Raw genomic sequence first — 55,074 nt, 5'->3', positions numbered from 1 at the left:
GCGGGGGGGGGGGGCCGGCCCCCCCAAACCCCACCCCCCCCCGGGGGCGGGCCCCGGGGTCCCCACCCGCGGGCGGGGGGCGGCCCCGGGGTTTCCCCCCGCCACCCCCCCCCCGACTGTTTTCCAGGCGTCGCGAACCGTTGACGCTGGGTTTGGGCTGCCGTAACAATGAGGCAGCCTCGCGCAAGAAATTGGCAACTCATCGCAAGTTTTGAACGTGCGCGTCGGCCACTCTCACCCGCCCACCCAGGAGAGGCCATGAGGCTTCCGCAGTCCCGACATTCAGCGGGGCGGGTACTCGCCGCTCTGCTGGCCGCCAGCCTCGCGCTGTCGGCCGGCCCGCTCGTCCGCGCGACACCGGCGGACTCCGCGACGGCCGCCGTACAGGCCGGACCCAACCTCGCCGCCGGCAAGAGCGCCTCGGCCAGCAGCGTCACCCAGACCTACGTCGCGTCGAACGTGTCCGACGGCAACCAGAGCACCTACTGGGAGAGCGCCAACAACGCCTTCCCACAGTGGGTGCAGGTGGACCTCGGCTCGACAGTCGCCACCAACCAGGTCGTGCTCAAGCTGCCGACCGCGAACTGGGACGCGCGAACCCAGACCCTCGCCGTCCAGGGCAGCACCGACGGGCAGAACTTCACCGACCTCTCCGCCTCCGCGCCCCGCGCGTTCAACCCGCCGGGCAACACCGTGACGATCGACTACGGCACCGCGACCACGCGGTACGTGCGGATCCGGATCACCGCGAACACCGGCTGGCCGGCCGGGCAGCTGTCCGAGCTCGAGGTCTACGGACCCGCGACCGGCGACACCCAGGCTCCCACCGCCCCGGGCAGCCTGGCCTTCACCGAGCCCGCCGCCGGCCAGATCCGGCTGACCTGGGCCGCGTCGAGCGACAACGTCGGCGTCACCGGGTACGACGTCTACGCCAACGGCGAGCTGCGGACCAGCCTGGCCGGTAACGTCCTCACCTACACCGACAACCAGCCGGCCAGCGTGTCGGTCTCGTACTTCGTCCGCGCGAAAGATGCCGCTGGCAACCAGTCGGCGAACAGCAACACGGTTACCCGTGGCGGCAGCTCTGGTCCGGGCAGCAACCTCGCCCTCGGCAAACCGATCACCGCGTCCGGGGCCGTGCACACCTTCGTCGCGACCAACGCCAATGACGACGACGTGACGACGTACTGGGAGGGCAACGCCAACCCGGCGACACTCACGACCGCGCTCGGCGCGAACGCGGATCTCAACTCGGTCGTCATCCGGCTGAACCCGGATCCGGTCTGGGGCGCACGGACGCAGACGTTGTCCATTCTCGGCCGGGAGCAGGGGGCGTCGACCTTCACGACGATCGTGCCGAGTGCGTCGTACGACTTCGCTCCGGGTAGCGGGAACAGCGTGACGATCCCGGTCAGCGCGCGGGTGGCCGACGTACGGCTGAACTTCACCGCCAACACCGGCGCACCGGCCGGGCAGGTCGCCGAGTTCCAGGTGATGGGCGTGCCGGCGCCGAACCCGGACCTCACGGTGTCCGGCGTCTCCTGGACGCCCACCTCGCCCGTGGAGACGGATGCGATCACCGTGCGGGCGACGGTTGGCAACTCCGGTACGGCGGGATCCGCGGCGACCGAGGTGAACTTCTACCTCGGCCAGACCAAGGTCGGTACGGCGGCCGTCGGAGCACTCGCGGCCGGAGCGTCGGCCACGGTCAGCGCCTCGCTCGGCACGCGAGACGCCGGAAGCTACGCGTTGAGCGCGAAGGTCGACGAGTCGAACACGATCATCGAGCAGAACGACGCGAACAACACCGCGAACGCGGCCGGTCCGCTGGTGGTCACCCCGGTCGCGAGCTCCGACCTGGTGGCGGCAGCGGTCAACTGGACGCCGAACAACCCGTCGGCGGGGAACAGCGTCGCCTTCTCTGTCGCTCTGAAGAACCAGGGCAGTGTGGCGTCGGCGTCCGCTGCGCACGGCATCACGCTGACGATCCTGAACGGCAGCACGGTCGTGGCGACGCTGACCGGGTCGCACAACGGCGCAATCGCGGCCGGTGCGACGACGTCGGCGGTTGCGTTGGGCAACTGGACGGCGGCCAATGGTCGCTACTCGGTGCGCGTCGTACTGGCGGACGACGCCAACGAGTTGCCGGTGAAGCGGGCGAACAACACCAGCGAGCGGCCGTTCTTCGTGGGCCGTGGAGCGAACATGCCGTACGACCATCTGGAGGCTGAGGACGCCTCCGTCGGTGGCGGTGCGGTCGTGGTCGGGCCGAACCGGACGATCGGCGACCTGGCCGGCGAGGCGTCCGGCCGGCGGGCGGTCACGTTGAACTCGAACGGCTCGTACGTCGAGTTCACCACCCGGGCACGGACCAACACGCTCGTCACCCGGTTCTCCATCCCGGACGCGGCCGGTGGCGGCGGGATCAACTCGACCGTGAACGTGTACGTGAACGGCACCTTCCACAAGGCGTTGCCGCTGACCTCGCGGTACGCCTGGCTGTACGGCGCGGAGGCGAGCCCGAACAACTCGCCCGGCTCCGGACCGGCCCGGCACATCTACGACGAAGCTCAGTTGATGCTCGACGCCAGCTACCCGGCGGGTACGACTATCAAGCTGCAGAAGGATCCGGCGAACAGTACGACGTACACGTTCGACTTCATCGACACCGAGGAGGTCGCGCCGGTCGCCAACCCGGGCACGGGATACGTGACGCCGGCCGGGTTCACGCACCAGGACGTGCAGAACGCGCTCGACCAGGTGCGGCAGAACAGCGCGCTGCAGGGTGTGTACCTGCCGCCGGGTGACTACCAGACGTCGTCGAAGTTCCAGGTGTACGGCAAGGCGGTCCGGGTGGTCGGAGCCGGGCCTTGGTACACGCGGTTCCATGCTCCGGCCGGACAGGACAACACCGATGTCGGGTTCCGGAGCGAGGCGTCGGCGAACGGGTCGACGTTCACGGGGTTCGCGTACTTCGGCAACTACACGTCCCGGATCGACGGGCCGGGGAAGGTGTTCGACTTCGCCAACACCGCGAACATGACGATCGACAACATCTGGGTCGAGCACATGGTCTGCCTGTACTGGGGCGCGAACACCGACTCGTCGACGATCCGGAACTCGCGGATCCGGAACATGTTTGCCGACGGCATCAACATGACGAACGGGTCGGGCGGCAACCTGGTCAGCAACAACGACGCCCGGGCCACCGGTGACGACAGTTTCGCGCTCTTCAACGCCACCGACTCCGGCGGCGGCGAGGTCCGCGACAACGTGTTCGAGAACCTGACCGCGACGCTGACGTGGCGGGCGGCCGGGTTCGCGGTGTACGGCGGGACGAACAACGTGTTCCGGAACCTGTACGCCGCGGACATGCTCACCTATCCGGGGGTGACGATCTCGTCGCTGGACTTCGGAATCCCGATGAACGGTTTCGGCGCGACGCCGCCGACCCGGTTCGAGAATGTCAGCCTGGTGCGCGCGGGCGGGCATTTCTGGGGTAATCAGACATTCCCCGCGTTGTGGATCTACTCGGCCACGAAGATCTTCCAGGGAATTCGGGTGAATGATCTGGACATCGTCGATCCGACGTACTCCGGAATCATGTTCCAAACCGACTATGTGGGCGGGCAGCCGCTGTTCCCGGTGGCGGACACGGTCTTCACCAACACGACCATCTCAGGAGCCCAGAAGTCCGGCGACGCCTTCGACGCCAAGTCCGGCTACGGCATCTGGGCCAACGAACTCCCCGAACCAGGCGAAGGCCCCGCCCGAGGCACCGCCACCTTCACCAACCTGACCCTCACCAACAACCACACCAACATCCACAACCCCACCACAACCTTCACCCTCACCCAGAACTGACCTCACTCAGGGGCCGCCAGAGCATCCTCACGGCGGCCCCTGACCGAGGACGCCAACCCAGCTCGTCCACCGTCCGGTGAGCTGCCGGGCCAACTTCCAAGGGATTCTTATCCCGAGGCCTCACAAACGTAGCGGGTTTCCAGAGGCATTGTCTGCCGCTTTCGCGATCTGCCCCGAGCTGCCCCACGATGCCCCGGTGTTACAGCGGTTTCCCCGCCTGCCCACGTGCCAAGGTCGAACCTTGCCACTCAACAGGGCGGGGAAATGCCGATCCACGTGTTCGTCGACGAAACCAAGTCCCGAGGATTCCTGATGGCCGCCGCACGGTGCCCGTCAGACGATGTCGCCGTGAACCGCAAGGCACTACGCGCGCTTCTGCTGCCTGGGCAGGAGCGACTGCATTTCCGGCACGAGAGCGATCGGCGCCGGAAGAAGATCCTCAGCGCAATCACCGACTTCCACCTGCTGGTGGACATCTACCGAGCCGAGCGGAACGACCACGGTGCTCGCCGTGCGTGCCTCGAAGCCATCGTTCGGGACAGCGCAGCGTCCGCCGAGCGCCTTGTGTTCGAGCGTGAGGAGTCGACGTTCGACCACGACTGGCGGTGCCTACGAGAGGCTGCGCACCGCTTCGGCTGCCACGAGACTCTCCGCTAGGACGTGCTGGTCGCCAAGGCGGATCCGTTGCTGTGGGTGCCGGATGCGGTGGCGTGGAGTTGGATGCGAGGTGGCGCGTGGCGGCGCGCGGTTGCGCCGTTCTGCCAGATGCAAGAGCTCTGAACAGCGCGAGACCCGGCTCGTCCACCGTCCGGAGGGCTGCCGGGTCCACTTCCGAGGGACTCTTGTCCCCCGGCAAGACCAACGTTACCGGTTGTCGGCAGTGATTGCTGGCGTTTTGGGGATCTGCCCCGTGATGCCCCGGGTTGCCCCGGTTAGCAGGTGGTGGGCGGTGGGGGTTTGGGAGTGGAGGGCGGTGCCGTTGGTTCGGTGGGTGGTGATCAGGCCGGCGTTGCGGAGAATTCGGGTGTGGTCTGAGGTGCTGGGCAGGGAGATGCCGGTGCGGCGGGAGAGTTGGGTGGTGGTGGCTGAATGCGTCAGGGCTCGGAGGACGGTGGCTCGGGTTCGGCCCAGGAGGTCGGCGAGGGCGTCGGTGTCGGGGAGGTCGTCCGTCGCGTGGTCGGCGCAGGGGTAGACGAGGACCGGGCGGCGATCAGGTGCGTCTAGGGCCAGGCACTCGGCGGTCAGGGGTGACGGGTAGAGCTGCAGGCCGCGGCCGTTCAGGTGGATGTCGAGCACTGGACCGGCGGTGAGGCCGTAGGTGGTCAGGATCGGAGTGGACCACTCGACGTCGGGGTGGAGTGACTCGAGCAGAGCGTCGACCCCGCCGTGCAGCAGCGTGCGCGATCTGAGGGCGAGGTCCGCGGCGTACCGGAATTCGAGTTCGCTCGACGACGGCGCGAGTACTTCGGTGTGAAAGTCGCGTACGGCGTTGCCGAGCGCCCGCCGTGATCCGGCCCGGCCCGCGAGCAGGCCTGCCATGAACTCGTCGACCTCCGGCGGAAGCCACGGCGCCAGCTCGTCGTGAACGACGGAAGCCGGCGTGTTCATCAGCGTCTCGACGGCCGGCTCGAGACCCGGCGCCGGCACCTCAGGCGTGAGGAAGTCGGGGAACTGCCCAGCCGGAGCGATCAGCTTGAAGAGCGGCCGCATCGACGGCCGGAGCCGCCGGCCCGCCTCGCGCCGCCAGCGCCGAGCGACCGGCGGCACCGCCAGGTCTCCGACGACCCGATCGCCGAGCGCGCGACCGCCCGACCCCAACGCCCGCGCGCGCAGCGCCCGAGCCGCGAGCGCTGCTTCCCACAGCGGCTCCGGGTCGGCCGGAAACGTCACCCGGCCGAGGTCCGCCGCGGTGAAGTGGATCCGGATCATCCACCGATTGTGCCCAGCCGGGGGCCACCACGCCGACCTCTTCGGTTCTGACCGAATCCGGTCGCCGCTCCCACGCCGCAAACCGCAGTCTGACCCGATGAAGCTCCTGGCAGCCCTCACGGTCCTCGCCCTCGCCGCGTCCACCCAGCCCGCCGCCGCCCACGCCGTACCTCAACGCCCGACCGAGTACGTCGTCTCCACCACGCCCGGTGAGACGCTCGAAGGCATCGAGGTCACCCGCGACGGCATGATCTACGTGACCAGCGTCGGCACCGGCGCCGTGTACCGCGGCAGCACCCGCAACCCCCGCCTCAAGCCCTTCCTCCCCGCAGGCAAGGACGGCCGGACCTCCGCCACCGGCGTCCACGTCGACCGCTGGGGTCGCGTCCTCGTCGCCGGTGCGAGCACCTCCAAGCTCTTCCTGTACGACGCGACCGGCAAACTCCTCGCCGTACGCAAGGCCGCAGACGGCTCGTTCCTCAACGACTTCACGTTCGCCGGCGACGCGGTCTACGTCACCGACTCGGCCCACAACCAGATCTGGCGCGCCCCGCTCACCCGCCACGGCTTGGGCGAGCTCGAGCCCTGGCTCACCCGCGACAAGATCCAGCCCACGCCGTACTTCCTCAACGGCATCGTCACCGACGGAAAGACCCTCCTGGTCGGCGAGCAGGGCCAGGACGTCACCTACCGCATCGACCTCCACACGAAGCAGGTCAGCACGCTGGAAGTCAGCAACGGCATCCTGTCCGGCGACGGCTACCTGCTCGAGGGGCACCGCCTGTACGCCGTCTACAACGCCGGCGGAGGCAAGTACGTCGCGAGGCTCGCCGTACTCGACCGAGACCTGACCAAGGCCACCATCGTCGCCGACTCGGAGCCCGGAGCACCTGGCGCGACCCCGACCACCATTGCCCGCGACCGCGGTCGGTTGCTCTGGGTCAACAGCCAACTGGATGTCGCTCCGGGCATTCCGCCGTACACGGTGTCCGTCGTACCAGGACTGCGGTAGATGGACGCTGAGGAACGGAACCGCTGAGTCAGAGGTCGTCGGCGATGCGGGCGAGGACGACGCCGGCGCGGAGCACCAGGTCGCGGTCGGCGTCGTCGAGGCGGCGGAGCAGCTTGCCGAGCTCGTCGGCGGCCTGCCGTCCGGAGGCCTCGACCATCTCCGCGCCGGCCTTCGTGAGCACGACCGCGGTCGCGCGGCCGTCGACCGGGTCCTGCTCACGGCGGACCAGGCCCGCGTCCTCCAGAGCGGCGACCGTGGTGGTCGCGGTCGGCTGTGAGCACGGAACGCGGGTCGCGATCTCGCCGATCCGGATCGGTTGCTCGTCGGCGATCAGCATCAGCGCGAGGAACTGGGTCGGGTGCAGGACCGTGGTGGTACGACTCCGGCGCAGGTGCCGGACGATCCGGTGCATGCTGACCAGGAGTTGCAGAGTCTCATGTGCCATCGCGATCACCTCCTCCGAAGGAAGCGCCATCCTGGCACACGTCCGACCGATCTCCTAGGTCCGGCCTGCCAATCCGGCGCCGTAGCGAGCAGACGTGACGACGACGGATGTGTCCGTGACGAAGGTCAGGTGTGTACGGCGAGGACTCCGAGGGCGAACGCGGTCCCGGTGAGGACGAGCATGGTGCCGGCCAGTTGCACGAGGCGGCGCTGGAGGGTGGGCAGTTCGGCGGCGGTGGCGAAGACCCGACGCGGCCAGTGGCGCCAGGAGACGTACCAGAAGATCACGCTCGCGACGAGCAGCAGAACGCCTTTCAGCGCGTGGATCCACCACTGTTCCTGCTCGAGCGCGAGAAGCAGACCGCCGGTGGCTGCGATCGCCGCGATCAGCCCGACCACCTTCCACCGGTTGCCTGAGGCAATCACCGTGGTCAGCGCCTCGCGGGCATCCGCGTCCGGCCCGAAGTACTTCGCCAGCTTCGGCCGCACCACGAACAGCGAGTAGGCCATCCCACCCACCCAAGCCGCCGCCAGCCCCGCATGCACGATCGCGACGACAGAAGTCATGCCCGGCAGCCTAGATCACCGCCACTGCGCGACGAGACCGTCCATCATGTCCTTGATGTGCTGCGGTGCCTTGGAAGGCGAGCCGGTGTCGTACGGCGGCTGCGGGTCGTACTCGAGCCGGAGCTGGGCAGCCTGCGCGTCTTCTGGCCGGGTCAGCTTCGCGACGACCTCGAGTGCCAGGTCGATTCCGGCCGAGACCCCGGCGCCGGTGACGATCTTGTCCTGGAACACCACGCGTTGCTCTGTGGGCTCCGCGCCGTACTTGCGGAGTTCGTCGTACGCGACCCAGTGGGTGGTTGCTCGCAGCCCGCGTAGCAGGCCTGCCGCCCCGAGCAACAGGGCGCCTGTGCAGACAGAGGTCGTGTAGGTGGTGTGCTCGTGGGCCGAGCGGATCCAGTCGACGATCGGATCGCCTTCGCGTGCCATCTGGCGGGTGATGTTGCCGCCCGGGACCAGGAGTACGTCGGGAGTCGGCACGTCGTCGAAGGTGTGCTCGATGTCGAAGTGCAACCGGCCACCGGCGTCGCTGAGCCGGCCGCGTTGCGCCGCGCACACGACAACGTCGGCGCCGGGCATCGCGCCGAAGACCTGGTACGGGCCGATGGCGTCCAGGATGGTGACCTTGGGGAAGAGGGCGATGGCTATCTGCATGACTGACTCCTCGGTCAGTGGGGGCGGTTGTCGTAGGCGGTGCGGAAGCGGTCGCGGTAGTCGGACGGGGCGATGCCGACGATCCGGTGGAACGAGCGGCGGAGGGTCTCGGCGGTGCCGAACCCGTACCGGCGGGCGATGCTCTCGACCGAGTCGTCGAGCTCCGCGAGGGCACGTTGCGCAGCCTCGATCCGGGCGCGCTCGACGTACAGGGCCGGAGGTACGCCGATCTCCTGGGTGAACCGTCGTTGCAGGTGACGCGGGCTCAACCCCGCCACGTCCGCGAGGTCGGCGATGCTGTGGCGACCGCCGGGGTCGGTGTGGATGGCGTCGACGACCTTGCGCAGTACGTCGCTCGACGGCTGGGTGGACCAGAGCGGCAGGCTGAACTGCGACTGGCTTCCGGGGCGGCGCAGGTACAGAACGAGATCGCGCGCGACCTCGAGCGCCGCGTCCCGCCCGAGATCGGCCTCGACGAGCGCGAGCGCCAGATCCATCCCGGCGGTCACGCCGGCGGAGGTCCACAGCTCGCCGTCCCGGATGAAGATCGGGTCGGGGTCCACGTCGACCGCCGGATACTCACGGGCCAGCTTCGCCGCCTCACTCCAGTGCGTGGTGACGCGGCGGCCGTTCAGCGACCCCGCTTCGGCGAGCAGGAACGCGCCGCTACAGACCGACGTCACCCGCGTCGCGTCGGCGGTCGCGGCCGCGATCCATTCGACGAGACGCTGGTCCTGGCAGGCATCGTGCACACCGCTTCCCCCGACGACGACCAGCGTGCCGACGGTTTGCGGGTCGACGTCCGCGATCCCGAGGTCGGCGAGCACCGGCAGCCCCATGTTCGACCGCACAGGACCGGGCTCCGACGCCACGATCACACACTCGTACCCGGCCTCGGCGAACACGTCATACGGCCCCACCAGGTCGAGCGTCTGATACCCGTCGAAGATGACGAACGTCACCACTCCAGGTCCCATACCTCCACCTTGCGCCCGCTTGGCGATGACGTCCACGCCACACACCCCACAAATCACGCCATGGTTGCCACAGGCAAAAGCACATGCGGTACGACGGTGCGCCCACGCGGTCGGACCAATCCAGAAATGTGAGCAGGTACGACGCGAGCACTCACACAAACCGCATCCCCGCATGTCCCGGCCGACAACCCGCCGGACGCCGCCGGCAGCCACGTGACTGGTTGAGGCGAGCCCCCAGACGACCGCACCACCGCAGTTCCCGGGCGGAGCCCGGAGATCGTAGGTGACAGCACGCAGGACCTAGGCGAAAGCCCAGCCACTCCCGCGCGACAGCGCGGAGGTTTGCGGGCGGCAGCCCGCCGAAGGCCAGCGGCAGCTACGTGAGTTGCTGAGGCGAGCATCTCGACGGCTGCACCGCCGCAGTTCCCGGGCGGCAGCCCGGAAGTTGCGGGCGGCAGCACGCAAGACCTGGGCGAAAGCCCAGCAGTTCCCGGGCGACAGCCCGGAGATCCCGGGCGATAGCCCGGAGGTTGCGGGCGGCAGCCCGCTGGGACGGTGGTAGCCGGCAGAGCCAAGGGTGGGTAGGAGCGGGCGTAGCGGGGGCGACGAAGGAGCTCCTGCGTAGCACGCGTGGGATATACACGCGTAGTAGATGCGTGAGCCCCCGGGAGACAGTTCCCGGGGGCTCACGTGCTGGAGAGATCAGTCCTCGTCGGCCTTGCCGGATTCCAGGTTGGACTTGATCAGGTCCATGACGGTGGAGTCGGCGAGGGTGGTGACGTCGCCTACCTCGCGGTTTTCGGCGACGTCGCGGAGGAGCCGGCGCATGATCTTGCCGGAGCGGGTCTTCGGGAGCTCGGCGACGACCATGATCTGGCGCGGCTTGGCGATCGGGCCGATTTCCTTGGCGACGTGGTTGCGGAGCTCCTGGACGACATCCGGTCCGCCGTCGCCGGCCTCGGAGCGCAGGATCACGAAGGCGGCGATCGCCTGGCCCGTGGTCGGGTCCGAGGCGCCGACGACCGCGGCTTCGGCGACCTTCGGGTGCGAGACGAGCGCGGACTCGATCTCGGTGGTGGACAGCCGGTGGCCGGACACGTTCATCACGTCGTCGACCCGGCCGAGCAGCCACAGGTCGCCGTCCTCGTCCTTCTTGGCGCCGTCGCCGGCGAAGTACACGCCCGGCCAGCGGGACCAGTAGGTGTCGACGAACCGCTGGTCGTCGCCCCACAGCGTGCGCAGCATCGCCGGCCACGGCTTCGTGATCACGAGGTAACCACCCGAGCCGTCCGGCACCGAGTTGCCCGCGTCGTCGACGACGTCGACGCTGACTCCCGGGATCGCCTTCATCGCGGCGCCGGGCTTGCCCGCGGTCACGCCGGGCAGTGGCGAGATCATGTGCATGCCGGTCTCGGTCTGCCACCAGGTGTCGACGACCGGCGCGTTGTTGCCGCCGATGTTCTCCCGGTACCAGACGTACGCCTCCGGGTTGATCGGCTCGCCGACCGACCCGATGACGCGCAGCGAGGACAGGTCGAACTTGGCCGGGATGTCCGCGCCCCACTTCATGAAGGTCCGGATCGCGGTCGGCGCGCAGTACAGGATCGACACCTTGTACTTCTGCACGATCTCCCACCAGCGGCCCTGGTGCGGCGTGTCCGGGGTGCCTTCGTACAGGACGGAGGTGGTCGCGTTCGCGAGGGCGCCGTACACGATGTAGCTGTGGCCGGTGACCCAGCCGATGTCGGCGGCGGTCCAGTAGACGTCCGTGTCGGCCTTGAGGTCGAACACCCCCCACTGGGAGTACGCCGTCCCGACGAGGTAGCCGCCGGTGGTGTGCAGGATGCCCTTCGGCTTGCCCGTCGTACCGGAGGTGTACATCACGTACAGCGGGTGCTCGGCATCGAACGCCTCCGGAGTGTGCTCGGCCGACTGCTTGCCGACGAAGTCGTCCCACCACAGGTCGCGGCCCTCGACGATGGTGGTGTCCTGCCCGGTACGGCGGACCACCAGGACGTTCCGTACGTCGGGGCACTCCTCGAGCGCAGCGTCGACGGCCGGCTTCAGCGCGGCCGGGGCGCCACGGCGGTAGCCGCCGTCGGAGGTGATCACGACGCGCGCGTCGCAGTCCTGGATCCGGCCCTTGAGCGCGTCCGCGGAGAAGCCGCCGAACACGACCGTGTGCGGGGCGCCGACCCGGGCGCAGGCGAGCATCGCGACCACGGTCTCGGGGATCATCGGCATGTAGATCGCGACCCGGTCGCCGGCCTGGACGCCGAGCTCGAGCAGCGCGTTGGCCGCCTTGCTCACCTCGTCCTTGAGCTGGGCGTAGGTGATCTCGCGGGTGTCCCCCGGCTCACCTTCGAAGTAGTAGGCGATCTTGTCGCCGAGGCCGTTCTCGACGTGCCGGTCGACGCAGTTGTAGGCCGCGTTCAGCTTGCCGTCGGCGTACCACTTCGCGAACGGCGGGTTGCTCCAGTCCAGCGTCTGGGTCGGCTCGACCGCCCAGGTCAGCCGCTTGGCCTGCTCGGCCCAGAACCCCTCGAAGTCGGCCGCGGCCTGCTCGTAGGCGTCGGCCTTGAGGTTGGCGTTCGCGGCCAGGTCGGCGGGCGGCTCGAACCTGCGCTCCTCGTGCATCAGGTTCGACAGGGCCTCGGATTGGGGTGACTCTGCATTCGTCACGTCGCGGACTCCTCCTCGCTAGCTTCGGCGCGCTGGAGCGCCCGGTCCCCTTTCTACCAATGCGGCCCGCGGCGCGGAACCGCCGTATCGCCCAGCAGCACCCGATCTGCGCTCAACAGAGCGGATTTTCGGCCGAACGGCACATTTCCACCGTACGACGGAACCGATCGGCCCGGCCGTGCATCGGTAGAGATGTGAACGCGATGCAGACGGGTCAGCAGCCGGCCGAGACGGCGGACCACTCCCGGCGGAAGATCTCCCGGGCGGCGAAGCGGCGCGTCCATGCCCGCGAGTACCGCGTCCGCCGTACCCAGAAGGCTGTGCGGGCTCAGCTGCCGGTCTGGTGACCTCAGTCGCCGGCCTGGTGGTGGGCCAGGAGGCGGGTGAGGAGGGTGGTCAGGCGGGCCCGGTCGGTGGGGGTGAGCGGGGCGAAGATCTCGTCCTGGGCCTGGGCGACCAGGGTCGTGAGGCGCTTGTGCTGGCGGCGGCCCGCGGCCGTCAGGGTGATCACGTTGCGGCGGGCGTCCGCCGGGTCCGGTGTGCGGTCGACGTACCCACCGGCGGTCAGCTCGTTGAGAGCGGCAACCACGTCGCTGCGGTCGATGCCGGTGTGCCGGCTGAGCGTGGCCTGACTGGCCGGGCCGAACTCGACCAGGGTCGCCAGCAGGCGGAAGTGGTATCCCCGCGCGCCGGCCTTGGCGAAGGCCTCGCTCACGATCCGGCCCGCGTGCGCCGCGCTCTGGGTCAGCAGCCAGCTGGGGGTCTGCATCAGTACGGTCGGCGTCTGCTTGTCCACGATCGGCAGTCTACCGTTGGCCGAACCTACGATTCCGGCCGGTACTACGCGTCGCGGGCGTCCAGGAGCTCGTCCCAGTGGTCGGTCGCCCAGTCGCACATCAGCCGCATCGGCTCGAGCAGGCTGCGGCCGAGGTCGGTGAGCTCGTACGTGACTCGTCGTACCGGTTCGTCGTACTGCGTCCGTCGTACGAAGCCGTCGCGTTCCAGGTTGCGGAGGGTCTGGGTCAGCACCTTGGGCGTCACCCGCGCCAACGGGACGCGCAGCTCGGAGAACCGGCGCGGGCCGTCCTCCAGGCAGGCGATCACCAGGGCAGCCCACTTGTCCCCACCGATCCGGAACGGCAGCAACGACGACGGGCAGATCTCCTCGAACATGTCCGCCCGCAGCGCCTCCATGCCCTGGAGCGTAGTACCCAACTGGTAACCAGGCCTCCTCCTACGGTCGCTCCGTCAGCGAAACCGAGGAGGTTGCAATGGGCAAGATTCTGGTCATCGGCGCTCGCGGGCGCGCCGGACGCGCCGCCGTCGAGGAGGCCCGCCGCCGCGGCCATGAGGTGACTGCGGTCGCGCGTACGACGGAAGGCGGTGTCGACCTGGTCGCGGGAGACGTGACGGACGCGGGCCGGATCGCCGAGCTTGCTGCCGGTCACGACGCCGTCATCGCGGCGGTGTACGACGGGGGCGCCGATCCGGCCGTGTTCTTCCCCAAGGCCGCGCAGGCGTTGATCGACGGACTGCGGGACACGCGGCTGATCTGGGTCGGTCTGGCGTCGATCCTGCCGGGGCCGGACGGTGTGCCGCTGATGGACAGTGGCGGCTGTCCACAGGAGTACCGCTCGTTCTTCCTCGCGCATCAGGCCGCGCTCGACACCTTCGCCGCGTCCACGCTCGACTGGGTCTCGGTTGCTCCGGCCGGCGACTTCAACCACGCCGATCCGCGCCGTACCGGGACCTATCGCTTCGCGCCTGGCGATCCGGCGGCCTTGACGTCGTACGCCGACTTCGCGATCGCGCTCGTGGACGAGTACGACCGTCCGACGCACCACCGCGAGGCCGTCGGAGTGGTCTAGCCGGATTTCGTGGTCTGGGCGGTCGGCGCCGGTAGGTTCGGCGGTATGACAGGGGCTGAGGAGTTCATGCGGCGGGCGTTGGCGATCGCGGAGCGGGCGGCGTCGACACAGGTCGAGGCGATCAGGCGGGCGGCCGAGTTGGTGGTGGATGCCCGGGTGTTCTGGGTGTTCGGGACCGGGCACAGTCATCTGATCGCGGAGGAGCTGTACGGGCGCGCCGGTGGGTTGGCGGACGTGCGAGCCGTGCTCGAGCCGGGGTTGATGTTGCACGAGGGGTTGCTGAAGAGCTCGTTGCTGGAGCGGTTGCCGGGGTTGGCCGACGTACTGCTGCAGACCAATGACATCGGCGCGGGGGACGTCGTACTGATCGCGTCGAACTCCGGGCGGAACGCCGTACCGGTCGAGTTCGCTGTGGGGGCGCGGGCGACGGGGGCGAAGGTGATCGCGTTGACGTCGCTCGCGCACAGTACGGCGGTCAGCTCCCGCGCGCCCGGCGGCCAACGCCTCTTCGAGGTCGCCGACGTGGTCATCGACAACTGCGGCGAACCCGGCGACGCCCTGATCGCCGTCGAAGGCAGCCCCGAACGAACCGGCGCCACCTCAACCCTCGTCGGCGCCCTCCTCGCCCAAGCCCTGACCGTAGAAATCGTCACCCAACTAACCACCCGCGGCAAATCCCCCAACGTCCTCCGCAGCCTGAACGCCTAATCCTTCCCACGCGTGCTCCGCAGCCGCTCCTACGTCGCGTCCGCTCCACGCGCTCCCACCCACCCGACGTTCCTTGCGTGCTGCCGCCCGCGGTCTGCGCCCGTCCGTCGATGAAGCACCTCCCGGCGGCAACTGGCTGGTTGGAGAGCAGGCTTCGGGAAATTGCTTGGGGATGGTGTCGAACCATGGTGGGGCTGTTCGTGGTCTTGGTGAGAGGCCGGCGATGGGTCGGTCGGATTGCTGCGGGAGCGCGCCATGTCAGTCACCTACGCCGCCGGGAGTACTCGGATGGAAGCCGTCGCGCGTCGGGTGTGTTTGGAGTTGTTGGAGCCGGTGCATCTCGTCGCGTACATGTCTGACGAGCCGACCGAGGAGCTGCAGGCGCTCGGGTACGAGAGCTACCGGCCGGGGTACTTCGCCGCGCGGTCTGCTCCGCTGGGGAAGGTCCCGGCCGAGGTGGTGGATGCGTTGTTCTACAACTTCGCGCCCGGTGAGGTGGCCCGCTGTATCCCGAGCGTCTGGGACGTCGCCACTCCCGGGGCCGTGCTCGCCGCACGTCAGGCGGGCAGCGTCAAGGCACTGCGGCGGATCCTCGGCGACCTCGCCGACAGCCCCGCGCTCGCCTGCGCCGCCGACCTCGCCATCCGGGTCGCGACCAACGCGCCGATGGAAGGCCGGATCCTGTACGCCGCCCTGCGCTCGCTTCCCGTCCCCGACGAGCCGGTCGCCCGCCTCTGGCACGCAGCAACGCTGCTGCGCGAACACCGCGGCGACGGTCACCTCACCGCGCTGGTCGCCGCCGGCATCGACGGGCAGGAAGCCCACGTACTCCAGGCGCTCCACTCCGGCATGAAGCCATCGGACTACGGACGCCTCGATCCCCTCACGCCGGACCAACTGGCCGCAGTCGTGGACGGCCTACGCACGCGCGGCCTAGTCGACGCCTCCGGCGAACTCACCCCCGCCGGCCGCGAAACCAAGACCCACATCGAGTCAACCACCGACGCCCTGGCCGCCCCCGCCTACACCACCGTCACCCCAGACGAGCTCGACCAACTCACCGCCGCCCTGCAGCCAATCGCTGCCAGGATCAAGTCGGCCGGCTACCGGAGCTAGACGGATCGGTGGTCGAGGACGGCGGTGACGAGTGACTCGAGGACCGCTGTTGCTTCGGCGGGGTCGCTGGTCGCCCAGTAGGTGGATTCGAGGTGTTGGATCTCGGGGCTCATGCCGAAGCGGTCGTACCACTGGGGCAGGTACTTCGGGAACGGCGGGTAGTGGCCCTCGCTGAGGAACCATGCGGTGTAGACGAGCTTGTGAAGTTCAACCGCGAGGCTCGCATGGAGCCAGCGGTTGTCGCGTTCGGCCGCCCGGTACAGCTCCTTGATGAAACCAGGTGCTGCGGTGTCGAGATGGCGCCGCACGTTGACCACCAGGGACTCCGCAGGGGTCTGCGCTCGGGCTCGGTGCTCGGCGCCGTGGCCGGTCGGATCGAGGAGCAGCTTGGACTCGGCCAGGCCGGCGGCGACGTGGATTGGCAGCGGCCACGCCGTACCCGACCAGCCGTCGCCTTGTTCCAGTTCGCTCATCCAGCAGTCGAAGGTACGGCGAGGAACGTGCATGAGATCCACGTCGTAGCCGTCCATCCGCCCGTGCTCCAACGCGAGCTGTCCGTGCCGGGTGATGGTCGACGGCGCTGGGAGGGTCGCCGCGGTGGGCGCCTCGTCGGCCCAGATGAGGATGAGGTCGAGGTCGGAGTCGTCAGTCAGCCCGGCGATCACCGACCCCTGGCCATACATCCAGCCGAGGTCTTCAGTACGGCGGAAGTGGTCGGCCAGCCGCTCCAACGCAACAGCCAATCCACGCATGCCCAGACACTACGGGTGCCAGGAGTCGAGGGCTTGCTGACCAGCCGGTGGGCTTGAACAGGAATTAGCGGCTCTTCTGACTGATGTGTGGGTCAGGTTGGTGCCCTAGTTCGCCACCGAGGGCGGTCGAGTGCACCGCGCCCGTGCCACCCGGACCACCCGCGAACGGGATCCCGATGCCGCGGACCGCCAGGCCATCACAATCACCACCTCCAACCCGGCACCCCGCCTGGCACCGCCCACGCCAGCCGATTGTGATGGCCCGGCGGTCCGCCCTCGCCGCTCACAAACCCGACAACCCCAACGGTGTGCGCCCGATCAACCCGCGCCCACACATCCGTCACAAGAGCCGAAATAGCCTGCGCACGGCCACGAGTCCCGCGCAGGCTCCCGGCTGTCGGACGGTCGGCAGCCAAGGGTGATCCGGCCGTCGCGAACCATAGTGCGCTCGCATGGATGCACGGTTGGTCAGCGGAAGGCGCCGGCTTGGCGGTCGAGGGCGCGCGACGAAGGAGCGCGCAGGTGCGGCCGGTAGCCCGCAGGAGTCGGGTGGGTGGGAGCGGGCGTAGCGGGCGCGACGGGCAGGTGCGCGCGCGGGCGGAACTACGTTGCGCGGTAGGCGACGGTTATGTCGTAGCGGTCGGAGCGGTAGACGGAGCGGCCGAACTCGATGACTTCGCCGGAGGCGGTGCGGGGGGCCGAGGTGATGATCAGGCAGGGGGTGGCGGAGTCGATCTCGAGGAGCTCGGCGTCGACCGGGTCCGGTGGGGCGGCAACGATGGAGGCGGAGACCATGCCGAGGGTGACGCCCCAGCGGGACGAGAGCTCCTTGTAGAGGGAGTTCTCGGTGAAGTCGACCTGGTCGAGGCCAGGGTAGCGGTGCAGGGAGAGGGCGGTGCGCTCGACGGCCATCGGTTCGCCGTCGGCGGTGCGCAGCCGGGTCAGGTGCAGGACCGGGGTGCCGACCGGTTCCTCGAGCTCGCGGGCGAGGTCGTCGTCGGCGGTGCCGACGCGGTGCTCGAGGACCTTGGCGCCGGGCTTGATGCCGCGGTCGATCATGTCCTGGCTGAACGACGAGGCCAGCATCCGGGACGGGCGCGGTTCGGCGACGAAGGTGCCGCCACCGGGGCGCCGGGCGGCCAGGCCTTCGGCGACCACCCGGTCCACCTCCTGCCGCACCGTCATCCGGGCCACGCCGAAGCGCTCGGCGAGGACGCGCTCGGACGGCAGCACGGTGCCGACGGCCAGCGAGCGGGTGAGCTTCTCCAGAATCTCGCGGATCTGGTCACCCTTGGGCCGATCGGTCCGAAGCTCCGTGGGGAGTTCGGCGAGGTCGCCTGGGTTGTTCCTTGGGCGGGCCATGAGGTCAGTATCCCTGGGAATGTGCCCGGCAAACCGGTTGCCGGGGGACGCGAGCCGGGGCGTTGCTCCTGATCGTTCGGTTGTGCCGGCCGGCCGCGACACCGCTGGCGCGGACGACCTTGTCAGCCAGACTGTAACGTCCGCCGCGGTCGCACTGCTAGTGACGGGGCGGGGTGGGCGATTCCCGCAAGTGGGTACTTTGAACCTCATGAGCCCTGCACAGTTCGTGAAGGAAAGCGCACCGAGCGGTGAATGGAAGCGGCAGGGCAACAGGTTCACCGACCGGATCACCCGCGATTCCGGCGCCCGGCCGGGCGAGGGCCCGGACGAGCACGGACGCTGGCCGGTCGAAGCCGGGCGGTACCGGCTGGTGGTCAGCCTGGCCTGCCCATGGGCCCATCGGGCGGTGATCGTCCGCAAGCTGCTCGGGCTGGAGGACGCGATCAGCCTGGCGGTCGTGGACCCGATCCGGGACGAGCGCGGCTGGCGGTTCACACTCGACCCGGACGATCGCGACCCGGTGCTCGGCATCGAGTTCCTGTCCAACGCGTACCTCCGCACCGACCCGTCGTACGGCGGCCGCGTGACGGTGCCCGCGATCGTCGACACCGTCACGGGGCTCGTGGTCACCAACGACTACCCGCAGATCACGCTGGATCTCTCAACGGAGTGGACCGAGTTCCACCGCCCGGACGCGCCCGGCCTGATCCCGGAAGACCACGCCGAGCTGGACCGGCTGATCGACGAGATCTACCGCGACGTGAACAACGGCGTCTACCGTTGCGGGTTCGCGACCACGCAGGAGGCGTACGAGGCGGCGTACGACGCTTTGTTCGAGCGGCTCGACATCCTCGAGGAACGGCTGGCGGATCGCGACTACCTGCTCGGCGACAGGTTGACCGAGGTCGACATCCGGTTGTTCACGACCCTGGTCCGCTTCGACGCGGTGTACCACGGCCACTTCAAGTGCAACCGCAACAAGCTCACCGAGTTCCCGCACCTTTGGTCGTACGCACGCCGCCTCTACCAGCGCCCGGGGTTCGGCGAGACCGTCGACTTCGACCAGATCAAGCGGCACTACTACCTGACCCACGACAACATCAACCCGAACCGCATCGTCCCCAAAGGCCCCGATCCGCGGTCGTGGACAGCGTTGCCTTAGGCAAGCAGGAAGTACCGGATCCACAGGTACGGCGCGGCGACGGCGATCGTGATCGCGGTGACCACCACGCCTTTACGGGTGAACGCCCAGAAGCTGATCGGATGGCCGGCCCGCAGCGCCAGGCCGATCACCACGACGTTGGCACTCGCTCCGACCGCGGTCGCGTTACCGCCGAAGTCGGCGCCGATGGCGAGCGCCCACCACAGCGCGTCGGCCTGGACGGGGTCGGTGATGCCTTTGGTGAGCTCGAGCACGACCGGGCTCATCGTGGCGACGTACGGGATGTTGTCGATGATGCCGGACAGCACGGCGCTGACCCCCAGGATCAGCATCACCGCCAGCAGCGCGCGTCCTTCGGTGACCTTGCCGATCTGGTCGGCCAGGTCCGCGATCACGCCGGTCTTCACCAGGGCGCCGACCATGATGAACAGGCCAGCGAAGAACAGCAGCGTCTGCCACTCGACGCTGGACATGTAGTGCCGCGTCGGCACCTTGGAGATCAGCACCAGGACGCCGGCGCCAAGCAGCGCGACCACGGACGGCTCGATGTGCAGCGCCGAGTGGCCGACGAAACCCGCGAACACGAACAGCAGCACGACGCCGCACTTGATCAGCAGCGCACGGTCCTCGATCGCCTCGCGCTCGTTCAGCCGCAGGACGTCGTTGACGCGGCCGGGATCGACGTCGAACGAGCCGCGGAACACCCGCGGCAGCACCAGCGTGAACACGATCAGCACGATCACGACGAGCGGTGCCATGTGCACCAGGAAGTCGTTGAAGGTCAGCCCGGACCGGCTGGCGATGATGATGTTCGGCGGGTCGCCGATCAGCGTCGCCGCGCCGCCGATGTTGGACGCCATCACCTCCGCGATCAGGAACGGGATCGGGTCGATGCCGAGCCGGTCGCAGACCAGCAGGGTGACCGGCGCGATCAGCAGCACGGTGGTGACGTTGTCGAGAAAGGCCGAGGCGATCGCGGTGATCAGCGTCAGCAGGATCATCACCCGCAGCGGCGACCCCTTGGCCCGTTTCGCCGCCCAGATCGCGACGTACTCGAAGACGCCGGTACGGCGCAGCACGCCGACGATCACCATCATGCCGAACAGCAGGAAGATGACGTCCCAGTCGACACCGGTCTCGTGCGAGTAGAACGCGTGCTCGGAGTCGGTGACGCCGAGCGCGAGCAGCACGCCGGCGCCGCCGAGGGCGGCCATCAACTTGTGCGTCCACTCGGTCGCGATCAGCACGTACGCGGCGACGAAGACGACGATCGCGATGGCCGTCACCCGGCCACCCCGGCGCGGTTCAGTGCGGAGTGATCGCCAGTTCGAGCAGGCGGGAGGCGGTGATCGCGCCGATGATCTCGTGGTCGCGGGTGACGACCACCAACGGGCACCTGAGCCGGGCCATGATCGCGGCGATCTCCAGGATCGTGTCGTCGTGGTTGACCACCGGGATCTCGGACGGCTCGTCCGGCAGCAGCTTGCGCACCGTCATCCCGGCCAGCTTGTCCGCGACCCGGTCGGCCAGCGACTCGTCGATCACCCGGGCCAGCGACGGGTCGTCCTGGACGTAGCTCGGCACCAGGAACCGGACCACCTGCGAAGCCGGGAGTACGGCGTACGGGTTGCCGTCCGGCCTGGTCACGATCAGCCCGGGCAGCCGCCGGGACGCGAGCAGCTCGACCGCCTGCCGCGCCTCGTCGTCCAGGCTGACCACCGGGAAGTCCTCGGCCATCTGCTCTCCGTGCACGCTTGCAGCGTACGCCGGGAACGGTGGAACGAGTGATGTCTCTCACAGGGTCCTGACAGACCACGGCACCTCCCGGGGCAACGGCAGCGAGGCTCGCACCCGGTGTGGGGACGAGCATGCCGACCAGACTTCCCGGCGCACCGGGCCCAACCCTGCCGCAACCTGCCTGCCGGGGCAAACACCAACCGGTAGAATCTCGTGAGTTGGAACCGCCGCCCTGCCGGGTGGCGGAGGTGTGCCGGGAAGCCTGGTCGGCAAAGTGTCCGAACGACCCCCCGACCGAAGGGCGCCTGACGATGAGCCAGACCCCGCGGATCCGGCAGAAGAAGCGCGCGTTCCCCCGCATCATGGGGCGGGAGCGGGCGATTCTCGCCGACACCCTGCGCGCCGAGACCACCGGCGGCCTGTTGCTGCTCGCGGCCGCCGTCGTCGCGCTCGTCTGGGCGAACTCGCCCTGGCAGGACGCGTACCACCACCTGCGCGACACCGAGATCGGTCCGCTGACCGTCGAGGCGTGGGCGTCCGACGGCGCGCTCACGCTGTTCTTCTTCCTGGCCGGCGTCGAGCTCAAGCGCGAGCTTGTGGTCGGCACCTTGTCCCGGCTCAGCGAGGCGGTCGTGCCGGTGGTCGCCGCCGTGGCCGGAATGGTGCTTCCGGCAATCATCTACCTGGCGGTGAACCTGATCGCCGACGACGGCAGGCCGGAGGGCTGGGCGGTGCCGACGGCAACGGATATCGCGTTCGCCCTGGCCGTCCTGGCGATCGTCGGCTCGTCGCTGCCGAGTGCCTTGCGGGCGTTCCTGCTGACGCTGGCGGTGGTCGACGACTTCGGCGCGATCCTGGTGATCGCGGCGTTCTTCTCGCACGGGTTCCACCTGCTCGAGCTGCTCGCCGCGATTGCCCTGATCGCGGTCTGGTACCTGCTGCAGCGCCGCCGGATCCGTACGCCGTTCCTCTACGTGCCGATCGCGGTCGCCGCCTGGTGGTTCATGCACGAGTCGGGGATCCACGCCACCATCGCCGGGGTCGCGCTCGGCCTGGGCACCCGGGTGGTCGCGGACCCGGGTGAGGAGCACGCGCCGGCCGAGCGGATCGAGCACCGGCTGCGGCCGTGGTCGGCCGGGGTCGCCGTACCGCTGTTCGCGTTGTTCGCGGCGGGCGTGACGTTGAGCGGGAGCGCCGTACGGCAGCTGGTGACCGATCCGGTCGCGATCGGCGTGGTCGCCGGGCTGCTGCTCGGCAAGACGGCCGGGGTGTTCGGCGGCTCCTGGCTGACCGCGCGGTTCACCCGGGCCGAGCTGAACTCCGACCTGTCCTGGCGGGACGTCGGCGCGGTGTCGGTGCTGGCCGGGATCGGGTTCACGGTCGCGCTGCTGATCGCCCAGCTGGCGTTCGCCGACGATGCCGCCCAGGTGGAGCGGGCGAAGGCCGCCGTACTGGTCGCGTCGTTGCTGGCCGCCCTGATCGCGGCGGTGCTGCTGTTCCGGCGCAATCGCGAGTACGCCGACTGACCTTCCCGGGTCGGGGGTACCCGTAGATCGGGACGGACGGCGGTAGTGTCAAGGGACGCAGCGGAAGGAGTGCCATGTCGATGGGGCCGAACGGGAGTGAGCCCACGGTCGGGCAGCTCGTCGCGAACGCCAGCAAGGATCTGTCCAGCCTGGTCCGCGGTGAGGTCGAGCTGGCGAAGACCGAGCTGAAGAAGACCGCGGTGGCGGCCGGGACCGGGGCCGGCATGTTCGGCGGTGCTGCCTTCCTGGCCCTGCTGGCGATCATCCTGCTGTCCATCGCGGCGGCGTACGGGTTGACCGCCCTCGGGCTGCACCCGGCGCTGGCCTTCCTGATCGTCGCCGTGGTCTACCTGCTGATCGCCGCGGTGCTGGTGCTGCTCGGCAGGCGCTCGCTCCGCAACGCCAAGGGCCCGCAGCGCGCGATCGAGACCTCGAAGGAGTCGGTCGAGGTGCTGAAGGCGATCGGCAAGGGTGACGAGACCGAGCAGATCGAACCGAAGAGCGTGCAGCGCTGAGCCCGGCCGGTGTCGTCGACCTGCTGGTCGACGGGCCCTGGTCGCACTCGCTGGTGGCGGCCAACGGGGCCCGGTTCCACGTCGCGGAGTGCGGGCCGGCGGACGCACCGCTGGTGCTGTTCCTGCACGGCTTCCCCGAGTTCTGGTGGGCCTGGCGCCATCAGCTGCCGGTCGTCGCCGCGGCCGGGTACCGCGCGGTCGCGATGGACCTGCGCGGGTACGGCGCCAGTGACAAGACCCCCGGTGGTTACGACCCCTACACAGCCGCCGCAGATGTGTCCGGTGTCATCCGGTCCCTTGGGGCCACGGACGCTGTCGTCGTCGGGCACGGCTGGGGCGGGTTCATCGGCTGGTCGGCCGCCGTACTCGCACCGCGACAGGTCCGCGGGCTCGCGGCCGTCTCGGCGCCGCACCCGTTGCTGCTGACCAGGTCCGGTCAGTCGAAGGCGCTGACCCACACCGCCTGGTTCCAGCTGCCGATCTTTCCCGAGCGTCGTCTGCTCGCGCACGACGGCCTCCACATCGAGCGCCTGCTGCGCGCCTGGTCCGCGCCTGGTGGCACGTTCCCGGACGCCGAGTCGTCCCGCCGGTACCGCGCTGCCCTGCAGGTGTGGCCGGCGCCGCACTGTGCGCTCGAGTACCACCGCTGGTTCGTCCGCTCCCGGCTGCGGCCCGACGGTCGCAAGTACTCGGCCAGGATGCGTACGCCGGTCGCCGTACCCGTGCTGCAGGTCCATGGAGCCCAGGACCCGGCGGTGTCCCCGACCGCGGTGACCCCACCGCACCTGGTCGCGGCCCCGCTCCGGCACGAGTTCCTCACCCCGGCCGGCCACTTCCCGCACGAAGAGGTCCCGGACCTGTTCAACACCCTGATCGTGGACTGGCTGGCGTCTTTCCGGACATGACGCAGCTCACCGGGATCTTCTGGTGCACCGGGCCGACCGTGCCGGTCACCACCCACGCGACCCCCTGCTTCTCGAGCCGGTAGGTCGCCCAGTGGCCGTAGCTGCACATGCGCTCGATGCCGACTGCGACCTCCTTGTGGTCGCCCTTGTCGATCACCGGACCGACCGTGACCTCCCCGAGCGCCTGGTCCTCGCAGGTGTCCGCGCTGGTGCGAGTGGAGCTCCAGGCGACAGTGACCACCCTGCCGACCAGCTGGACGATCTTGTCCTTGTCCGCTGCGGTGAAGGTCGGAACGGCGCTGTCCCGTTTCGCCTGGGTGACGATGACGGATTGATCCTGCAAAACCAGCGACTGCCAGTCCTGCGGCGGCTTGTACTGCTGTGCGCCGGCCAGGATCGCAGCCGCCCAGATCTGGGCGTTCTCGGAGGCACCGGCTCTCGCCCCGGCGTCCACGACCCCGGTCGTGGTCGAGCTCGCCACCGGATCCGTGTCGCGGTCGCGAGTGACGCCGTACACGGTGCCTGCCAGGACGACGAGCACCGCCGCCGCTGCCATCAGGATCGGCGCCAGCGGACGCCGATGCTTGGTTGCCTTCGGCAAGTTGTCGACCAGCGACTCCTTGTCCGCAAAGGTCTCCCGGAGCAGGCGCTCGAGCTCTTCGTCGGTCAGCCTGGCCATCAGCGCTCCTCCTCAGCAGGCAGTGTGTCCCGCAGTGTCGCCAGCCCGCGGGCCGCGTTGGACCGGACCGTCCCGGGCGCGCACCCGAGCACGGCGGCGATCTCGGCGTCCGGCAGGTCTTCGTAGTACCTCAGGACGAGTACGGCGCGTTGCTGCCGGGGCAAGGTCGCGAGTAGTCGCCAGGCAGTGTCTTGCAGGGCCTGACGGGTGCCGATGTCCTCGGTGGAGGGCAGGTCGACCGGCTCGGCGACCGGCAGCTCCCGGTTCTTCAGCAGGCGGCGCCAGCTGAGGAACTCGTTGACCACCATCGTCCGCAAATAGGCCTCGGGGTTGTCCAGCGACTGGATCCGGTCCCACTTGCGGTGCGCCCGGGCGAACACCGTCTGGACCAGGTCCTCGGCGCTGTGCACGCCCCCGGTCAGCATCAGGCCGAGCCGCAGCAGCCGCCGCTCGGTCGAGACCACCAACTCGTCGAACGACAACGTCCCCTCCGTCGTCACCGTCATACTCCTAGAACGCGGTGGCGGCGCGGATCTGCTGCACGCTAGGTACAGGTTCTCGTGGAAACTTCCTGGGTGGCGGTCGCGCCTTCGCGGGCGTCGTCGGAGACCTGCTCGGCGGTGAGCACGTAGCCGGTCCGGTTGTCCTCGACCGAGGCCGCGAACACCACGCCGTACACAGTGCCCTTGTTGGACAGCAGCGGGCCGCCGGAGTTGCCGGGGCGGACCGAGGCCCAGATCGAGAACGCCTCCCGGGTGACCGTCCGGTCGCCGTAGATGTCCGGGCCGCGGAGGCGCTCCTCGGACCGGATCCGGGCCGGCTCGGAGTCGAACGGGCCGTTCTCCGGGTAGCCGAGGACGACGGCCGGGTCGTCCGCCTTGCCGGTGAAGTCGAATGGCAGCGGCTTGGTGGTCAGCTTCGGCACGTACAGGACCGCGATGTCGACCTCGGGGTCGAACACCACCACGGACGCCTCGTACGACTGCCCGTCCACCTCGACCTGCGGCGAGCCGACGCCGGCGACCACGTGCGCGTTCGTCATCACCCGCTGCGGCGCGTAGACGAACCCGCTGCCCTCCAGACCGCGCGAGCAGTTGGCCACCCCGGTGATCTTGGCGATCCGGCTGTACGCCGCCCGGACGGCCGGCTGCCGGGAGATCTCGCCGTCCGGCGGCTGCGTCTCCCGGATCCGCTCCGGCACGAACGGGTCCAGGAACCGCGGGAACAGATCGGTGTTGACCACGTCGTTGAACGCCTGCAAGGCCTGGTCGGCACGCTGCGGCAGCACCTCGTCGACCTTCGCCAGCACCTGCGAGCCGCGCACCGCCGACGTCACGCTCGGGATCCGGGCGCCGCTCACCGCCACGCCGAGCACCCAGGACACGATCAGCACCGAGACCGCGGCCAGCGCGGCCCCGCCGAGCGCGTCGACCGCCTTCACCGGCGTCCAGGAGATCTTGTTTCTCAGCCTGGACCCGAGGACGGCGCCTATCGTGCGGCCGATCGAGGCCAGGATCACCACCAGCACCAGTGCCGCGAACGACACCGAGACGCTCGGGGAGAAGTTGTCCAGCACCCGGGGCACCACCCAGACGCCGACCGCGGCGCCGCCGAGCAGGCCCAGCGTGGCGCACGCGCCCAGCACGAACCCCTCGATGTACCCGGAGATCGCCACCAGCCCGGTGATGATCAGCAGCGCGTAGTCGAGCTTGCTCACTCCACACCTTCCGACTGGACACCCTCAGACCGGCCGAGGTCGTGCTCGATGGCGGTCATCCGCCGCACTTCCTCCGGCCGCCGTCCCTCACTCCGCCAGGCCGCCTCGACCAGCCGGTCGGGCAACGGTACGACGACGGAGGGGTCCCAGTCGCGCGACCAGCCACCGAGGACGAGCAATTTGTCCAGCAGACCGGCGGTGAAACCCCAGATGTAGAGGTCACCGACGGTGAAGGCCGGGCCGGTGAACCCGGACGGGTGCAGGCAGCTGATCCGGTTCGCCGGGTCGGCCAGCGCCTGCACGGACACGGTGTGGACCGACGCGACCTCGGCCGGGTCGACCACGGCCACCGGCGACGGCTCCCGCCACCAGCCCAGCACCGGTGACACTCCGAAGTTGCTCACCGGCACCCACAGGGCGGGCCAGACCGCGAACGGCACCACCCCGGCCGGGTCCAGCCCGGTCTCCTCCTCGGCCTCGCGCAGCGCGGTTCGCACCAGGCCCGGCTCACCGGTCCCGTCCTCCGGGTCGACACCGCCGCCGGGAAACGCCATCTGCCCGGCGTGGCGGCGCAACGTCCAGGCGCGCTCGGTCAGCAGCACCTCCGGCCCATCGTTGCCCTCAGCAAGCAAGATCAGTACCGCGGACTTGCGCACCGACGGATCGTCCGGCGGCAGGAACCTCGACAACTGCGCCGGGTCCACCTCCTCCGACGCCGTCGCCAACGGCTTCAGCCACTCCGGGATCTCGACACCCTCGAAGGTCATAGGGCCACTCCGAGCTTGTCCTTCACCAGCTGGTCGAGCTGCTGCTGCGAGGTGAGCACGCCGCGATGCACGTGGACGACGGCGCCGTCCTTGTCGACGAAGGCGGTCAGCGGCGGGCCGCCGATCCGCAGCGCCTGCTGGATCGTCTTGTCCTGGTCGACCAGGTGCGGGTAGGCCAGCCCTTCGTCGGTCGCGAACTTCACCGCCAGCTCGGGCCGCGGGTCGGCGTAGTCGATCCCGAGCATCTGCACCTTCCCGGTCTTCGCCAACGCAGCCAGGTACGGCGCCTCGTCGCGGCACGGACCGCACCACTGGGCCCAGACGTTGACGACGAGCGGGCCCCGGAGGTCGGCCAGCCGGATGTCCGGGCCCTCGCCGAGGCACCGCAGGCTGACGTCGGGCAGGCCGTTGCTGACCGGAGGCTTGGACGGTGTCGACGGGCAGGCCGCGACCTTGGCCGAGGCGTTGGCCGTGGTGCCGGTCGCCGAGGACTGGGAGTCGTCGGCCGGCTCGGATCCGCACGACGCCAGGACCAGTCCGGCGACGAGCCAGCTGGTCGCGCAGAGCGTCGTACGGAGTCTCACGCCGGGACCTTCACCAGCTTCGCGGCGACCACGGGGTCGGTCGGGCCCGCGCCGTACGACGGGCACCACTGGGCGATCGGGCAGGCGCCGCAGGCCGGCTTCTTGGCGTGGCAGCGGCGGCGGCCGTGGAAGATCAGCCGGTGCGACAGCATCGTCCAGTCCTTCTTCGGGAACAGCGCGCCGATCAGGTGCTCGACCTTGACCGGGTCCTCCTCGGTGGTCCAGCCGAACCTGCGGACCAGGCGGCCGAAGTGGGTGTCGACGGTGATCCCGGGGACCCCGAAGGCGTTGCCGAGGACCACGTTCGCCGTCTTCCGGCCGGTGCCGGGCAGCTTCACCAGCTCCTCCAGCTTGCCCGGCACGACGCCGTCGTACTCGTCGACCAGGGCCTGGCCGAGCTTCATCACGCTGTTGGTCTTGGCCCGGAAGAAGCCGGTCGGCTTCAGGATCGCCTCCAGCTCCTCCCGGTCGGCCTCCGCGTAGGCCTGGGCGGTCGGGTACTTGGCGAACAGCGTCGGAGTCACCTTGTTCACCATCACGTCGGTGGTCTGGGCCGACAGGATGGTGGCCACCAGCAACTCGAGCGGGTTGGTGAAGTCCAGCTCGCAGTGAGCGTCCGGATACGTCTCGGTGAGCACCTTGTGCATCTTGCGGGCCCGGCGGACCAGCTGGGTGTGGGTCTCACCGGTGTAGACCGGCGCCTTGCGGGGCAGCTTCAGCGGCACCTCGACGACGGGGTCCGCGACACGCTGGGATGGCATGGAGGCAAGCCTACGTGGCGGCGCCGACACCTGAGGGGCTACGGTTTTGGGGCAACCGGGCGGTAACGGCCCGGTGCCGGGCGAGGCCGGACCCCGCCCGTCAGCCGTGGTCGAAGGTCCGAGGAGGCCCAAAGTGGATGCCGCAGTGCTCCGACAGGCACCGCTGTTCAGTCAGCTCGACGACGAGGCAGCCGACGCGCTGGCCGCGTCGATGACCGAGAACCGGCTGCGCCGCGGCCAGGTCCTGTTCCACGAAGGCGACTCCGGTGACCGGCTGTTCGTCGTGGTCGAGGGCAAGGTCAAGCTGGGCCGCACCTCCGCCGACGGCCGGGAGAACCTGATCGCCGTGCTCGGCCCGGGCCAGATGTTCGGCGAGCTCTCGCTGTTCGACCCGGGTCCGCGGTCCGCCACCGTGACCGCGGTGACCGACGCGTCAATGATGTCGCTGACCCACGACGAGCTGCTGCGCTGGCTGGCCGGCCGCCCCGAGGTGGCCCGCGGCCTCCTGCTCCAGCTGGCGTCCCGGCTGCGCAAGGTCTCCGACGTGGTGGCCGACCTGGTGTTCTCCGACGTACCCGGCCGGGTCGCCAAGGCCCTGCTCGACCTGGCCAGCCGCTTCGGCCGCACCGCCGACGACGGCGTCCACGTGCACCACGACCTGACCCAGGAGGAGCTGGCCCAACTCGTCGGCGCCTCCCGCGAAACCGTCAACAAGGCCCTAGCCGACTTCGCCTCCCGAGGCTGGGTCCGCCTAGAACCCCGCTCCGTCGTCCTCCTGGACGTAGACCGCCTCCAACGCCGAGCCCGCTAACCCCATCCCGCGCGACCCCACCCCGCCGCGGCACCACCCCGCGCAGCCCTGCCCTGCCCTGCCACCCCCGCCCTCCCCTGGCCCACTTCGAGCGGATATCCACTCGGAGTGGGGGTTCTCCGCCCGTACACGAGGGGAGAACCCTGGCGTCGGCCGGATATCCGCTCGAACGAGGCGCGCAGCCGCGCGGCCGAGGAGCGGGGCGTCGAGCGGGTGCGGTACGGCGTCAGGCGGCTCGGGCGGGGCCTGTGAGCGCTCTCCCGATGGTGCCCGCCAGGTGGGCCGGACGCTCGAGGTCGGCCCAGTCAGCTCGGACCACGGTGAGGCCGAGGGCCCGTAACCGGTCCTCGCGGCGCTTCTCGCGGACCAGCACCTCCGGCGATCCGCCGCCGTACTTGAGCATGCCGTCGAACTCGACCACCGTGTCGTACGCCGGGAAGTGGAAGTCGACACGCCCGACAAACCCGTCGGCGTCGTGCAGCTCGGCCTGAAGAACCGGCGTCGGCAGACCGTACTCGTGCAGCAGGACCCGCAGGCGCGACTCACCGACCGACTCCGACAGCCGATTTCCGAAGCGCAACGCCGCCCGCGCGTTCGGACTTCCGGGCCAGAACTCGGAGACGTGCAGCAGGCGGCGGACGTCCGCATCACTGACCTCGTACTCACGGAGTGCAGCGTCGACACCCACGACGGCCGCCTCGAACGACGTCGTACAGGCCGACTCGACTGCGGCGCGAAGTGGGCTCGTCACCAGCCGGCCTTCGACCTCGGCCAGGTCAGCGGTTGCCAGCTTCCCGAGGTGATGCTGAACGCCCGCGACGACTCCACCGGACTGCCCATCTAGACGTGTGACGTGCACCCTGCTGAGGTCCAGCCCCCAGCGCGGTAGACGGTGCAGCACGAGCGACGATTGATGGCTGACCACAACAGACCCGGTTCGTAGCGAGTTCATGACCGCATGGATCTGCCGGCGATGGTCCCACTCCGCGCGCTCCCAATGTTGCAGCGCGGAGAGATCCACCCGCTCGGCGTACTGTCCACGCCGGATCCGCTGCCAGCGGCCGTCGCTGAGCCGGCGAACGATCTGGTCGAGGGTGTATCCACACGCCAACGCCTGGGCACGACTGAACACGCCGCCTTGTCGCCCCGCGAGCAGCTCGAGCATCCGATTCACCCCGCCAGCATCTGCCACCCGACGCCGGTTCCGCCCCCGCATCCCCCAATCTGTGGAAATCCAGTTCGAGGGGAGATCCCCTCGAGGTGTGGGTTCTCTGCTCGCAGACGAGGGGAGAACCCACGACACCCGGGGTTATCCCCTCAAGTAGTCCAACTGGGCTCGGACGGAGCGTTCGGCGGCGGGCCAGAGGGTGGGGGGTACGTCGGCGTAGACGTGGGCGACGATTGCTTCGGGGGTGGTGTGGCCGGCGGTCAGGGCTGCGCGGACCTGGTCGAGGCGTTCCTGGCGGTGGTTGACGTAGTAGGTGAGGACGTCGGTCGGGTCGTCGATGACGGGGCCGTGGCCGGGGAGCAGGCGCTCGACGCCGGCGGCCGAGTTGGCGAAGGCCAGCAGGCGGTCCAGGGAGTCGAGGTAGGGGCCGAGGGCACCGTCCGGGTGGGCGACGACCGACGTACCGCGGCCGAGGACGGTGTCGCCGGTCAGCAGCGAGCCGTCCTGCGGGAGCCAGAAGCAGACCGAGTCCATCGTGTGGCCGGGAGTCGGGAGGACCTCGATGCGGAGGCCGCCGACTGTGATCACGTCGCCTTCGCTCAGGCCGTGGGCGCGATCGGTGGGCAGCCGGTACGCCGGGTCGACCGCTCGGACCCCGCACCCGGCCTGGTTCGCGAACCAGGCAGCGCCTTCGGAGTGGTCCGGGTGCTTGTGCGTCAGCAGTACGACGGCCACCTTGCCGGCCTGGTCGAGCACGGCCCGCAGGTGGTCCTCGAGCATCGGGCCCGGGTCCACCACCACCGACTCGCCCGCCCCCGGCGCCCGCAGGATCCAGGTGTTGGTCCCATCCAGCGTCATCAGCCCGGGGTTGTCCGCCCGCACCAGCGTCGCGAAGTCGGTCATGTGGTCTCCAGGTAGGCCTGGGTGCCTTCGATGCGGATGGTCGGCATGACGGCGCGGATCTCGCGGTTGGCGGCGGCGGTGAGGATTCCCCCCACGTCGTCGTACGGCGTGAGGTCTCGGCAGCACACGTACGTCGGGGGCAGCATCAGCAGATCGCCTGAGTCGACCGCTGCGACGGCGTCCGCCGGGCGCATCCAGGCGACCTGGTCGGACTCGCTCGTCACGTCGCGGGTCACCTGCCCGGCCGGGAGTGCGGCGACGAAGAAGCGGGTGTCGTACCGCCGGGGCTCGAACTCCGGCGTGATCCAGTGCGCCCACGGCCCGAGCAGGTCCGCGCGTAGGACGAGCCCACGCCGGTGCAGGAAGTCGGCGAATCCGAGCTCCCGCGCCTCCAGCGCGACCCGGTCCGCCTCCCAGTCGTCGCCGGTCGTGTCGCCGACGACGGACGAGGTGGACGGACCGGCCAGCAGCACGCCCGACTCCTCGAACGTCTCCCGCACGGCGGCCGCGACGTATGCCGACGCCGTCTGCTCGTCGCACCCCAGCCGGTCCGCGAACCAGGCCGGCGCCGGCCCGGACCACGAGTCGGCCACGGTCGAGTCGGCCCCGTCCACCCGGCCGCCCGGGAAGACCGTCATACCGGCCGCGAACGCCATCGTCCGCTGCCGCCGGAGCAGGTAGACCTCCGGTCCGGCGGCAGTGTCGCGGAGCAGGATCACCGTCGAGGCCGGACGCGGCTCGGCCGGCGTCCGGCCCTCGCGGGCGAACTCCAGCGCGGCCGACGCCATCCGGCCGGACAGCAACTCGGACTTCAGGTTGCGGACCATGCGACGGTCAGGCGACCTCGACGATCAGCTCGACCTCGACCGGCGCGTCCAGCGGCAGCACCGGGACGCCGACCGCGCTCCGGGCGTGCTGGCCGGCCCCGCCGAACACCTGGCCGAACAGCTCCGAGGCGCCGTTGGCGACCTGCGGCTGGCCGGTGAAGTCGGACGTGGACGCGATGAACGCGACCGCCTTGACGATCCGCTGCACGTTCGCGAGGTCACCGATCTCGGCCTTGACCGCGGCCAGCGCGTTCAGCGCGCACTGCTGCGCGCACTCGCTCGCGACCTCGGCGGTGACGGCGTCGCCGACCTTGCCGGTGGCGATCAGGGTGCCCTCGCGCAGCGGCAGCTGACCGGAGGTGTAGACCAGGTTCCCGGTCCGTACGGCGGGGACGTAGGCGGCGACCGGCTTGGCCACCTCGGGCAGCTTCAGGCCGAGCTCGGCGAGCTTCTCCTCGGGGTGGCTCATTTGTCCTCGATCTCCCGCTTCAGGTAGGCGACCAGCGACTCCGGGTTCGGGCCTTGGACGACCTGGACCAGCTCCCAGCCGTCCTGGCCGAAGTTGTCCAGGATCTCCTTGGTCGAGTGGACCAGCAGCGGCGCGGTGAAGTACTCGAACTTCTTCATGAAGGGGACTCTAACGGGCTCCTCATCCGGTGTGCTGTGGGCCACGTCCTACCCTGGACCGTATGGCGAGGCTGCACGTGGTCACCGGCAAAGGTGGCACCGGGAAGACGACTGTTGCGGCCGCCATGGCGCTTGCCCTGGCCGACCAGGGCAAGCGCGTCCTGCTCGTCGAGGTCGAGGGCCGGCAGGGCATCGCCCAGCTGTTCGACGTGCCGCCGCTGCCGTACGTCGAGCGCCGGATCGCCCACGGTCCGGGCGGCGGCGAGGTGTACGCGCTGGCCGTGGACGCAGAGGCCGCGCTGCTGGAGTACCTCGACATGTACTACCACCTCGGCCGCGCCGGGAAAGCGCTCGACAAGGTGGGCGCCATCGACTTCGTCACGACGATCGCCCCTGGGCTGCGCGACGTCCTGCTGACCGGCAAGGTCTACGAGGCGACCCGGCGGAAGTCGCACGGCCGGCTCGCGTACGACGCCGTCGTGCTGGACGCACCGCCGACCGGCCGGATCGCGCCGTTCCTGAATGTGAACCACGAGGTCGCCGACCTGGCCAAGGTCGGCCCGATCCGGAACCAGGCCGACGCGATCATGGGCATGCTGCGCTCGGACGTGACCCGGATCCACCTGGTCACGCTGCTCGAGGAGATGCCGGTCCAGGAGACGCTGGACGCGGTCGAGCAGCTGGAGGCGCTGGACCTGCGGATCGGGTCGATCGTGGTGAACATGGTCCGCAACAGCCCGCTGGACGACGACGCGCTCGCCCTTGCGGTGAAGGAAGAACTGCCCACGACCGAGCTCAGCAAGGGCTTGCGCTCGGCCGGTGTCGCGGTCAGCAAGCACCTCGTCGCGACGTTGGCCGCGGAGGCGCACGACCACGCCGTCCGGGTCGGGCTGGAACGCGAGAACCGCGACCGGATAGATGCTTTGGGCAAGCAGGTCACCCAGCTGCCGCTGCTGCCGGACGGTATCGACCAAGGCGCCCTGTTCGACCTGGCTGAGGAGTTGCGCGCGTGACGGACCTGGATCTGGATGCGCTGATCGACGATCCTGGGACGCGCATCGTCGTGACCTGCGGCGCAGGTGGGGTCGGCAAGACGACTACGGCCGCCGCGCTGGGCCTGCGGGCGGCGGAGCGCGGGCGGAAGGTCGTCGTACTGACGATCGATCCGGCCCGGCGGCTGGCGCAGTCGCTCGGGCTGACCGAGCTCGACAACACCCCGCGGGCGGTCGCGCAGGTGAACGCCACGAACGGCGGCCGGCTGGACGCGATGATGCTGGACATGAAGCGGACCTTCGACGAGGTCGTGCTCGCCCACGCGACCCCGGAGAAGGCCGAGCAGATCCTGGCGAACCCGTTCTACCAGGCGCTGTCGTCGTCGTTCGCCGGGACGCAGGAGTACATGGCGATGGAGAAGCTCGGGCAGCTGCACAAGCAGGCCGAGCAGTCCGGAGACTGGGACCTGATCGTGGTGGACACGCCACCGTCGCGGTCCGCGCTGGACTTCCTGGACGCGCCGGAGCGGCTGGCGTCGCTGCTGGAGGGACGGTTCCTGCGGTTGCTGCTGGCGCCGGCCCGCGGGCCGTTCCGGCTGATGTCGGCCGGCGTGAACATGGCGATGTCCGTGATGAACAAGGTGCTCGGCGCTCAGGTGCTGACCGACGTCCAGACGTTCGTGGCTGCCTTCGACACGTTGTTCGGCGGCTTCCGGCAGCGGGCCGAGCAGACGGTGGCGCTGCTGCGGGAGCCGCACACCGCGTTCCTGGTGGTCGCCGCTCCGCAGAACGACGCGCTGCGGGAAGCGTCGTACTTCGCCGAGCGTTTGCGTGAGGAGAGCATGCCGCTGGCCGGCGTCGTCCTGAACCGGGTGACGAACACCCACGCTCCGGATCTGTCGGCCGAGCGGTCACTCGCCGCAGCGGAGCGGCTCGAGGAGGCGGACAAGTCGCCGCTGACGGCCGCCGTACTGCGGTTGCACGCGGACAAGATGCAGCAGGTCGTCGGCGACCACAAGCGGGCCGACCGGTTCCGCCGCGGCCACCGCTCGATCCCGACCGTCGAGGTCCCGGCCCTGGCCGACGACGTCCACGACCTCACCGGTCTACGCCAGATCGGCGACCTCCTCACCGCCTGAGTTCACCCACAGCGAACGCCGGGAATTACTTGCTTACACCCATGGTTGAGCCTGTCAGACTCAATCTTGAAAAGGGTGTGACAGCGTGACCGATACGTTGAATCTTCCTGTCCTGCCGCTGGACGACGCCGTGGTCCTGCCGGGAATGGTCGTGCCGGTCCGGTTGACCGACACCGAGGCCCGGGCCGCGATCGACGCCGCGCAGGCAGCCGGCCAGGACCAGGTCCTGCTGGTGCCGCGGCTGGACGGGAAATATGCCAAGGCCGGGACGCTCGGTGAAATCGAGCAGATCGGCCGGCTGCCGGGCGGAGCCCAGGCGGCCGTCATCCGTGGGACCTCCCGGGTCCTGATCGGCGCCGGGACCACCGGTCCGGGCGCCGCGCTCTGGGTCGGCGCGACCGTGCTGCACGAGATCACCGACACCCGGTCGGCCGAGCTCGCCCGCGAGTACAAGACCCTGGTGACGTCGGTGCTGCAGCGGCGCGGCGCCTGGCAGGTCATCGACTCCGTGAAGCAGGTGAACGACCCGGCGGAGCTGTCCGACCTGGCCGGCTACGCGTCGTACCTGACGAACGAGCAGAAGTCCTGGCTGGTGGAGAACGCGAACGTCTCCGAGCGGCTGGAGAAGCTGATCGGCTGGGTGAAGGACCACCTGGCCGAGCTCGAGGTCTCCGAGACGATCCAGAAGGACGTCCAGGAGGGTATGGAGAAGCAGCAGCGGGAGTTCCTGCTGCGCCAGCAGATGGCCGCGATCCGCAAGGAGCTGGCCGAGCTGGACGGCAAGGCCGAGTCCGAGGAAGAGGACTACCGGGCCCGGGTCGAGGCCGCCGATCTGCCCGAGCACGTCCGCAAGGCCGCGCTCGCCGAGGTCGACAAGCTGGAGCGGACCGCGGAGCAGTCCCCCGAGGTCGGCTGGATCCGGACCTGGCTGGACACGGTGCTGGAGATGCCGTGGAACGAGCGCACCGAGGACAGCTACGACATCCGGGAGTCCCGGGCCGTGCTGGACGCGGACCACGCCGGCCTGGACGACGTGAAGGAGCGCATCACCGAGTACCTGGCCGTACGGCGTCGCCGCGCGGACCGTGGTCTCGGAGTGGTCGGTGGCCGCCGCAGTGGCGCCGTACTGGCCCTGGTCGGTCCTCCTGGCGTGGGTAAGACCTCGCTGGGCGAGTCCGTGGCTAGGGCGATGGGCCGGAAGTTCGTCCGGGTCGCGCTGGGCGGTGTCCGGGACGAGGCCGAGATCCGCGGTCACCGCCGGACGTACGTCGGCGCGCTGCCCGGCCGGATCGTGCGGGCCATCACCGAGGCGGGTTCGATGAACCCCGTCGTACTGCTGGACGAGATCGACAAGGTGGGTGCGGACTACCGGGGCGACCCGACGGCCGCGCTGCTGGAGGTCCTGGACCCGGCGCAGAACCACACCTTCCGGGACCACTACCTGGAGGTCGAGCTGGACCTGTCCGACGTGGTCTTCCTGGCCACGGCGAACGTGCTGGACTCCATCCCGGCGCCGCTGCTGGATCGGATGGAGCTGGTGCAGCTGGACGGGTACACCGAGGACGAGAAGGTCGTCATCGCCCGTGACCACCTGCTCCCGCGTCAGCTGGAGCGGGCGGGCCTGACGGCGGACGAGGTGGCCCTCGACGACTCGGCGCTGCGGCTGCTGGCCGGCGAGTACACGCGAGAGGCCGGCGTACGGCAGCTGGAGCGGTCGATCGCCCGCGTCCTGCGGAAGGTGACGGCGAAGCTTGCCCTGGGCGACGACCCGGGCTCGCTGACCATCGGCTCGGGTGACCTGAAGCGGTACCTGGGTTCGCCGAAGTTCACTCCGGAGTCGGCCGAGCGTACGGCGCTTCCGGGTGTGGCGACCGGGCTCGCGGTGACCGGTGCGGGTGGTGACGTGCTCTTCGTCGAGGCGTCGCTGGCCGACAAGGAGACCGGCGCGACCGGAGTCACGCTGACCGGACAGCTCGGTGACGTGATGAAGGAGTCGGCGCAGATCGCCCTGTCGTACCTGCGCTCGCACGGCGCGGAGCTGGGGCTGCCGGTCGGTGACCTGGCCGAGCGGAACGCCCACATCCACGTCCCGGCGGGCGCCGTACCGAAGGACGGACCGTCGGCGGGTGTCACGATGACGACCGCGCTGGCGTCGCTGCTGTCCGGGCGGCCGGTCCGCTCGGAGGTCGCGATGACCGGTGAGGTGTCGCTGACCGGACGGGTGCTCCCGATCGGTGGCGTGAAGCAGAAGCTGCTCGCCGCGCACCGGGCCGGGCTGACCACGATCCTGATCCCGAAGCGGAACGAGCCGGACCTGGAGGACGTGCCGGAGTCGGTGCTGGCGGAGCTGACGGTGCACCCGGTCAGCGACGTCCGCGAGGTGCTGGACCTGGCGCTGGAACCGGCTCAGGTCGAGGCGCGCCAGTACGCCGCCTGATCGTCGTACGACCGAGGGCCCGGGCATTGTGCCCGGGCCCTCATCCTTTCGGATGAACTTCCGGAGAACGCGCCGCGGAGCGTGACCGAGGTCACACTCGCCGCGGTAATCCAACAGGCCGATCCCGTAGTCTCTATGGTCATGCGCGTCAGGGAGAAGGGCGACCGGGGAGTCGTCCAGTCGGTGGTTCTGTTCCTCGGGGTGAGCGTGTTGTCGGGGGCCCTGGCCGCCGGTCTCGCGATCCCGTTCGCCGGGCTCGCCGGCTTCACCACCGAGAAGACCCACGACACGCTGCAGGACCTGCCACAGCAGTTCGACGAGGTGCCGCTCAAGCAGAAGAGCACCATCCTGGCCGCCGACGGGTCGCTGATCGCCACCCTGGCCGAGCAGAACCGGGTGCCGGTCAAGCTCACCCAGGTCGCGCCGATCATGCAGAAGGCGATCGTCGCGATCGAGGACGACCGGTTCTACGAGCACGGCGCGCTCGACCTCAAGGGCACGCTGCGGGCGCTGATGCGAAACCAGACCGAGGGCTCGGTGCAACAAGGTGGTTCGAGCATCACCCAGCAGTACGTGAAGATGAGCCTGGTCGAGAAGGCGAACACGCCCGAGGAGGTCGCGGCCGCGACGGCCGAGACCTACCAGCGCAAGGTCGCCGAGCTCCGGTACGCGATCGCGGTCGAGAAGCAGTACTCGAAGAACGAGATCCTCGAGAAGTACCTGAACCTGGCCAACTTCGGTGACGGCGCCTGGGGGATCGAGGCCGCCGCCCTGCACTACTTCCGGGTGCACGCCTCCCAGCTGACCCTGCCGCAGGCCGCGCTGCTGGCCGGCCTGGTGAAGAACCCGACCGGGTACGACCCGACCAACGACATGAAGCGCGCCAAGGACCGCCGCGACGTGGTCATCAAGCGGATGCTCGAGCTGAAGGTCATCTCGGTCGCCCAGGCCAACGCGGCCCTCAAGACCCCGGTCATCGACCCGGCCAAGGTCTCCCCCAACAAGCTCGGCTGCGCCAACGGCCCGTACCCGTTCTACTGCGAGTTCGTCGTCTCCGAACTGGAGAAGAACCCGGCGTTCGGCAAGACCAAGACGGACCGGGCCAACTACCTGAAGACAGCCGGCCTCACCATCCGCACGTCACTGGACCCGAAGACCCAGGCGGCCGCGCAGAGGTCGATCGACCAGCACTCCAGGCCCACCGACAAGGCGATCGCGGCGATCACGATCGTCGAGCCGGGCACCGGTCTGGTGAAGGCGATGGTGCAGAGCCGTAAGTACGGCAACAAGCGGGGCCAGTCGTCGTACAACTACAACGTCGTGAAGTCGTACCCGGGTGGGTACGGCGGCTTCCAGATCGGCTCGACGATGAAGGCCATCACGGTGGCCGCGGCGATCCAGAAGGGCTTCCCGCTCAACTACAAGATCAACTCGCCCAACACGATCGACCTGACCCGGAAGAAGTTCAGCACCTGCGACGGGTCGACCGAGTCGTTCGACCGCTACACGCCGAGCAACTCCACCGAGAACGTGCCGGTGCCGACCATGATCCAGGCGGCGCAGAGGTCGACGAACACCTACTTCCTGCAACTCTCCCAGCAGACCGGCCTCTGCCCGATCGCCAAGATCGCCGCCAGCCTGGGCCTGTACGACGCCCAGACCAGCGAGCCGCTCAAGCAGGTCGTGTCGATGACCCTGGGCGTCGACACCGTCAGCCCGCTCCAGTTGGCCGGCGCGTACGCCGCCTTCGCCGCCCGTGGCATGTACTGCTCGCCATGGCTGGTCACCACGATCAAGAACGCGGCAGGCAAGTCGGTGAGCACTCCCGGCGCGGACTGCAAGCAGGCCCTCGCCCCGGAGGTGGCCGACGGCGTGAACGCGGTGCTGCACCAGGTCATGGAACCGGGCGGCACTGGCTCGAGGCTGAAGTTCGGCAAGAGTGACCTGGCCGGCAAGACCGGAACCATCCAAGAAGCCAAGGCGGTGTGGTACGCGGGCTACTCCTCGAAGCTCGCCGCGGCCGCCGTGGTCGCCGACGCCTCTCCGCCGTACGACGAACTGGTCGGACAGACCCTCGACGGCCAGGTGATCCGCGACGCCTCGGGTTCCGGCACCGCCGGTCCGCTCTGGATGACGGCGATGCAGGGTGCGTTGCAGGGCTACCCGACGACGAAGTTCGTCGCGCCGTCGGACAAGACCATGCGCGGTGACGTCAAGGACCTGCCGTTCGTGAACGGGATGAACCCCGAGGACGCCGCCAACAGGCTCCGCCAGGCCGGCTTCCAGGTCGCGATCGCCCCTGGCACGGTCAACTCCGAGGAGACCGCCGGCACCGTCGCCTACACCACCCCGCGGCAACGCGAGGGCGCTCCCGAAGGCTCGACCGTCACCATCCACATCTCCAACGGCAGCCGGAAGAACCAGCCGAGCCCGCCGGCCACCACGGCCCAGCCCCCGACCACCAAGCCGCCGGGCAACAACCCACCCACGATCGACCCCAACTGCCCGCCATGGAACCCGAAGTACCCGAACTGCGGCGGCAGATAGCTCAGCCGATGCGGTACACGAGGAACGGCAGCAGCACGAGGGCCAACGAGGCCGGATAGTGCAGGGCTGACAGGCGGCTGCCTGCCGTGATGCGGCGACGGATGGCGCGGCTGATCATCAGAGCACCGAGCAGCAACGGCGCTCCGATGAGCAGCACGATGAGGACGCTCAATTGCGTCTTGCCTTCGTCGTCCGCGCCGAACGGGACCCAAGGGGCGTCCAGGGCGCTGCCGGCCGTCTGCCGGACCAGCAACTCGCCGATGAGGAAGGGGAACACAAGCGCGCCGCCGACGACCGCCATCGCCAGGTAGCCGCCGATCTGTGTACGGCGCGCCCTCGGATCGGACGTGGTGCTGCTGGTTCCGGCCATGCGGGGGTCAGGCGCCGAGTTGGCGTTTTACTTCGGCGGAGACGACGGCGCCGTCGGCCTTGCCCTTGACCTTGGGCTGGAGGGCGCCCATGACCTTGCCGATGCCGCGGGGGCCGAGCTCGGCGGCGCCGGTGGCGGCGATGGTCTCGGTGACCAGGGCGACGATCTCTTCCTCCGTGAGCTGCTCGGGCAGGTACTCGGCGAGGATGTCCGCCTCGGCCTGTTCCTTGTCGGCGAGCTCGGCGCGGCCGGCCTCGCGGTAGGCGATCACCGACTCGCGGCGCTTCTTCGCCTCAGAGCCGAGGACGTCGACGATCTCGGCGTCGGTGAGCTCGCGGGCCTCCTTGCCGGCCACCTCCGCCTTGGTGACCGCGGTGAGCGCCATCCGCAGAGTGGACTTGCGGATCTCGTCACGCGCCTTGAGGGCGGCGGTCATGTCGTCGTGCAGCCGCTGCTTCATACCGGAGTTGGACATGACCACGATTGTGGCAGGCTGGTGAAATGAGTTTGAGCGGGCTTGCCACCACCACCCTCAAGGCCACGGCCGTCGTCGGCGCCGTGGGCGCCGCCTGCGTCGCGTACGCGGCTGCGATCGAGGCGCGCTGGTTCACGCTGCGCAGAGTGACGGTCCCGGTGCTCCCGGAGGGCTCGGCGCCGCTGCGGGTCCTGCATCTGTCCGACCTGCACCTGATGCCCACCCAGGAACGGAAGATCACCTGGGTCAACGACCTGGCCGCGCTCGAACCCGACCTGATCGTCAACACCGGCGACAACCTGTCGCACGAGCGGTCAGTCCGCCCGCTGCTGCGCGCGTACGGCGACCTGCTCGACCTGCCGGGCGTGTTCGTGTTCGGCTCCAACGACTACTGGAAGCCGCACTTCAAGAACCCGGGCAAGTACCTGCTGCCCGCGCACAAGCAGCGGCACAAGCCGCACGGCCCGGACCTGCCGTACGAGGAGATGCGCCGGGCCTTCACCGGCGCCGGCTGGACCGACCTGAACAACGCCAAGGCCACTCTCAAGGTGAACGGCCTGCGGCTGGACTTCGCCGGCACCGACGACCCGCACATCAAGCGCGACCGGTACGACGAGGTCGCAGGCGAGATCGACCCGTCGGCCGACCTCTCGATCGGCGTCACACACGCGCCGTACCAGCGGGTCCTGAACGGTTTCGTCGGCGACGGCTACCCGCTGGTCCTGGCCGGCCACACCCACGGCGGCCAGCTGGCAGTGCCGCTGTACGGCGCCCTCGTGACGAACTGCGACCTGGACACCTCACGGGTGAAGGGCCTGTCCACGTGGGGCCACAACGGCCGCCAGGCCGCTCTGCACGTCTCCGCCGGGCTTGGCACGTCGCCGTACGCGCCGGTCCGTTTCGCCTGCCGGCCGGAGGCCACGCTGCTCACCCTGGTCCCCCGGATCAACCCGATTTCGTCCCAGCCGTAGGCGCATGTAAGCTGTCCGAGGCTTCGGGCTGTGGCGCAGCTTGGTAGCGCGCTTCGTTCGGGACGAAGAGGTCGCAGGTTCAAATCCTGTCAGCCCGACCAATCGAGGGCGGTGACTCCTGTCACCGCCCTCGTGCTGTCTGGTCGTGGGGGGGGGGGGGGGGGGGGGGGGGGGGGGGGGGGCCCCCCGCCCCCCCCCCCCCCCCCCCCCCCCCCCCCCCCCCCCCCCCCCCCCCCCCCCCCCCCCCCCCCCCCCCCCCCCCCCCCCCCCCCCCGTCCGGCCGCTGGGGGGCGGGGGGGGGGGGGGGGGGGGGGGCCGGGGGGGGGGGGGGCCGGGGGGGGGGGGGGGGGCCGCCCGGGGGGGGGGGGGGGGGGGGGGGGGGGGGGGCCGCCGGGGGGGGGGGGCCCCCCCCCCCCCCACGACCTACGCTGAATGTCGTGCAGCGTGTGGATCTGGGTGAGGTCGAGTACGAGGTCGCGGCGAAGGAGATGCGCGGCTGGGTGGAAGAGCGGGTCGAGGACGCGGCTCCGGACCGGCTGTTCCTGCTGAGTCATCCGCCGGTGATCACCTACGGGCCGCGGACCGTGCTGGACGATCTGCCGGCGGAGGCCGCGGGGATTCCGGCGGTGGCGGTCGATCGGGGCGGGTTCGCGACGTACCACGGGCCGGGCCAGCTGGTCGGGTACCTGGTCATCGACCTGAAGCGCCGCGGGCCGGTCGACATCGTGCGCTGGCTCGAGAACGGGCTGATCGAGGCGCTCGGGTCACTCGGGTTCCCGCTGGTACGACGAGACACGCCGAAGGGCGCGAGCAGCCTGGTCGGGGTCTGGACCGAGGACCACCGGAAGCTGTGCTCGATCGGGATGCGGATCCGGCGCGGCGTGACCAGTCACGGCTTCTCGGTGAACGTGGACCCGGACATGACGGTCTTTCACACGTTCACGAGTTGCGGCCTGCACGACGTGACGATGGTCTCGCTGGCCGAGCTCGCCGCCGAGCGCGGCGTCCCGGCGCCCACGGACGCCGCCGTCCGTGACGCGATCGCCCACTCCCTCGGATCCCGGTAGCCTGCGGCAATGAGCCAGGAGGAGGACGACGGCCGGTACGACGCTCCGCCGTTGCCGCCGGTGGTGATCCTCGCCGTCGTCGGGCTGCTGTGCGGGTTCGCGACCATCGCGCTGGTGTGGCTGAGTGAGCGCAGCTGCGAGCGGTTCCGCGACACCACGAACTGCGGCGCGCTCGGCCTCCCGCTGCTGGTGCTGATCGTCGCGATCACCATGGTGCTCGGCGGGCTCGCGCTGAGCCGGCTCGCGATGCCCAACCCGCGCGTGGTGGCCTTCCTCGGGGTCGCCTTCATGCTGATCGTCGTCCTGGCGTTCCTCACCGAGAACCTGTCGTCACCGTGGGCACTGGCCGTCGTCCCGGTGCTGACCGCGATCACCTTCCTCGTCGCCAATCTCGTCGCCCGACTCCTGGAGCGTGCCGATGCCTGACCTGCCCGTCTACGACTGCCCGCGTACGCCGGTCGCCCCCGCCCTCGACGGGACCCTGACCGACCCGGCCTGGAACATCGCGCCGTGGACCACCCCGTTCGTCGACATCGGCGGCGACGGCCCGGTCCCGCAGTACCGGACCCGGGCGAAGCTGATGTACGACGACGAGTACCTCTACGTCGGCGGTCTGCTCGAGGAGCCGCACGTCTGGTCCACGATGGCCGAGAAGAACACCAAGTTGTTCGAGGAGAACAACTTCGAACTGTTCCTCGACCCGGACGGCGACGGGCTGAACTACTACGAGTTCGAGATCAACCCGCTCGGCACGATCTGGGAGCTGACACTGCCGAAGCCGTACGTCGACGGCGGCGTGCCGGTGGACCCGACCAACCTGCCCGGGCTACGGACAGCGATCGACATCGACGGCACGCTGAACGACCCGTCCGACATCGACACCGGCTGGTCGGTGGAGCTCGCCGTACCGTGGGCGGACCTAGCGGCGTACAACGAGGGTCGCGCGACGCCGCCGAACCCGGGTGACGAGTGGCGGATGAACCTGATGCGCTGCCAGTGGCCGCACGAGGTCGTCGACGGCGCCTACGTGAAGGGCGACGACCTCAGCTTCTGGGTCTGGTCGCCGCAGTACGTGGTCGACATGCACCGCCCGGACCGCTGGGGCATCCTTCGGTTCTGACCCCGCTACCCGGCGTCAACAGACCAGGGGGACAATGAGGTACGTGGACTTGGGGGGTGACGACAGGTACGGCGACGAGGTCGTGAGCGCGATCGAGCGTGCCTGTGAGAGCGACCCCCGGACGGCGCTGCGGCTTGTCGCGGAGTACTCGAGCCACTGGTGGTCCCAAGGACTGCAGGACGAGGCTGCCGCCGCCGCTGAGCGGGTGCTGAGCATCCTGGGCCGGAGCGTGCCTGTCGGACTCGACGAGGAGTACCTGCTCGCCGTACTGCACGGAGCCGGGTCGGCCGAGCAGGAGCAGCTGGAGCTGGCCCAGCAGATCGTGCAGGCGACGACAGGTCCCTTTCGGTACTCCGTCACCGTGCTGCTGTGGTCGCTGGTGTTCGGGCCGTTCGAGTCCGCCGCGGTGGTCGAGGAGGTCCTGGCGCGGAACGAGGGCGGCGACGCTTGGACCAGAGCAGCAGTCGAGCTGTGCCGCGGTTACCCCGGCCTGACGTCCGCCACTCCGGGTGATGCCGCTCAGGCGCTCCGTACGGCGCTGGGACGCTTCCGGATGCTCGACGACCGCTGGGGGATGTTCCTGGCGCTGACAGCGCTCAGAGAGGTCGTGGACGACCCGGTCGACGTCATCAGCGAGGCCCTGGAGCTGGCCGAGAAGCTCCGCGCGGACGACGAGTCCGGACTGCTCCTGTGCCAGCGGGGCGAGCTCTACCGCCGCCATGGTGACCTGGACGCGGCCGGCGAGGACTTCAGCTGGGCGCTGGCCTTGGCCGAGCATGCCGAGCTGCCGGAAACCGCTGCTGCCGCCCACATCGGCCTGGCCCGGGTCGCCCGCGGCTGCGGCGACCTTCTGACTGCCCGGGAGCACCTGGCCGTCGTCCTGTCCCGCGACTCCGAGGATCTGGAAGACGCCCGCTACGAGGCGATGCACGAGCTGAACCTGCTGATCAACTCCGAAGCCTCCGCATAGCACCAGGCCACACACTCCTGTGGTACGGCGACACACCTGTGGCAGCGGCCACAACAGGCGGGTCTCGCCGGAGTCGCGGATGGCTGGTTAGAGTCGAGTCGACCCAGCCCCCGACACTGCAACGGAGCAGCCGGATGGACAAGACGTACGACTCGCCGCAGGCAGCGGTCGACGACATCGGCGACGGCGCGAGCCTCGCGGTCGGCGGCTTCGGCCTGTGCGGCAACCCGATGGAGCTGATCAGCGCCCTGCACGACAAGGGGGTGACCGGGCTCAGCGTCGTGTCGAACAACTGCGGCGTCGACGACTGGGGCCTCGGGATCCTGCTCGCGGACAAGCGGATCGCCAAGATGACGTCGTCGTACGTCGGGGAGAACAAGGAGTTCGCCCGGCAGTTCCTGTCCGGTGAGCTCGAGGTCGAGCTGACCCCGCAGGGCACGCTGGCCGAGAAGCTGCGGGCCGGCGGCTGCGGGATCGCCGCCTTCTTCACGCTGGCCGGCGTCGGCACCCAGGTCGCCGAGGGCGGGCTGCCGCAGAAGTACAACGCCGACGGCACGGTCGCGAAGGCGTCGCAGCCGAAGGAGACCCGGGAGATCAACGGGACGACGTACGTGCTGGAGGACTCGATCACCACCGACTTCGGGCTGGTGCACGCGCTCAAGGGCGACACCCACGGCAACCTGGTGTTCGACCGCAGCGCGCGGAACTTCAACCCGCTGGCCGCGATGGCCGGCCGGGTCACCATCGCCCAGGTCGAGGAGCTGGTCCAGCCTGGTGAGCTGGACCCGGACGAGATCCACCTGCCCGGTGTCTACGTCCAGCGCGTCGTTGCCGTCGGCAAGGACATCGAGAAGCGGATCGAGAAGCGCACGGTTCAGCCGCGCGAGGCCTACGAGGCCCAGCGCGAGAAGATGGAGGCCTGAGATGCCACTCACCCGTGAGCAGATGGCCGCCCGCGCCGCCGCGGAGCTGGCGGACGGCTCCTACGTGAACCTCGGCATCGGCCTGCCGACGCTGGTGCCGAACTACATCCCGGACGGCGTCACCGTCGTACTGCAGTCGGAGAACGGCATCCTGGGCGTCGGGCCGTACCCGGTCGAGGGGGACGAGGACCCGGACCTGATCAACGCCGGCAAGGAGACCGTCACGACGCTGCCGGGGGCTTCGTTCTTCGACTCCGCGCTGTCGTTCGGGATGATCCGCGGCGGCGCGATCGACGCGGCCATCCTGGGCGCCATGCAGGTGTCGGCCACCGGCGACCTGTCGAACTGGATGATCCCCGGCAAGATGGTCAAGGGGATGGGCGGCGCGATGGACCTGGTGCACGGCGCCAAGAAGGTGATCGTGCTGATGGAGCACGTCGCCAAGGACGGCTCGCACAAGATCCTCGAGGAGTGCGACCTGCCGTACACCGGCCGCGGCGTGGTCAACCGGATCATCACCGACCTCGCCGTGCTGGACGTCACCGACGACGGCCTGAAGCTGGTCGAGCTCGCCGACGGCGTCACCTTCGACGACCTCCAGTCCAAGACCGGCGCCCCGATCAAGCAGTGACGGCAACTCTGGTGCGGCTCGACGACTCGGCTTAGGGTTCGGGCACGTCCCCGCGCCACAGCGCGGGGCGTGTCCGCCAAGCTCAGGAGTCCGCCCATGCTGCTCAGCTCGTCCCTGCGACCACGCCGAACCATCGCGGTCGCCACAGCGGCCACAGCTCTCGCCGCGATCGCCTTCAGCCCACTGACGTCCAACGCAGCGCCGCCGGGCCGGCCCGCCGACAGCCGGCCGTTCGTCACCGGCACCCAGACGGCGCCCGTGTACGAGTACGACAACGCCATCCGCGAACGGGTCGCCGTCGAGGTGCCGGTCGACGCCGACGAGAACGGCGTCAACGACCGGGTGATGGTCGACCTCATCCGCCCGGGTGAGGCCGCACAGGCCGGCGTCGACGTGCCGGTCATCATCCAGGCCTCCCCGTACTACGCCTCGAACCCGGCAAGCTACTTCGACGCGAACGGCACCCGCACGGTGTTCAACACCTGGCTGGACAACTACTTCGTACCGCGCGGCTACGCGGTCGCCTTCGTGGACCTGATCGGCACGTTCCGCTCGTCCGGTTGTGACGATGTCGGCGGCGACTACGAGGTGGCCGGCGGCAAGGCGGTCATCGACTGGCTGAACGGCCGCGCGAAGGGCTCCACGCCCGCGGGTGCCCCGGTGACGGCTGACTGGTCCACCGGAAAGGCCGGCATGATCGGCGTCTCCTGGAACGGCACCATCGCCAACTCGGTGGCCAGCACCGGAGTGGACGGCCTCGAGACCATCGTGCCGATCGCGGCCATCTCCAGCTGGTACGACTACACCCGCAGCTACGGCGTACCGTTCTGGGGCAAGTACGTCGGGTTCCTGCACGACTACGTCAGCAACGACGTCAGTCCCCGCTGTCCGGAACTCACCAAGGAGCTCGAAGCCGCGTCCGATTCGGCCACCGGCAGCTACAGCCCCTGGTGGGACCCGCGGAACTACCGCCTCGACGCCGCGAACGTGAAGTCCAGCGTGTACGTCGTCCACGGCCTCAACGACGAGAACGTCAAGACGCGACACTTCGGCGAGTGGTGGGACGAGCTGGCGAAGAACGGCGTACCGCGCAAGATCTTCCTGCACCAGGACGTCCACATCGACTCGTTCAGCTACCGCGACACCTGGGTGCAGCGGTTGCACCCCTGGTTCGACCACTGGTTGCAGGGCCTCGACAACGGCGTGATGGACACACCGATGGCGACGATCCAGCGCGAGGACGGCACGTTCACGACCGAGGCGACCTGGCCGGCCGCGGGCGCCCAGCAGACCAAGCTGTCACTGGCCGCGCCGACCGGCCGGACCGCCGGCACGCTGACGACGGAGGCGGTGCCGGCCTCGGGCACAGTCGAGTTCGCCGACCGGAAGGATTCCGACGACGACTACGTGCTCGACCCGACAACGCTGCGGTCCGACCGGGCCGTGTTCCTGACGAGCGAACTGGCCGGCGCGGTGCGGCTGTCCGGCACCGGCACCGTCAAGGTCCGCGTGCAGTCCTCCCAGCCGTCGGCGGCGATCAAGGCACGCCTGGTGGACTACGGTCCGGCCACGCGCTACACGTCGTACTTCACCAAGGGGACCTCGACCTGCTGGGGCGACGGGAACGCGACCGACACCGGCTGCTACGCCGACACGGGCATCGCGGCCGCGCCGTCCGACCTGAACGTGGTGGCCCGCACGATGGCGGACATCGGTCACTACCGATCCCTGACCCAGCGTGAGTCGTTGCAGCGCGGAGTCTGGTACGACCTGACCTTCGAGCTCAACGCCGATGACGCGGTGTTCGCCGCCGGGCACCGGATCGGGCTCGTCCTGACCGTCGAGCCGGGAAACCCGGACGACCTGGTCGAACGCCGGGCGCTGACGATCGACCCGGCGGGATCGTCGCTCACCTTGCCGCTGACCGGTACGACGACCTCGCTGCGCACTCCTGGTCCGGCCGAGACGGTGACCGCACGGCAGAAGGCGCATCCTGAGCCCGAGCGGGACCCGGCCGAACTGATCCGGCAGTTCGTCGAGACGTCGCGGTAGCGACCTGACGGCCAGGCGGGGCGCTTCGTCCCGCCTGGCTGTCCACATCGCGTGAAAGGCAGCTGACACTTCGGTGCGAATTCCGGTATGACGGGGGGCATGGAGCTGGACGTGTTCGTCATCGGTGGAGTCGGCGTCGACACGATCGTGCGGGTGCCGGGGTTGCCGCTACCGGCGACCGAGACGATCCACGTCGATCCGGTCGAGACGTATGTCGGCCACACCGGCCACGGCGTCGCGCTCGGCTGCCACCTGCTCGGTCTGCAGGCCGGGCTCGCGGACGTGATCGGCGACGACGCGGAGGGGCGCCGGATCCGGCAGCTGTACGACGACCTCCGGATGCCGCTGCACGTCGTACTCCATCCGAGTGGCACCCGTCGATCGGTAAACCTGGTCGCCCCGGACGGCCGTCGCCTGGCCCTGTACGACGCCCGCCAGCCGGCCGGCCTCCGCGTCGACCCGGACCTCTGGCGGACGAACGTCGTCCGCGCGCGGCACGTGCACGTCTCGATCATGGACTTCGCCCGGGACGCGCTGTCCGACGCGCTCGCCGCGGACTGCACGATCTCCACCGACCTGCACGACTGGGACGGGCGCAACGACTACCACAAGGACTTCGCGACCGCGGCCGACATCGTGTTCGTCTCCACCAGCGCCTTGCCGGACGACGCCGTCGAGTGGATCTTCGCCAACGGCCGGGCCGAGGTCGTGGTGGCGATGGCCGGCGCCGACGGCAGCTACTTGCACGTCCGAGGCGAGGACCCCGTGCACCTCCCGGCGGTCGAGCTCCCCGACCGGCCGGTCGTCGACACCAACGGCGCCGGCGACGCCTACGTCGCCGCGTTCCTGGCCCGCCGGCTCGACGGGGTCGGTTGGTACGACGCCGCGCACGCCGGATCGGTCGCCGGCGCCTGGGCCTGCGGCTCGCCCGGCACGCACACCGACCTGATCACGGCCGAGGATCTAGCTGTTCGAAGTAGAACGCTCGGATGAAGCAGTCCCGCGGCTGACCGACGGCGAACATCACACAGTCGACCACCGCCTGCGCGGTGAGTGCAGCGCCGGCCCCCGGTGACAAGTACGTGCGATCCGCTCAAGCTCATGCGCTGGATGGAACCAGTTCAACCCGACTCGAAGTCAACTAGCGGGTCATGGGTGGGTGGAGGGTGGTGGCGGTGCCGCGGCGGAAGAGTTGGGCGGGGCGGCCGCCGTCTCGGGTGGTGGTGGCGCCTGCGGGGGTGACGAAGTCGGGGGTCTTGGTGACTTTGCGGTGGAAGTTGCGGGGGTCGAGAGGGGTCCCCCAGACGGCTTCGTAGACGCCGCGGAGCTCGGAGATGGTGAACTCGGGCGGGCAGAACGCGGTCGCCAGCGGTGAGTATTCGAGTTTGGCGCGGGCCCGCTCGACGCCGTCGGTGAGGATCCGGTGGTGGTCGAACGCGAGCCGGCCCGGATCGTCCAACACCTCGGCAACGCCGACCCAACTCGCCGACGCGGCGTCCGTCCCGGCCACCGGCGCGGGCAAATCCGGCACGAGCGCCAGGTAGGCGACGCTGACCACCCGACCGCGCGGGTCGCGGGCGGGAGCGCCGTACGTCGCGACCTGCTCGAGGTGGATCCGGTCCGAGGAGAGGCCGGTCTCCTCGGCGAGCTCGCGGCGGGCGGTCTGCTCGAGGTCCTCCTCCGGCCGCACGAACCCACCCGGCAACGCCCACCGACCCCGGTACGGCGCGATCCCCCGCCGGATCAGCAGCACCTGCAAAGTGCCGTCGCGGACGGTCAGGATGACCAGGTCGGCAGCTACGCCGAGCGGTACGAAGTCCATGGCAGCACTCTAATCGTCACCTTGACGAAAAGTCATCCGACCCCTTATCGTCAAACTGACGACAAGGAGAGATGCGAGATGGCAGACATCACCCGGTTCCGCTTCATCAGCCACCTGCGGGCCAACCCGACCACCCACGTCCGGCACCTGCGCAACGGCAAGCTGGTGCACGACGGCGCCGGCCAGGCGTTCTGGTTCCGCGCGCTGAACTCGTCGCTGAGCGAGATCCCGGTCGACGACCGCGAGCAGCCGCTGCTCTTCCACGGCCGGACGCAGGACTTCCAGGACGTGGCCGTGCAGGCGACCGTGACCTACCGAGTCACCGACCCCGGCCTGGCCGCGGCCCGGCTGGACTTCGGCATCGACCCAGACAGCGGGCTGTGGCGGTCGACGCCGCTGGAGCAGCTCGGCGGTCTGCTCACCGAGCTGGCGCAGCAGACCGCGCTCGACCTGCTCGCCCGGATGAGCCTGACTGAAGCGCTGTCCGAGGGCATGACCGGGCTCCGCCGGGCGATGAGCACCGGGCTGCGCGAGGACCAGCGCCTCACCGGCCTCGGGATCGGCATCGAGGACGTCCGCGTGGTCGCCGTACGGGCTGAGCGGGACGTCGAGAAGGCGCTGCAGACGCCGACCCGGGAGATGGTGCAGCAGGCCGCGGACAAGGCGACGTACGAGCGCCGGGCGATGGCGGTCGAGCGGGAGCGGTCGATCGCGGAGAACGAGCTGCAGAACCAGATCGAGCTGGCCCGGCGCGAGGAGCAGCTGGTCAACCAGCGCGGACAGAACGAGCGGCTTCGGGCGACGGAAGCTGCCGCGGCCGGGCAGATCGAGACCACGGCCGCCGCGGGTCGCAAGCGGGCACTCAGCGAGGCCGAGGCGGATGCGAAGCGGGTGATCGGCGCCGCCGAGGCGGCCGCGGAGAAAGCGATGCTGGACGCGTACGCCGAGCTGGACCAGGGCACGATCCTGGCGATGGCGATCAAGCAGGGCTCGCTGCCCGAGATCGGGACGCTGAACCTCACGCCGGACCTGCTCACGCCGCTGCTGGCCAAGCTGACCGCCGGAGAGCGGGCCTGAGATGAGCCTCCCACCCAGGGCAGTGCTGGTGCACCGGGCGACCGAGCTGACCGAGCTGGTCGCCCGGCACGGGACCCGTCAGCAGGCCGGCTTCTTCCTGGCCGGCCGCGGCCGGGACCTGGCCGAGCTCGACGCCCGGCACCAGGCCCAGCAGGAGGCGCTCGCGACCGTGTCGGCCGCGATCCCGCCGGACTGGCGGCGTGCTGTTGCCGAGCGCAACGACCTCGACCGGTTCGGGTTCGGCCCGGAGGACGTGGTGATCGCGGTCGGCCAGGACGGCCTGGTCGCGAACGTGGCGAAGTACCTGGACGGCCAGCGGGTGATCGGGATCAACGCCGAGCCGGCGCGCAATCCCGGCGTACTCGTGCCGCACGAGCCGGCCGCGATCGCCGAGCTGCTGCACGAGCGGGCCGTCGTGGAGCGCACGATGGTGGCCGCGAGCACCGACGACGGGCAGCAATTGATCGCGCTGAACGAGGTCTACATCGGGAATCGCACGCATCAGTCCTCGCGCTACCGACTGTCCTCGCCGGACAGCCTGCCGGAGCGGCAGTCCTCGTCCGGGATCCTGGTCGGCACGGGCACCGGGTCGACCGGCTGGTGCCGATCAGCCTGGCAGGAACGGCGCAGTCCGCTGGCCCTGCCGGCGCCGACGGACCCGACGCTGTGCTGGTTCGTCCGTGAGGCCTGGCCGTCACCGGCGACCGGGACCGACAACACCGAGGGCTTGGTGAAGGCGCCCGACGTACTGACCATCACCGCCGAGTCGGACCTCGTGGTCTTCGGCGACGGCATGGAGTCGGACACGCTGGCGATCGGCTGGGGTCAGCGCGTCGAGGTCGGCGTTGCCCCGGTCAAGCTGCATCTGGTCGTGTGACGTCCGACCGACTGCAGGTGAGCAGCAACTGAGTCCCGGGCGCCGCGCCACCGGTCGGGTCCGGCCGGGTCACGCTGGTCAGCACGAGCACTCGGTCGGCCTGTGGCGTGTAGTCCGGCAGGTTGTCCGTCTGGGCCGAGCCGACCATCCGCACCCGCCGTTGCCAGCCCAGGTACGTCGCGAAGACGTCCGACTCGGCCGGAGACGCCGCTGTGACCAGCTCGAGCCGCGACCGGAACTCCTTGGCCCGCGACGCTTCCACCGGCTTCAGGTAGGCCAGCGAGCTCGCCACCAGCGGCAGGTGCTTCAGTGCGGCCGCACAGTCCGCCGGCCAAGCCTCCGCGCCGTTGACGACCAGCAGGTCCGCCGGAGGTACGTCGTCCAGCGTCGCCACCGTGACCGGGTCGGTCGGCGTGACCCGCGACCGGTCCGGGACCAACTGCACCGGCCTTCAGAACGGAGCGTCGCGTCGTGAGCATGCGCCCGACCGTAGGTCGCCCGGATGAACTCCGGCTAGACCTCCTTCGACGGCTGAATGATCAACTCCGGCAGATTCACCTCACGCGGTCGACCGACGACGTAGGCGACGAGCTCGGCGACCTCGGACGGTGGCACGGCCGGCAGACTGGTCCTGAGCTCGTCGACCATGCTCCGAAGCTCGGCCGTGAACTGGTCGGCCAGCTCAGTGCCGTCGATCATGCCCGGCTCGACGTTGGTCACCCGGATCCCGTCGCCGGCGAGCTCCGTCCGCAACGCGCGGGACAGGTAGCTCACACCGGCCTTGGAGGCCCCGTACGCCGCCATCCCCGGCATGAAACGGTCCGCAGCCAGCGACGAGACGTTGATCAGGTCGGTCGTCCTCGTCGCGGCCGAGCGCTTCAACGCCGGCAGGAAGGCGTGGGTGACGGTGAGTACGCCGGTCAGGTTGACGTCGACGGTACGGCGCCAGTCGTCGGCCGGCACGTCGCCGAACGGGACCACCTTCATCGTCCCGGCGTTGTTGACCAGCAGATCGAGGTCGCCGAAGCGCTCCTGGACCAGCTGAGCCGCCTCGGCCACCGCCCCTGGCTCGGTCACGTCAGCCGGCACGACGAGCGCCGTACCACCGGCTTCGGAGATCTGGGCGGCGACCTTCTCCAGGCGGTCGCGACGCCTGGCAAGCAGCGCGACGGACGCACCGTCCGCGGCGAGACGAGTAGCGATGGCGGCGCCGATCCCGCTGGCGGCGCCAGTGACGAGTGCGATGCGTGAGTTGTTGGTCATGCGCCCACCTTCCGGCGGTCGAGACCAGCTCAGAAGGGTCGCTTCAACCTAGGTCCGGCAGTACCACCCAGGTCGTTGAAGTGCCGGAGATACTGGTCGGGTGAGCGCGCGACCACAGCTGGGAGAGTTCCTGCGGACCCGCCGGGCCCGGGTGCGGCCGGAGGATGTCGGTCTGGCACCCGGCCACGACCGCCGCGTCGCCGGGCTGCGGCGCGAAGAGGTCGCGCTGCTGGCCAGCGTCAGCGTCGACTACTACATCCGCCTCGAGCAGGGCCGGGCCGAGAACCCGTCCGTGGCGGTGCTGACTGCCGTCGCGGATGCGTTGCGGCTGAGTCCGGCCGAGCGTGATCACCTGCGGATGCTGGCCTGCAGCGCTCCACCAGCGGTGCCGGCGCGGACCGCCGTACGGCCGCAACTGGAGGCGATGATCCAGGCGATGCGCGACGTTCCTGCGATCGTGGTCGACCGGCTGAGCACTGTGCTGGCGTGGAACCGCGGCGCAACGGCAGTGATCGCGGACTTCGACGACCCGCGCAACCGGAACCTGGCCCGGCTCTACTTCCTGGACCCGCACGCTCGGGAGTTCTACGCGGACTGGGAGACCGTCGCGCGGGACGCCGTCGCGCTACTCCGGCGCACCTCGGCCGAGTACGCCGCCGACCTCGAACTGACGGCCCTGGTCGACGAACTCCGCACCGCCAGCCCCGACTTCAACCGCTTCTGGACATCCCAGGACGTCGCCGCCCGCTCCCACTGCCCCAAGACCCTCAACCACCCCACGGCCGGCCAACTCACCTTCACCCTCGAATCCCTCCAAGTCCCCGGCGACACTCCCCACTACGTCCTCACCTACACCCCCGCCAACCCCACCACCCAAGCAGCCCTCGAAACCCTCCTCACCACTCAGTCCCCGTTGAGGTCGTCGGCGTAGGAGACCGGGGACCTGCGCCACCCGTTGTCCTGCCGGTGCCAGCGCAGCAGCACGCCGTCCTTCCGCAGCCCGTACAGCTCGGTCCGCGGCGCGACCGCACCGGTGTTGTACGCCGACCACTCGACCAGGCTGAAGTTCGACCAGCCACCGCCGATCCGTTGCAGGTGCGGCCCCGGCGGCTCGACCTCGTCGTTGCCGTCGACCGCGTACGAACTGCCGTACAACGCGTCCCCGATGACGACGTACCCGGACCGCACGCTGCCCGCGCCCGACTTCGGGTAGTCCTCGAAGTGACTCGCGATCCGTACCTGGCCGGCTGAGTACACCCCCGTCGTCGTGCTGGACCGAGTGAGCGAGGGCGGCGTCGTCGTGGTGACGACCTTGAACGTATGCGCCCCCGCACCCGCTACCGCGCCGACCCACGCCGTACAGGGCGCGGACGTCGCGGCCTCGGCCGCCGACGGCACCAGCCCCAGCGCGAGTACGGCGCCGCAGGCGAGCCCGACCGCCCGTCGAACCATCCGGATCACTCCCCGTTCAGGAAGTCGTAGTAGGAGACCACGGACCACCGAAAGTCGAGCGGGTCACCGAAGGTGCCGCCCTCGACCTTGCCGAGGCTGTTGATGATCGTCGACGTGCCGTTCGCGTGCCCGACGGCGTACAGGTAACCGGCCTTGGTGTCCTTGTCGATGCCCAGCAGCAACGTGCCGTACTGACCGCAGCGGTTCGCGACCAGCGTCTCGAAGCCCTGCCAGCTCCGCGTGCGGACCTGCTTGACGACCGGCTTCA

The 55,074-nt window shown here is 69.7% G+C and carries 58 protein-coding genes and 1 tRNA gene (1 of these 59 cut by a window edge); 29 read left to right on the top strand and 30 right to left on the bottom strand.

Annotation, left to right across the window (positions count from 1 at the left end; all coding sequences use genetic code 11):
• Positions 1-258 precede the first annotated feature (258 nt).
• Positions 259-3,864: a discoidin domain-containing protein gene (locus tag ACIBGM_RS13410; RefSeq protein ID WP_360527051.1), complete on the top strand. Its 3,606-nt coding sequence runs from the start codon at positions 259-261 to the stop codon at positions 3,862-3,864.
• A gap of 264 nt (positions 3,865-4,128) precedes the next feature.
• Complete coding sequence (locus tag ACIBGM_RS13405) at positions 4,129-4,521, top strand: hypothetical protein (protein ID WP_360527048.1); 393 nt, start codon at positions 4,129-4,131, stop codon at positions 4,519-4,521.
• Between the two features lie 207 nt (positions 4,522-4,728).
• Here ACIBGM_RS13405 and ACIBGM_RS13400 read toward each other — a convergent pair whose 3' ends face one another.
• Positions 4,729-5,793, bottom strand: coding sequence for an ArsR/SmtB family transcription factor (locus ACIBGM_RS13400; protein ID WP_396385601.1), 1,065 nt, complete (start codon positions 5,791-5,793; stop codon positions 4,729-4,731).
• A gap of 97 nt (positions 5,794-5,890) precedes the next feature.
• On the opposite strand from ACIBGM_RS13400, the gene ACIBGM_RS13395 reads away from it, so the two are divergent.
• A complete protein-coding gene (locus tag ACIBGM_RS13395) occupies positions 5,891-6,805 on the top strand; it encodes a superoxide dismutase (RefSeq protein WP_360527038.1) in 915 nt (304 codons plus the stop codon).
• A gap of 28 nt (positions 6,806-6,833) precedes the next feature.
• Here ACIBGM_RS13395 and ACIBGM_RS13390 read toward each other — a convergent pair whose 3' ends face one another.
• From ACIBGM_RS13390 to acs, 5 genes are all read right to left on the bottom strand, one after another.
• Complete coding sequence (locus ACIBGM_RS13390) at positions 6,834-7,250, bottom strand: MarR family transcriptional regulator (protein ID WP_360527035.1); 417 nt, start codon at positions 7,248-7,250, stop codon at positions 6,834-6,836.
• 125 nt (positions 7,251-7,375) lie between these two features.
• The gene (locus ACIBGM_RS13385; RefSeq protein WP_360527032.1) at positions 7,376-7,816 is read right to left on the bottom strand and encodes a hypothetical protein; all 441 of its coding nucleotides are present in this window, start codon (positions 7,814-7,816) and stop codon (positions 7,376-7,378) included.
• A 15-nt stretch (positions 7,817-7,831) separates the two neighbouring features.
• Complete coding sequence (locus tag ACIBGM_RS13380) at positions 7,832-8,467, bottom strand: DJ-1/PfpI family protein (RefSeq protein ID WP_360527029.1); 636 nt, start codon at positions 8,465-8,467, stop codon at positions 7,832-7,834.
• Between the two features lie 14 nt (positions 8,468-8,481).
• Positions 8,482-9,444, bottom strand: coding sequence for a GlxA family transcriptional regulator (locus tag ACIBGM_RS13375; RefSeq protein WP_360527026.1), 963 nt, complete (start codon positions 9,442-9,444; stop codon positions 8,482-8,484).
• A gap of 702 nt (positions 9,445-10,146) precedes the next feature.
• Positions 10,147-12,081 (bottom strand): acetate--CoA ligase, encoded by a 1,935-nt coding sequence (gene acs / locus ACIBGM_RS13370; protein WP_360527264.1) that lies wholly within the window; start codon positions 12,079-12,081, stop codon positions 10,147-10,149.
• A gap of 248 nt (positions 12,082-12,329) precedes the next feature.
• Between acs and ACIBGM_RS13365 the strand changes: the two genes are divergently transcribed.
• A complete protein-coding gene (locus ACIBGM_RS13365; RefSeq protein ID WP_360527023.1) occupies positions 12,330-12,473 on the top strand; it encodes a hypothetical protein in 144 nt (47 codons plus the stop codon).
• 2 nt (positions 12,474-12,475) lie between these two features.
• Here the strand turns inward: ACIBGM_RS13365 and ACIBGM_RS13360 are convergent, their stop codons facing one another.
• Positions 12,476-12,922, bottom strand: coding sequence for a MarR family winged helix-turn-helix transcriptional regulator (locus ACIBGM_RS13360; RefSeq protein WP_360527020.1), 447 nt, complete (start codon positions 12,920-12,922; stop codon positions 12,476-12,478).
• Positions 12,923-12,966: 44 nt separating this feature from the next.
• The gene (locus ACIBGM_RS13355) at positions 12,967-13,320 is read right to left on the bottom strand and encodes a helix-turn-helix domain-containing protein (protein WP_360527017.1); all 354 of its coding nucleotides are present in this window, start codon (positions 13,318-13,320) and stop codon (positions 12,967-12,969) included.
• Positions 13,321-13,397: 77 nt separating this feature from the next.
• Here ACIBGM_RS13355 and ACIBGM_RS13350 point away from each other — a divergent pair, with 77 nt between their 5' ends.
• From ACIBGM_RS13350 to ACIBGM_RS13340, 3 genes are all read left to right on the top strand, one after another.
• A complete protein-coding gene (locus ACIBGM_RS13350; protein ID WP_396385598.1) occupies positions 13,398-13,994 on the top strand; it encodes an NAD(P)-dependent oxidoreductase in 597 nt (198 codons plus the stop codon).
• A gap of 45 nt (positions 13,995-14,039) precedes the next feature.
• On the top strand, positions 14,040-14,702 hold the full coding sequence (locus ACIBGM_RS13345) for a sugar isomerase domain-containing protein (RefSeq protein ID WP_396385597.1): 663 nt from the start codon (positions 14,040-14,042) through the stop codon (positions 14,700-14,702).
• Between the two features lie 255 nt (positions 14,703-14,957).
• Positions 14,958-15,818, top strand: a complete 861-nt coding sequence (locus ACIBGM_RS13340) for a MarR family transcriptional regulator (RefSeq protein ID WP_396385596.1) — start codon at positions 14,958-14,960, stop codon at positions 15,816-15,818.
• On the opposite strand, the gene ACIBGM_RS13335 is transcribed toward ACIBGM_RS13340, so the two are convergent.
• Together ACIBGM_RS13335 and ACIBGM_RS13330 are read right to left on the bottom strand one after the other, a co-directional pair.
• Positions 15,815-16,570, bottom strand: coding sequence for a hypothetical protein (locus ACIBGM_RS13335; RefSeq protein WP_396385595.1), 756 nt, complete (start codon positions 16,568-16,570; stop codon positions 15,815-15,817). The genes ACIBGM_RS13340 and ACIBGM_RS13335 overlap by 4 nt on opposite strands.
• 603 nt (positions 16,571-17,173) lie before the next feature.
• Entirely contained in the window at positions 17,174-17,932 is a 759-nt protein-coding gene (locus ACIBGM_RS13330; protein ID WP_360537828.1) for a GntR family transcriptional regulator, read from the bottom strand.
• A 208-nt stretch (positions 17,933-18,140) separates the two neighbouring features.
• On the opposite strand from ACIBGM_RS13330, the gene ACIBGM_RS13325 reads away from it, so the two are divergent.
• Entirely contained in the window at positions 18,141-19,094 is a 954-nt protein-coding gene (locus ACIBGM_RS13325; RefSeq protein ID WP_396385594.1) for a glutathione S-transferase family protein, read from the top strand.
• Here the strand turns inward: ACIBGM_RS13325 and ACIBGM_RS13320 are convergent.
• Together ACIBGM_RS13320 and ACIBGM_RS13315 are read right to left on the bottom strand one after the other, a co-directional pair.
• On the bottom strand, positions 19,091-20,380 hold the full coding sequence (locus ACIBGM_RS13320) for an SLC13 family permease (protein ID WP_396385593.1): 1,290 nt from the start codon (positions 20,378-20,380) through the stop codon (positions 19,091-19,093). The genes ACIBGM_RS13325 and ACIBGM_RS13320 overlap by 4 nt on opposite strands.
• A gap of 19 nt (positions 20,381-20,399) precedes the next feature.
• A complete protein-coding gene (locus tag ACIBGM_RS13315; protein ID WP_396385592.1) occupies positions 20,400-20,846 on the bottom strand; it encodes a CBS domain-containing protein in 447 nt (148 codons plus the stop codon).
• Between the two features lie 296 nt (positions 20,847-21,142).
• On the opposite strand from ACIBGM_RS13315, the gene nhaA reads away from it, so the two are divergent.
• The 3 genes from nhaA (at position 21,143) to ACIBGM_RS13300 (ending at position 23,777) form a co-directional block, all read left to right on the top strand.
• Entirely contained in the window at positions 21,143-22,357 is a 1,215-nt protein-coding gene (gene nhaA, locus ACIBGM_RS13310; RefSeq protein ID WP_396385591.1) for a Na+/H+ antiporter NhaA, read from the top strand.
• 74 nt (positions 22,358-22,431) lie between these two features.
• Complete coding sequence (locus ACIBGM_RS13305) at positions 22,432-22,872, top strand: phage holin family protein (protein WP_396385590.1); 441 nt, start codon at positions 22,432-22,434, stop codon at positions 22,870-22,872.
• A gap of 53 nt (positions 22,873-22,925) precedes the next feature.
• On the top strand, positions 22,926-23,777 hold the full coding sequence (locus ACIBGM_RS13300) for an alpha/beta fold hydrolase (protein ID WP_396385589.1): 852 nt from the start codon (positions 22,926-22,928) through the stop codon (positions 23,775-23,777).
• Here the strand turns inward: ACIBGM_RS13300 and ACIBGM_RS13295 are convergent.
• From ACIBGM_RS13295 to nth, 6 genes are read right to left on the bottom strand one after another with little or no spacing between them, the layout of a single operon-like run.
• Complete coding sequence (locus tag ACIBGM_RS13295) at positions 23,734-24,456, bottom strand: hypothetical protein (RefSeq protein ID WP_396385587.1); 723 nt, start codon at positions 24,454-24,456, stop codon at positions 23,734-23,736. The two genes, ACIBGM_RS13300 and ACIBGM_RS13295, sit on opposite strands and share 44 nt — an antisense overlap.
• Positions 24,456-24,962: a SigE family RNA polymerase sigma factor gene (locus tag ACIBGM_RS13290; protein WP_396385586.1), complete on the bottom strand. Its 507-nt coding sequence runs from the start codon at positions 24,960-24,962 to the stop codon at positions 24,456-24,458. The genes ACIBGM_RS13295 and ACIBGM_RS13290 overlap by 1 nt, the downstream gene beginning before the upstream one ends.
• Before the next feature lie 38 nt (positions 24,963-25,000).
• Positions 25,001-26,173: a MarP family serine protease gene (locus ACIBGM_RS13285; protein ID WP_396385585.1), complete on the bottom strand. Its 1,173-nt coding sequence runs from the start codon at positions 26,171-26,173 to the stop codon at positions 25,001-25,003.
• On the bottom strand, positions 26,170-26,940 hold the full coding sequence (locus tag ACIBGM_RS13280; protein WP_360537808.1) for a CoA pyrophosphatase: 771 nt from the start codon (positions 26,938-26,940) through the stop codon (positions 26,170-26,172). Before ACIBGM_RS13280 ends, ACIBGM_RS13285 begins: the two co-directional genes overlap by 4 nt.
• Entirely contained in the window at positions 26,937-27,524 is a 588-nt protein-coding gene (locus ACIBGM_RS13275; protein WP_396385584.1) for a TlpA family protein disulfide reductase, read from the bottom strand. The genes ACIBGM_RS13280 and ACIBGM_RS13275 overlap by 4 nt, the downstream gene beginning before the upstream one ends.
• Positions 27,521-28,285, bottom strand: coding sequence for an endonuclease III (nth, locus tag ACIBGM_RS13270; RefSeq protein ID WP_396385583.1), 765 nt, complete (start codon positions 28,283-28,285; stop codon positions 27,521-27,523). The genes ACIBGM_RS13275 and nth overlap by 4 nt, the downstream gene beginning before the upstream one ends.
• Positions 28,286-28,418: 133 nt before the next feature.
• Between nth and ACIBGM_RS13265 the strand changes: the two genes are divergently transcribed.
• On the top strand, positions 28,419-29,096 hold the full coding sequence (locus ACIBGM_RS13265; RefSeq protein WP_360537801.1) for a Crp/Fnr family transcriptional regulator: 678 nt from the start codon (positions 28,419-28,421) through the stop codon (positions 29,094-29,096).
• Positions 29,097-29,322: 226 nt separating this feature from the next.
• On the opposite strand, the gene ACIBGM_RS13260 is transcribed toward ACIBGM_RS13265, so the two are convergent.
• From ACIBGM_RS13260 to ACIBGM_RS13240, 5 genes are all read right to left on the bottom strand, one after another.
• Positions 29,323-30,261 (bottom strand): type IV toxin-antitoxin system AbiEi family antitoxin domain-containing protein, encoded by a 939-nt coding sequence (locus ACIBGM_RS13260; RefSeq protein WP_396385582.1) that lies wholly within the window; start codon positions 30,259-30,261, stop codon positions 29,323-29,325.
• A 144-nt stretch (positions 30,262-30,405) separates the two neighbouring features.
• The gene (locus tag ACIBGM_RS13255) at positions 30,406-31,167 is read right to left on the bottom strand and encodes an MBL fold metallo-hydrolase (protein ID WP_396385581.1); all 762 of its coding nucleotides are present in this window, start codon (positions 31,165-31,167) and stop codon (positions 30,406-30,408) included.
• Positions 31,164-31,994, bottom strand: coding sequence for an NUDIX hydrolase (locus tag ACIBGM_RS13250; protein ID WP_396385580.1), 831 nt, complete (start codon positions 31,992-31,994; stop codon positions 31,164-31,166). The genes ACIBGM_RS13255 and ACIBGM_RS13250 overlap by 4 nt, the downstream gene beginning before the upstream one ends.
• A 7-nt stretch (positions 31,995-32,001) precedes the next feature.
• A complete protein-coding gene (locus tag ACIBGM_RS13245) occupies positions 32,002-32,463 on the bottom strand; it encodes a RidA family protein (protein ID WP_360537793.1) in 462 nt (153 codons plus the stop codon).
• On the bottom strand, positions 32,460-32,621 hold the full coding sequence (locus tag ACIBGM_RS13240) for a hypothetical protein (RefSeq protein ID WP_170284624.1): 162 nt from the start codon (positions 32,619-32,621) through the stop codon (positions 32,460-32,462). The genes ACIBGM_RS13245 and ACIBGM_RS13240 overlap by 4 nt, the downstream gene beginning before the upstream one ends.
• A 62-nt stretch (positions 32,622-32,683) precedes the next feature.
• Between ACIBGM_RS13240 and ACIBGM_RS13235 the strand changes: the two genes are divergently transcribed.
• The 4 genes from ACIBGM_RS13235 (at position 32,684) to ACIBGM_RS13220 (ending at position 39,736) form a co-directional block, all read left to right on the top strand.
• The gene (locus ACIBGM_RS13235; protein WP_396385579.1) at positions 32,684-33,634 is read left to right on the top strand and encodes an ArsA-related P-loop ATPase; all 951 of its coding nucleotides are present in this window, start codon (positions 32,684-32,686) and stop codon (positions 33,632-33,634) included.
• Complete coding sequence (locus tag ACIBGM_RS13230; protein ID WP_360537789.1) at positions 33,631-34,752, top strand: ArsA family ATPase; 1,122 nt, start codon at positions 33,631-33,633, stop codon at positions 34,750-34,752. Before ACIBGM_RS13235 ends, ACIBGM_RS13230 begins: the two co-directional genes overlap by 4 nt.
• Positions 34,753-34,837: 85 nt before the next feature.
• Positions 34,838-37,189, top strand: coding sequence for an endopeptidase La (gene lon, locus ACIBGM_RS13225; protein WP_396385578.1), 2,352 nt, complete (start codon positions 34,838-34,840; stop codon positions 37,187-37,189).
• 141 nt (positions 37,190-37,330) lie between these two features.
• On the top strand, positions 37,331-39,736 hold the full coding sequence (locus tag ACIBGM_RS13220; protein WP_360537785.1) for a transglycosylase domain-containing protein: 2,406 nt from the start codon (positions 37,331-37,333) through the stop codon (positions 39,734-39,736).
• Position 39,737: 1 nt separating this feature from the next.
• Here ACIBGM_RS13220 and ACIBGM_RS13215 read toward each other — a convergent pair whose 3' ends face one another.
• On the bottom strand, positions 39,738-40,106 hold the full coding sequence (locus tag ACIBGM_RS13215) for a hypothetical protein (protein WP_396385577.1): 369 nt from the start codon (positions 40,104-40,106) through the stop codon (positions 39,738-39,740).
• Positions 40,107-40,113: 7 nt separating this feature from the next.
• Positions 40,114-40,581 carry a GatB/YqeY domain-containing protein gene (locus ACIBGM_RS13210; RefSeq protein WP_396385575.1) on the bottom strand — a complete coding sequence of 156 codons (468 nt, stop codon included), beginning with the start codon at positions 40,579-40,581 and terminating at the stop codon, positions 40,114-40,116.
• A 26-nt stretch (positions 40,582-40,607) separates the two neighbouring features.
• Here ACIBGM_RS13210 and ACIBGM_RS13205 point away from each other — a divergent pair, with 26 nt between their 5' ends.
• From ACIBGM_RS13205 to ACIBGM_RS13160, 10 genes are all read left to right on the top strand, one after another.
• Complete coding sequence (locus ACIBGM_RS13205; RefSeq protein WP_396385574.1) at positions 40,608-41,552, top strand: metallophosphoesterase; 945 nt, start codon at positions 40,608-40,610, stop codon at positions 41,550-41,552.
• A gap of 24 nt (positions 41,553-41,576) precedes the next feature.
• Positions 41,577-41,653 (top strand) — tRNA-Pro (locus tag ACIBGM_RS13200).
• Positions 41,654-41,989: 336 nt separating this feature from the next.
• The gene (gene lipB, locus ACIBGM_RS13195) at positions 41,990-42,619 is read left to right on the top strand and encodes a lipoyl(octanoyl) transferase LipB (protein WP_360519005.1); all 630 of its coding nucleotides are present in this window, start codon (positions 41,990-41,992) and stop codon (positions 42,617-42,619) included.
• Positions 42,620-42,628: 9 nt separating this feature from the next.
• The gene (locus tag ACIBGM_RS13190; RefSeq protein ID WP_396385572.1) at positions 42,629-43,045 is read left to right on the top strand and encodes a hypothetical protein; all 417 of its coding nucleotides are present in this window, start codon (positions 42,629-42,631) and stop codon (positions 43,043-43,045) included.
• A complete protein-coding gene (locus ACIBGM_RS13185) occupies positions 43,038-43,739 on the top strand; it encodes a carbohydrate-binding family 9-like protein (RefSeq protein WP_360519011.1) in 702 nt (233 codons plus the stop codon). The genes ACIBGM_RS13190 and ACIBGM_RS13185 overlap by 8 nt, the downstream gene beginning before the upstream one ends.
• 43 nt (positions 43,740-43,782) lie before the next feature.
• Positions 43,783-44,709, top strand: a complete 927-nt coding sequence (locus ACIBGM_RS13180) for a tetratricopeptide repeat protein (RefSeq protein WP_396385570.1) — start codon at positions 43,783-43,785, stop codon at positions 44,707-44,709.
• Positions 44,710-44,843: 134 nt separating this feature from the next.
• On the top strand, positions 44,844-45,632 hold the full coding sequence (locus ACIBGM_RS13175) for a CoA transferase subunit A (protein ID WP_360519017.1): 789 nt from the start codon (positions 44,844-44,846) through the stop codon (positions 45,630-45,632).
• A 1-nt stretch (position 45,633) separates the two neighbouring features.
• The gene (locus tag ACIBGM_RS13170) at positions 45,634-46,263 is read left to right on the top strand and encodes a 3-oxoacid CoA-transferase subunit B (RefSeq protein WP_360519020.1); all 630 of its coding nucleotides are present in this window, start codon (positions 45,634-45,636) and stop codon (positions 46,261-46,263) included.
• 96 nt (positions 46,264-46,359) lie between these two features.
• Positions 46,360-48,315 (top strand): CocE/NonD family hydrolase, encoded by a 1,956-nt coding sequence (locus ACIBGM_RS13165; protein WP_396385567.1) that lies wholly within the window; start codon positions 46,360-46,362, stop codon positions 48,313-48,315.
• 99 nt (positions 48,316-48,414) lie between these two features.
• Positions 48,415-49,308 carry a carbohydrate kinase family protein gene (locus tag ACIBGM_RS13160; RefSeq protein ID WP_396385565.1) on the top strand — a complete coding sequence of 298 codons (894 nt, stop codon included), beginning with the start codon at positions 48,415-48,417 and terminating at the stop codon, positions 49,306-49,308.
• Between the two features lie 148 nt (positions 49,309-49,456).
• Here the strand turns inward: ACIBGM_RS13160 and ACIBGM_RS13155 are convergent, their stop codons facing one another.
• Positions 49,457-50,137, bottom strand: coding sequence for an NUDIX hydrolase (locus tag ACIBGM_RS13155; RefSeq protein WP_396385563.1), 681 nt, complete (start codon positions 50,135-50,137; stop codon positions 49,457-49,459).
• Positions 50,138-50,215: 78 nt separating this feature from the next.
• Here ACIBGM_RS13155 and ACIBGM_RS13150 point away from each other — a divergent pair, with 78 nt between their 5' ends.
• Entirely contained in the window at positions 50,216-51,214 is a 999-nt protein-coding gene (locus ACIBGM_RS13150; protein WP_396385562.1) for an SPFH domain-containing protein, read from the top strand.
• A 1-nt stretch (position 51,215) separates the two neighbouring features.
• Positions 51,216-52,091: a hypothetical protein gene (locus ACIBGM_RS13145; RefSeq protein ID WP_396385561.1), complete on the top strand. Its 876-nt coding sequence runs from the start codon at positions 51,216-51,218 to the stop codon at positions 52,089-52,091.
• Here the strand turns inward: ACIBGM_RS13145 and ACIBGM_RS13140 are convergent.
• Both ACIBGM_RS13140 and ACIBGM_RS13135 read right to left on the bottom strand, forming a co-directional pair.
• The gene (locus ACIBGM_RS13140) at positions 52,069-52,536 is read right to left on the bottom strand and encodes a hypothetical protein (protein ID WP_396385560.1); all 468 of its coding nucleotides are present in this window, start codon (positions 52,534-52,536) and stop codon (positions 52,069-52,071) included. The two genes, ACIBGM_RS13145 and ACIBGM_RS13140, sit on opposite strands and share 23 nt — an antisense overlap.
• Positions 52,537-52,604: 68 nt before the next feature.
• Positions 52,605-53,354: an SDR family oxidoreductase gene (locus ACIBGM_RS13135; RefSeq protein ID WP_396385559.1), complete on the bottom strand. Its 750-nt coding sequence runs from the start codon at positions 53,352-53,354 to the stop codon at positions 52,605-52,607.
• 100 nt (positions 53,355-53,454) lie between these two features.
• Here ACIBGM_RS13135 and ACIBGM_RS13130 point away from each other — a divergent pair, with 100 nt between their 5' ends.
• Positions 53,455-54,285 (top strand): helix-turn-helix transcriptional regulator, encoded by an 831-nt coding sequence (locus ACIBGM_RS13130; RefSeq protein WP_396385558.1) that lies wholly within the window; start codon positions 53,455-53,457, stop codon positions 54,283-54,285.
• Here the strand turns inward: ACIBGM_RS13130 and ACIBGM_RS13125 are convergent.
• Together ACIBGM_RS13125 and ACIBGM_RS13120 are read right to left on the bottom strand one after the other, a co-directional pair.
• Positions 54,258-54,806 carry a hypothetical protein gene (locus ACIBGM_RS13125; RefSeq protein WP_396385557.1) on the bottom strand — a complete coding sequence of 183 codons (549 nt, stop codon included), beginning with the start codon at positions 54,804-54,806 and terminating at the stop codon, positions 54,258-54,260. The two genes, ACIBGM_RS13130 and ACIBGM_RS13125, sit on opposite strands and share 28 nt — an antisense overlap.
• Positions 54,807-54,811: 5 nt before the next feature.
• On the bottom strand, positions 54,812-55,074 hold the 3' end of the coding sequence (locus tag ACIBGM_RS13120; RefSeq protein ID WP_396385556.1) for a hypothetical protein. The gene runs 655 nt beyond the window's last position; the window shows 263 of its 918 coding nt (coding positions 656-918); the start codon falls outside the window, past its right edge; its stop codon occupies positions 54,812-54,814.

It is taken from the genome of Kribbella sp. NPDC050470 (assembly GCF_044458365.1).
Classification (GTDB): Bacteria; Actinomycetota; Actinomycetes; order Propionibacteriales; family Kribbellaceae; genus Kribbella.
The sequence above is the reverse complement of the archived record's forward strand: the minus strand, read 5'-3'. Positions and strand labels throughout refer to the sequence as shown.

Excerpts from the sequence above, each read along its gene's own strand:
- acs (WP_360527264.1), bottom strand. The coding sequence starts at position 12,081 with ATGCACGAGGAGCGCAGGTTCGAGCCGCCCGCCGACCTGGCCGCGAAC.
- ACIBGM_RS13410 (WP_360527051.1), top strand. The coding sequence starts at position 259 with ATGAGGCTTCCGCAGTCCCGACATTCAGCGGGGCGGGTACTCGCCGCT.
- ACIBGM_RS13295 (WP_396385587.1), bottom strand. The coding sequence starts at position 24,456 with ATGGCCAGGCTGACCGACGAAGAGCTCGAGCGCCTGCTCCGGGAGACC.
- ACIBGM_RS13260 (WP_396385582.1), bottom strand. The coding sequence starts at position 30,261 with ATGCTCGAGCTGCTCGCGGGGCGACAAGGCGGCGTGTTCAGTCGTGCC.
- ACIBGM_RS13280 (WP_360537808.1), bottom strand. The coding sequence starts at position 26,940 with ATGACCTTCGAGGGTGTCGAGATCCCGGAGTGGCTGAAGCCGTTGGCG.
- ACIBGM_RS13340 (WP_396385596.1), top strand. The coding sequence starts at position 14,958 with ATGTCAGTCACCTACGCCGCCGGGAGTACTCGGATGGAAGCCGTCGCG.
- ACIBGM_RS13150 (WP_396385562.1), top strand. The coding sequence starts at position 50,216 with ATGGCAGACATCACCCGGTTCCGCTTCATCAGCCACCTGCGGGCCAAC.
- ACIBGM_RS13185 (WP_360519011.1), top strand. The coding sequence starts at position 43,038 with ATGCCTGACCTGCCCGTCTACGACTGCCCGCGTACGCCGGTCGCCCCC.
- nth (WP_396385583.1), bottom strand. The coding sequence starts at position 28,285 with ATGCCATCCCAGCGTGTCGCGGACCCCGTCGTCGAGGTGCCGCTGAAG.
- ACIBGM_RS13165 (WP_396385567.1), top strand. The coding sequence starts at position 46,360 with ATGCTGCTCAGCTCGTCCCTGCGACCACGCCGAACCATCGCGGTCGCC.
- ACIBGM_RS13335 (WP_396385595.1), bottom strand. The coding sequence starts at position 16,570 with ATGCGTGGATTGGCTGTTGCGTTGGAGCGGCTGGCCGACCACTTCCGC.
- ACIBGM_RS13175 (WP_360519017.1), top strand. The coding sequence starts at position 44,844 with ATGGACAAGACGTACGACTCGCCGCAGGCAGCGGTCGACGACATCGGC.
- ACIBGM_RS13345 (WP_396385597.1), top strand. The coding sequence starts at position 14,040 with ATGACAGGGGCTGAGGAGTTCATGCGGCGGGCGTTGGCGATCGCGGAG.
- ACIBGM_RS13395 (WP_360527038.1), top strand. The coding sequence starts at position 5,891 with ATGAAGCTCCTGGCAGCCCTCACGGTCCTCGCCCTCGCCGCGTCCACC.
- ACIBGM_RS13170 (WP_360519020.1), top strand. The coding sequence starts at position 45,634 with ATGCCACTCACCCGTGAGCAGATGGCCGCCCGCGCCGCCGCGGAGCTG.
- ACIBGM_RS13220 (WP_360537785.1), top strand. The coding sequence starts at position 37,331 with ATGCGCGTCAGGGAGAAGGGCGACCGGGGAGTCGTCCAGTCGGTGGTT.
- ACIBGM_RS13210 (WP_396385575.1), bottom strand. The coding sequence starts at position 40,581 with ATGTCCAACTCCGGTATGAAGCAGCGGCTGCACGACGACATGACCGCC.
- ACIBGM_RS13145 (WP_396385561.1), top strand. The coding sequence starts at position 51,216 with ATGAGCCTCCCACCCAGGGCAGTGCTGGTGCACCGGGCGACCGAGCTG.
- ACIBGM_RS13355 (WP_360527017.1), bottom strand. The coding sequence starts at position 13,320 with ATGGAGGCGCTGCGGGCGGACATGTTCGAGGAGATCTGCCCGTCGTCG.
- ACIBGM_RS13255 (WP_396385581.1), bottom strand. The coding sequence starts at position 31,167 with ATGACCGACTTCGCGACGCTGGTGCGGGCGGACAACCCCGGGCTGATG.
- ACIBGM_RS13240 (WP_170284624.1), bottom strand. The coding sequence starts at position 32,621 with ATGAAGAAGTTCGAGTACTTCACCGCGCCGCTGCTGGTCCACTCGACC.
- ACIBGM_RS13125 (WP_396385557.1), bottom strand. The coding sequence starts at position 54,806 with ATGGTTCGACGGGCGGTCGGGCTCGCCTGCGGCGCCGTACTCGCGCTG.
- ACIBGM_RS13390 (WP_360527035.1), bottom strand. The coding sequence starts at position 7,250 with ATGGCACATGAGACTCTGCAACTCCTGGTCAGCATGCACCGGATCGTC.
- ACIBGM_RS13305 (WP_396385590.1), top strand. The coding sequence starts at position 22,432 with ATGTCGATGGGGCCGAACGGGAGTGAGCCCACGGTCGGGCAGCTCGTC.
- nhaA (WP_396385591.1), top strand. The coding sequence starts at position 21,143 with ATGAGCCAGACCCCGCGGATCCGGCAGAAGAAGCGCGCGTTCCCCCGC.
- ACIBGM_RS13135 (WP_396385559.1), bottom strand. The coding sequence starts at position 53,354 with ATGACCAACAACTCACGCATCGCACTCGTCACTGGCGCCGCCAGCGGG.
- ACIBGM_RS13365 (WP_360527023.1), top strand. The coding sequence starts at position 12,330 with ATGCAGACGGGTCAGCAGCCGGCCGAGACGGCGGACCACTCCCGGCGG.
- ACIBGM_RS13380 (WP_360527029.1), bottom strand. The coding sequence starts at position 8,467 with ATGCAGATAGCCATCGCCCTCTTCCCCAAGGTCACCATCCTGGACGCC.
- ACIBGM_RS13385 (WP_360527032.1), bottom strand. The coding sequence starts at position 7,816 with ATGACTTCTGTCGTCGCGATCGTGCATGCGGGGCTGGCGGCGGCTTGG.
- ACIBGM_RS13250 (WP_396385580.1), bottom strand. The coding sequence starts at position 31,994 with ATGGTCCGCAACCTGAAGTCCGAGTTGCTGTCCGGCCGGATGGCGTCG.
- ACIBGM_RS13245 (WP_360537793.1), bottom strand. The coding sequence starts at position 32,463 with ATGAGCCACCCCGAGGAGAAGCTCGCCGAGCTCGGCCTGAAGCTGCCC.
- ACIBGM_RS13160 (WP_396385565.1), top strand. The coding sequence starts at position 48,415 with ATGGAGCTGGACGTGTTCGTCATCGGTGGAGTCGGCGTCGACACGATC.
- ACIBGM_RS13190 (WP_396385572.1), top strand. The coding sequence starts at position 42,629 with ATGAGCCAGGAGGAGGACGACGGCCGGTACGACGCTCCGCCGTTGCCG.
- ACIBGM_RS13155 (WP_396385563.1), bottom strand. The coding sequence starts at position 50,137 with ATGGACTTCGTACCGCTCGGCGTAGCTGCCGACCTGGTCATCCTGACC.
- ACIBGM_RS13400 (WP_396385601.1), bottom strand. The coding sequence starts at position 5,793 with ATGATCCGGATCCACTTCACCGCGGCGGACCTCGGCCGGGTGACGTTT.
- ACIBGM_RS13325 (WP_396385594.1), top strand. The coding sequence starts at position 18,141 with ATGAGCCCTGCACAGTTCGTGAAGGAAAGCGCACCGAGCGGTGAATGG.
- ACIBGM_RS13215 (WP_396385577.1), bottom strand. The coding sequence starts at position 40,106 with ATGGCCGGAACCAGCAGCACCACGTCCGATCCGAGGGCGCGCCGTACA.
- ACIBGM_RS13290 (WP_396385586.1), bottom strand. The coding sequence starts at position 24,962 with ATGACGGTGACGACGGAGGGGACGTTGTCGTTCGACGAGTTGGTGGTC.
- ACIBGM_RS13235 (WP_396385579.1), top strand. The coding sequence starts at position 32,684 with ATGGCGAGGCTGCACGTGGTCACCGGCAAAGGTGGCACCGGGAAGACG.
- ACIBGM_RS13350 (WP_396385598.1), top strand. The coding sequence starts at position 13,398 with ATGGGCAAGATTCTGGTCATCGGCGCTCGCGGGCGCGCCGGACGCGCC.
- ACIBGM_RS13375 (WP_360527026.1), bottom strand. The coding sequence starts at position 9,444 with ATGGGACCTGGAGTGGTGACGTTCGTCATCTTCGACGGGTATCAGACG.
- ACIBGM_RS13205 (WP_396385574.1), top strand. The coding sequence starts at position 40,608 with ATGAGTTTGAGCGGGCTTGCCACCACCACCCTCAAGGCCACGGCCGTC.
- ACIBGM_RS13405 (WP_360527048.1), top strand. The coding sequence starts at position 4,129 with ATGCCGATCCACGTGTTCGTCGACGAAACCAAGTCCCGAGGATTCCTG.
- ACIBGM_RS13330 (WP_360537828.1), bottom strand. The coding sequence starts at position 17,932 with ATGGCCCGCCCAAGGAACAACCCAGGCGACCTCGCCGAACTCCCCACG.